The sequence below is a fragment of the Martinezella rhizogenes genome, from assembly GCF_027460065.1.
Taxonomy (GTDB): domain Bacteria; phylum Pseudomonadota; class Alphaproteobacteria; order Rhizobiales; family Rhizobiaceae; genus Agrobacterium; species Agrobacterium rhizogenes_C.
Genome location: NZ_JAPYZZ010000001.1, coordinates 702501 through 759902, shown reverse-complemented (window position 1 = coordinate 759902; position 57402 = coordinate 702501). Strand labels below are relative to the sequence as shown.

The window sequence follows — 57402 nt, the reverse complement described above, 5'->3', positions numbered from 1 at the left end:
TCCATGCTCGACCAGGCGCTTCGCTTTTTCGATGACCATTTCGGCGACCTGCACGTGGCGCACAGCCGGTTCGTCAAAGGTAGAGGACACAACCTCACCCTTTACCGAACGCTGCATGTCGGTCACTTCTTCCGGACGCTCGTCGATCAGAAGAACAATCAGATAACATTCCGGATGGTTTGCCGTGATGGAATGGGCGATGTTCTGCAGCAGAACCGTTTTACCGGTGCGCGGCGGCGCCACGATCAATCCGCGCTGGCCCTTGCCGAGCGGCGCGACGAGATCGATGACGCGCGACGACAGATCCTTCGATGTTGGAACTTCCAGTTCCATCTTGAAGCGCTCATTCGGGTAAAGCGGCGTCAGATTATCGAAGTGAACCTTGTGACGAATCTTTTCCGGGTCGTCAAAATTGATCGTATTGACCTTGAGCAGCGCGAAATACCGTTCGCCTTCCTTTGGACCACGGATCGGCCCTTCAACAGTGTCACCGGTCTTCAGCGAGAAACGGCGGATCTGCGAGGGCGAAATATAGATGTCGTCTGGACCGGGCAGGTAGTTTGCGTTTGCAGAACGCAGGAACCCGAACCCGTCCTGCAGGACTTCAACGACGCCTTCGCCGATGATTTCGATGTCCTGGCTCGCGAGAACCTTGAGGATTGCGAACATAAGCTCCTGCTTGCGCATGGTGCTCGCATTTTCAACTTCCAGGGATTCGGCAAAAGTCAGCAAGTCGGTAGGCGATTTGCTCTTAAGTTCCTGAAGCTTCATTTCAGCCATGAAGGGAAGACCGTTTGATAATGTAATGTCGGGGGAGGGCGTGTTCGCGAATCAGATGCTGTGGGAGATACCGCAGATGACTGAATAATTCACATGCCACGAAGATGAGTGGATTGAAAATAGCGATTGAACACGGCCGCTGCAAGAGGAAAGCACGAATTCCGCGAAATTTATCGTCGCACCGTCTTAACCAAAGGGTTTCACAACCACAAGTATGACAATCAGGATCATCAGAACGGTCGGAACTTCGTTCATCAACCGCCAGTGACGGGCCGGTCTTGTATTTTCATCCCGCGCAAAACGTTTCGCGCTGCGGCTGAAATAAACATGGGTGGCGGTCAGAAGCACGACCAGCCCGATCTTCGCATGCAGCCAGCCACCGGAAAAACCATAAACCGACCATGCGAGATAAAGCCCCAATACCCAGGATATCATCATCGCCGGGTTCATGATCACCCTGATCAGCCGCTGTTCCATCACCTTGAAGGTTTCAGATTGCTGCGAACCGGCAGGTGCATCGGTGTGATAGATAAAAAGCCGCGGCAGGTAGAAAATCGCCGCCATCCACGAGATCACGGCGATGATATGCAGTGCCTTGATCCAGAGATAGAGATCGGCTGGATCGGCGTAAAAAACTAGCGCAATGAAGGCGGCAAAGACACCGAGCGCGACGCCGGCGCGCAAAGCCGCTTTGTTTCCGGAGCGCCCCGAGGTCTGTTTTTCGTTACTCATCCAGCACCCCCAACCGAGCGAACCCGCTGCACCAGCCGGGTGACGTTTTCGGGATCCGCCTGCGGGGTGATGCCGTGGCCGAGATTGAAGATCAGCGGACCCTGCCCAAGCGCCTGCAGCACGGCATCGATGCCATCCTGCAAGGCCTTGCCACCGGCCACCATCAGCATCGGGTCGAGATTGCCCTGCACCGCGCCCTCCTTCTGCAAATCCCGGGCGAAACTCAACGGCACGGACCAATCGAGGCCAATGGCGTCAGCACCCGTCTTGCGACGATAATCCTTCAGCAGATAACCGGCGCCCTTGGCGAAAGCGATGATCTTTGCCGAAGGCCGGCGGGCGCGTACCGAGGCAATAATGCGAGCGACCGGCTTGATCGCATATTCCTCAAATTCCTTTTCGCCGAGCACGCCGGCCCAGGAATCGAAGATCTGAACCGCATCGGCCCCGGCATCGATCTGCGCCACCAGATAATCGGCGGAGACGTCGGCGAGGAAAGCCAGCAGCTTTTCCATGGCGGCCGGCTCCTGATAACCGAACAGCCGCGCCGGCGCTTGATCCGGCGTTCCGTGCCCAGCGATCATATAGGTCGCAACCGTCCAGGGCGCGCCGCAAAAGCCGAGAAGCGTCGTTTCACCCGGCAATGAGGTGCGCAGACGCGACACCGTTTCGAAAACGGGCGAAAGATGCGCCATGACATCGGACGCATCGAGCTTCTCGATACCGCTCACATCGATCGGATCCATGGCCGGACCCTTGCCTTCGCTGAAGGATACGTTGCGATGAAGCGCATCGGGTATCACCAGAATGTCGGAAAAAAGAATGGCTGCATCCAGCCCGAACCGGCGAATGGGCTGAAGGGTCACTTCGCTCGCCAGCTCGGGATTATAACAGAGATCCAGGAAACTTCCGGCACTCTTACGCGTTTCCCGATACTCCGGAAGATAACGGCCAGCCTGACGCATAAGCCATATGGGCGGCGGCGTAACCGTCTTCCCACTCAAAACAGTCATAACCTTGCGTTCGCTCATGGCACCCAGCTTCTAAAAAATAAAAACAAAGAGATTTAAAAGATTTTCTATTTCTTAGAGTCTGTGGGTAGCAAGGATTAAAATCAGTCCAGTCGAAATGCCGCAGCAGCGAAATCTCAACAGTGCCTGCGGATATTGATCGTGTGAGTGTTTAGAGGTAATTGGGAAAACTGGAATTATTTAAATAATTTCAAATACTTGTTTCCATGGCAATGAATCTCATCTCTGTGGATAATCTGGGGAAAATTCTGAACAGTTCCGCACTATTCCACTAATTCACAGGCGCCGTGAATGCGAGATGCGCCACTTGCGGATTGTGGAAAAACACCACTTTATTCACCTCGCGGTTCCGTCCGTCGGGCAATTCAGAAAGTTGTCCAAGTTTATCAACAGGGGGAGAAAAACAGCGTGGAGAACAAAAAAAGCTTCTTCCATCTGCACCTGATTTCGGACTCGACGGGAGAGACTCTGATGTCGGCCGGCCGCGCCGTTTCGGCGCAGTTCCATGCCTCCATGCCGGTGGAACATGTGTATCCTCTGATCCGCAACCAGAAACAGCTCGCGCAGGTCATTGATCTCATCGACAAGGAACCCGGCATTGTTCTTTATACGATCGTTGATCAGCAACTGGCCGAATTCCTGGATCTGCGCTGCCATGCAATCGGTGTGCCCTGCGTCAACGTTCTCGAACCCATTATCGGCATCTTCCAGACCTATCTCGGTGCGCCGTCGAGAAGGCGGGTCGGCGCGCAACACGCCCTGAATGCCGATTATTTTGCGCGGATCGAAGCCCTCAATTTCGCCATGGACCATGATGACGGGCAGATGCCGGAGACCTACGATGAAGCCGATGTCGTCATCATCGGCATCAGCCGCACGTCGAAAACACCCACCAGCATCTATCTCGCCAACAGGGGCATAAAGACCGCGAACATTCCGGTTGTTCCCAATGTGCCTTTGCCCGACAGCCTCTATGCCGCTACCCGGCCTCTGATCGTCGGTCTCGTTGCGACTTCGGATCGAATATCGCAGGTCCGTGAAAACAGGGAGCTAGGCGCAACCGGCGGATTTGACAGTGGCCGTTACACGGATCGAGCCACGATCATGGAAGAGCTTAAATATGCGCGCGCTCTCTGCGCCCGCAACAACTGGCCTCTGATAGATGTCACACACCGTTCTATCGAGGAAACGGCGGCGGCGATCCTTGCCCTTCGCCCGAGGACACGATAATCCCGGTCGTACCATCAGGAGCAGACAGTCGATGAAACAAGACTTTATCCTCGCCTCGTCCAGTGCATCCCGACAGATGCTGATGCGCAATGCGGGGCTGACATTTTCGGCAATACCCGCTGATATTGACGAGCGTGCGCTTGACGAGCAACTGGAACGAGACGGCGCCAGCCCAGAAGAGGTTGCATTGGAACTCGCCCGCGCCAAGGCTATTTCTGTCAGTGCGCTCCATCCGGAAGCACTGGTTCTCGGCTGCGACCAGACCATGGCGCTCGGCACACGCGTTTATCACAAGCCAAAAACCATGGCGGAGGCGCAAGCGCATCTGCTGTCATTGTCAGATAAGGTCCACCGCCTGAATAGCGCGGCCGTCCTTGTTCGGAAGGGTAAGGTGGTATGGCAAACCGTTTCCAGCGCCGAGCTTGCCGTTCGGACTCTGAGTGCTGAGTTTGTCTCCCGCCACCTGCAGCGAGTGGGGGAAAAGGCCCTTAGCAGCGTCGGTGCTTACCAGCTTGAGGGCGAAGGAATCCAGCTATTCACTTCCATCGAGGGTGATTATTTCACGATCCTCGGCCTGCCGCTTCTGCCTCTTTTATCGAAATTGCGAGACATGGATGTCATCGATGGCTGATTCACGTGAAACATTAACTATAAATGCCTTCGTTGTCGGTTACCCGATCAAGCATTCCCGGTCGCCGATCATCCATTCCTATTGGCTCAAAAAATTTGGTATCGCCGGTTCCTATAAGTCCGTTGAGGTCTCTCCGGACAATTTCTCGAATTTCATTGCAACGCTGAAGGAAGGCAAGCCGGGTGTGGCGGTGGGCGGCAACGTCACCATTCCGCACAAGGAAGCGGCTTACCGGCTGGCGGATCGTCCCGATGCCCTGGCGGAAGAACTCGGTGCGGCCAACACCATCTGGATGGAGGAGGGTAAACTCCACGCTACCAATACGGATGGTTACGGTTTCGTCTCGAACCTGGATGAGCGGCATCCCGGCTGGGATAAGACCGACCGGGCGGTAGTTTTCGGTGCCGGCGGCGCAAGCCGGGCCGTCATTCAGTCGCTACGTGACCGGGGTATTGCGGAAATCCACGTCCTGAACCGCACGGTCGAGCGTGCCCGCGAACTGGCGGACCGTTTTGGCCCACGGGTCTTTTCCCATCCCCAGGCGGCGCTTCAGGAGGTCATGCAGGGTGCCGGGCTGTTCGTGAATACGACATCGCTCGGAATGGATGGAACCGAAGCGCCGTATCTCGATTTTTCACAGCTCGCTGCCAATGCGGTCGTGACCGATATCGTCTACGTGCCGTTGAAAACGCCGATCCTCACCATGGCGCAAGAGCAGGGCATGGCAACCGTCGACGGGCTCGGCATGTTGCTTCATCAGGCAAAACCGGGTTTCAAGCGATGGTTTGGCGGGATGCCTGAGGTGGATGAAACCCTTCGTTCCCTGATCATCGCGGATATGGAGAAACATTGATGATCGTCATCGGTCTCACCGGCTCGATTGGAATGGGAAAAACCACGACGGCGAAGCTCTTCGCCGAAGAGGGTGTTCCGGTTCTCGATTCCGATGAGGTCGTCCACGGGCTTTATCGTGCGGAAGCTGTTCCCTTGATCGAGGCCGACTTTCCCGGCACTACCATCTCCGGCATGGTAGACCGGCAGAAGCTTGGCGATATGTTGCGGCAGAATCCGGCTAATTTCACGAGGCTGGAAGAGATCGTTCATCCGCTGGTCCGTAAAAGGCAGCAGGCCTTTCTGGCTGAAGCAGAGAAAGAGGATCTGCCTTTTGCTCTGCTCGACATACCCTTGCTGTTCGAAACGGGGGCGGAAGGCCGCGTCGATAAAGTCGTGGTGGTGAGCTGCGCGCCGGAGATCCAGCGCGAGCGGGTTTTATCCCGGCCCGGCATGACGGAAGAGAAATTTGAAATGATCCTTGCCCGGCAGATGCCGGATGTGGAAAAGCGCCGGCGTGCCGATTTTGTCGTCGATTCGGGAAATGGTGTCGAAGCGGCACGGGATCAGGTAAAAGCAATCCTGGAGAAACTGGGCGCTTGAGTCGCGCCGCGGAGAGATGAATGCGTGAGATCATTTTCGATACGGAAACTACGGGCCTCGAATCGAAGCTGGACCGCGTGATCGAAATCGGCGGCATCGAACTGATCAATCATTTTCCCACTGGCCGCACGCTGCATCTTTATATCAGCCCGGAGGATCGCAAGGTTCATCCGGACGCGCTTGCCGTTCACGGCATCACCGATGAATTTCTGAAGGACAAACCGAAATTTGCAGAAGTCGTCGACCAGATCCGTGACTTCTTCGATGGCGCGCGCTGGGTGGCGCATAATGCGACCTTCGACATGGGCTTCATCAATGCGGAATTCGCGCGTCTTGGCATCGAGCCGGTTTCCGCCGAGCTGGTGACGGACACGCTTTCACTCGCCCGTCGCAAGAACCCGATGGGGCCGAATTCGCTGGATGCTCTTTGCCGCCGTTACGGTATCGACAATTCCCACCGCACCAAACACGGCGCGCTGCTCGATTCCGAGCTTCTGGCCGAAGTCTATATTGAAATGATCGGTGGTCGCCAGACGGCGCTCGGTTTTGGCTCTGCCGCCAGGCAGGAAACGATTGTCGTTGAAGAAGAAGTGCCCCTTGAGCCATTGCAACGGCCAAGCGCTCTGCCCTCGAGGCTGGATGCGGAAACGGTCGCGGCCCACGGCAAACTCGTTCTCGGCATGGGCGACAAGGCGATCTGGAACCGCTACCAGAACTAAAGCCCGCCCAGACTTTGAAATGGCAAATCGGCCAAAGAAAAACCCGGGCGAAGAACCCGGGTTTTGTTTTGTCTGCAATGAAAAGCGGTGCGTGCCGTTTAGTTCGGGACAGCCTGAACCTGGGCCTTGGCCTGTTCCTCGGCAACGCGCTGCGCAAACATCTGCGAGAAATCGATCGGGTCGATCATCAGCGGCGGGAAACCGCCATTACGCGTGACATCGGCAATGATCTGGCGGGCGAAGGGGAAGAGCAGGCGCGGGCACTCGATGAAGAGGACCGGCAGCATGTGTTCCTGCGGGAAGCCGGCAATGCGGAACACGCCGCCATAAACCAGCTCGGCCGCGAACAGGATCTTGTCGCCGTCCTTGGCTTCCGCGTTCAGCGTCAGAACAACGTCGAAATCCGAACCGGAGATCGGGTTTGCGTTGACATTGACGTTGATGTTGATCGCCGGCGCATTCTCACGGCCCTGCAGCGAACGAGGAGCACCCGGATTTTCGAAAGAGAGATCCTTGATGTACTGGGCAAGAATATTGAGAGAAGGGCTAACTGCGCCCTGTGCGCCATTTTCAGCGGTCATTACGGTTCCTCGCGGCGTGAATTCGTGGAAGGCGGTCTATCATTTCGACCCGGGGCTTACAACCCTTCGTGATCGCGTCATCGCCATCGATTCCATGTGGCGGTCAGGGTTTGGGCAGGTCGCGATCACCAGGCCTGTTCGACCAGGGAGAGTCCTTCGGGCCCTCGCGGTGAAACTCTTCTTCGTCCAGATCCACCACCTTCGAATTGCCCGCGGGTCCCGGGCCATTGCGAAATCCGGAATAATCATCCTGCTGGGGCCCGGACTGCCTGAATGAGCCAGAAACGACGACGCGCGGGCCGAAGGCTTTCCAGAAAAACTGGCGAATGGTCGGCGACAGAAGCAGGAGGCCGAGAATGTCAGTGATGAAACCGGGAATGATGAGCAGGATGCCTGCCACGACGCGCATGGCCCCATTGACGAGCTCATCCGCCGGCTGCGCGCCAGTGCGGCCCGCGGCCTGAAGATTTCGCACCATGCCGATGCCGCCGAGGCGCAATATGAGCAACCCCAGGAATGACGTGAACAGGACGAGCGCCAATGTCAGCCACAGACCGATCGCCTTGCCGACGATGATAAAGCCGGCAATTTCGAGAATGGGCATCATCAGGATGACGATGGGGAGAAAGGAAAAACGCATCTTCTAGCCTTGCGTGTGCATCTCTGGCAGATTGCCGGTTCCCGGGACACCGATGATTGAATCTGCACATTTGAATGATGATAAGATGCAGACTATATGATGGTGTGGTTTTTGATTTTAAATGGCGGTTTTGGTAAAACATGGGCTTTAGCGACTTTATCACATTGTTTTTTCTCGTTGCAGCGGTGCTGATCTTCTTTCAGCTGCGCAGTGTCCTCGGCCGTCGCACAGGCAATGAAAAGCCACCATTCGACCCCTATAGCCCCCGTGATGTGGCAAAGGGCCCCGCCGCTGACGATAACAAGGTCGTGACCTTGCCGAAGCGCAGTGAGGCGGAAGACGAGAACCGTTTTGCAGAGGCAGATGCGCTCGCGCCTGCCGATACCCCGCTAAATGCATCGCTGCGCGATGTGATGACCAAGGATCCGTCCTTCAGGCCCAAGGAATTCCTGAACGGCGCCCGCATGGCTTACGAAATGATCGTCATGGGTTTTGCCGATGGCGATCGCAAGACGCTGAAGAACCTTCTGTCGAAAGAGGTCTTCGACGGTTTCGAGGCGGCGATTTCCGAGCGTGAAAGCCGTGGCGAAGTGGTAAAATCCACCTTTGTTGGTATCGAGAAAGCTGACATCACCCAGGCCGGCGTGCGCGATTCCGAAGTGCAGGTGACGCTGAGGATTGTCAGCCAGCTGATTTCGGCAACCTATGACAAGGACGGCAAGCTGGTGGATGGAGATCCGGAAGCGGTTGCGGAGGTGGATGACATCTGGACCTTCTCGCGCGACATCCGCTCGCGTGACCCGAACTGGAAGCTGATCGCCACCGAATCCGAGCAATGAATACGCCCTTTTCGATCGATGAAGTCTCGTTCGGCGATCTACCCGGATGGCGGGAAGACGATCCCAGTAAGCTTTTTCCGGCGATGGCAACGATCCTGTTGCATCTTCGCAATGCTAAACCCTACAGGACCGGTGCACTCGGTATAACGGCCGCGGAACTCGTTTCGCTGCTGGAGTTCGCCGAGAGCAGCCAGGTTAACAGCCCGGAACAGGCGCGCCAGTTTTTCGAAAGCCATTGTGTGCCTTTCAGGATTTCCCCGGCCCAGGGAAAAAGCGGTTTCGTAACTGCTTTTTACGAGCCCGAGCTGGAAGTCTCCGTAGCGCCTGACGATGTCTGGCGTTACCCGATCTACCGTCGGCCGCCCGAGCTGGTGGATATTGACGACGCCAACCGGCCTGATGGTTTCGATCCGTCCTATGCTTTCGGCAAGGCGGATGAAAACGGCATTTCCTATTTTCCCGATCGCCGCGCCATCGATGAGGGGTGTCTGCAGGGCAGGGGTCTCGAGATCGCTTGGGCAAGATCGAAGGTCGACCTCTTCTTCGTCCATGTGCAGGGTGCGGCGCGTCTGGTGTTTCCGGATGGCGCGATAAAGCGCATCACCTACGCAGCCAAGGCTGGGCAAGCCTTTTCGCCGATTGGCCGGCTGCTTCTCGATCGCGGCGAGCTCGATCCGAAAACAATCTCGATGCAGACGATCCGCAAGTGGCTCGCCGATCATCCGGATGAGGTGGACGGGGTGCTGTGGCACAACCGCTCCTATATTTTTTTCCGGGAGGCGGATGTCGCCGGTCTGGATATGGGGCCGATTGCCGCTGCCAAGGTGCCGCTGGTTGCGGGCCGTGCGCTTGCGGTGGATAGGCTGATCCACACCTTCGGCCTGCCGTTCTTCATCCACGCGCCCACACTGACCCATCTGGACGATGGGAAGCCCTTCGCCCGGCTGATGCTGGCGCTGGATACGGGCTCGGCCATCATCGGCCCGGCACGCGGCGATATTTTCACCGGCTCCGGTTTCGAAGCGGGAGAGCTCGCCGGCACGGTGCGCAACGAGGCCGATTTTTATATATTGCTGCCGCGGGTTGCTGCGGAGAGGTATCGGCGATGAAAGGCAGTCGTAAGCTCGGCAAGGAAGAACGCATATTGTGGGGAAGGGTCGCAAAAACCACGCGGCCGATTTCCGGCAGGCTGGAAGATTTGCTGGCTTTCGACGACATAGAAGAACCCGCACTGGAACCTACCGTTCCGCAAACCGGCAAAAGTGCATTTCCGCGCATGCTTGTAGAGGCGGCGGAAGCACCGCCTGCTGCGACACCGGATAAAAAGCCGAAAACCCATCAGCCGATGGAAAAACCGGTCAAGCGCAAGCTCACCCGTGGTCGGCTGCCGCTGGAAGGGCGGATCGATCTGCACGGCATGTTCCAGAGCGAAGCCCATGCGGTGCTCCTGGATTTCCTGCTGCGGGCGCATGAACGAGGCCTTCGCCATGTGCTGGTTATCACCGGCAAGGGGCGCTCGATCGGTAGCGATGGTGCTTTAAAAAGAGCGGTTCCTATGTGGTTCTCCAAACCGGAATATCGCTACCTGATCTCGTCCTATGAAGACGCCTCGGCCAATCATGGCGGTGACGGCGCGCTTTATGTGCGGCTTTCGCGGCGGCGCGGTGAAAAATCATGACGCCTTTTGCGGAAGCCGTGCGGCAGCTTCGTGAACGCAAAGGCGTGACGCAGAAGGAAATGGCTGCGGCAATCGGTGTATCGCCGGCCTATCTTTCGGCGCTGGAGCATGGCAAGCGCGGCAAGCCGAGCTTCGATCTGCTGCAGCGCATTGCCGGCTATTTCAACATCATCTGGGACGAGGCGGAAGAATTGTTCTTTCTGGCCGGTTCGTCAGACCCGAAGGTGGTGATCGATACGGTGGGCCTGCCGCCGCAATATACGGCTTTCGCTAACCGTCTCGCACGGGATATTCGCAAGCTGTCGCCGAGTGTGGTAGAGGAACTGTCAGCCGTGCTGCAAAAAAGCCGTTCTTGCGATTGAAACCCCTCTATCCCCTGCTTTATTCAGCATCCCGAAGCATGCGGCCTTTGGGATTGGGTGTAGAATTTCTATAGTCGCATGTCGGATTTGAGTGATTCGCTGGCTTCAGGCCTTCTCACTGAAACGCCTGGCCCGAGAAAACTTTGGAAAGAGTACTTATGACCGAAACATCGTCAAGCGAAGTCGGCGCGAACGCGGAATATGGAGCCGATTCGATCAAGGTCCTCAAGGGCCTTGATGCCGTGCGCAAACGGCCCGGCATGTATATCGGCGATACCGACGACGGTTCCGGCCTGCATCACATGGTCTACGAAGTCGTCGATAACGCCATCGATGAGGCGCTCGCCGGCCATGCCGATCTGGTGACGGTGACACTGAATGCCGACGGCTCCGTGACGGTGACCGATAACGGACGCGGCATTCCGACCGACATCCATTCTTCCGAAGGCGTTTCCGCTGCCGAGGTCATCATGACCCAGCTTCACGCGGGCGGCAAATTCGACCAGAACTCCTATAAGGTTTCCGGTGGTCTGCACGGTGTCGGCGTCTCGGTGGTGAACGCGCTCTCCGTCTGGCTGAAGCTCAGAATCCGCCGCAATGGCAAGCTGCACGAAATCGGCTTTACCCATGGCGTCGCCGATGCGCCGCTGTCGGTGATTGGCGAATATGAGGGCCGGTCCGGTACGGAAGTCACCTTCCTGGCCAGTCCGCAAACCTTCACCATGACGGAATATGATTACGGCACGCTGGAGCATCGCCTGCGCGAGCTCGCGTTCCTGAATTCCGGCGTCCGTATCCTGCTCACCGACAAGCGCCACTCGGACGTCAAGCAGCAGGAATTGCTGTATGACGGCGGCCTTGAAGCCTTCGTCCGTTATCTGGACCGCGCCAAGAAACCGCTGGTAGACAAGCCCGTCGCCATTCACGGCGAGAAGGACGGTATCACCGTCGAGGTCGCGCTGTGGTGGAACGACAGCTACCATGAAAACGTGCTCTGCTTCACCAACAACATTCCCCAGCGCGACGGCGGCACACATATGGCCGGGTTCCGCGCGGCGCTCACCCGCCAGGTGACCTCATATGCCGAGACATCAGGCATTATGAAAAGGGAAAAGATAAGCCTGCAGGGCGAGGATTGCCGCGAAGGTCTGACGGCAATTCTTTCCGTCAAGGTTCCCGATCCCAAGTTTTCCTCGCAGACAAAGGACAAGCTCGTTTCGTCGGAAGTGCGACCGGTCGTAGAAAGCCTCGTCAACGAGGCTCTGTCCACCTGGCTCGAAGAACATCCTTCTGATGCGAAGATCCTTGTCGGCAAGGTGGTGGAAGCCGCCGTCGCCCGTGAAGCCGCCCGCAAGGCGCGCGAATTGACGCGCCGTAAGGGTGCTCTGGATATCGCTTCTCTGCCCGGCAAGCTCGCCGACTGCTCAGAGCGCGATCCGGCGAAATCCGAACTCTTCCTCGTCGAGGGCGATTCCGCTGGCGGTTCTGCCAAGCAGGGCCGTTCGCGCGAAACTCAGGCGATCCTGCCATTGCGCGGCAAAATCCTGAATGTGGAACGCGCCCGTTTCGACAAGATGCTGTCCAGCCAGGAAATCGGTACCCTGATTACCGCGCTCGGCACCTCCATCGGCAAGGACGAATTTAACGCGGACAAGCTGCGTTACCACAAGATCATCATCATGACGGATGCTGACGTCGACGGCGCTCACATTCGTACGCTGCTGCTGACTTTCTTCTTCCGCCAGATGCCGGAACTGATCGAGCGCGGCCACCTTTATATCGCCCAGCCGCCGCTTTATAAGGTGACACGCGGTAAATCCGTGCAGTACCTGAAGGACGAAAAGGCGCTGGAAGATTACCTGATCTCCATGGGTATAGAGGAAGCGTCACTGACGCTCGGCACCGGTGAAGTCCGCGTCGGCGCCGATCTGCGCGAAGTCATTCTCGATGCGGTGCGCATGCGCTCGCTGATAGATGGCCTGCATTCGCGCTACAGCCGCTCGATCGTTGAACAGGCGGCCATTGCCGGCGCGCTGAACCCGGAGCTTTCGGCCGATGCCGCCCGTGCTGCGGAAACCGTGGCCGAAGTGGCCCGGCGTCTGGATATGATCGCGGAAGAAACCGAACGCGGCTGGTCGGGCACCGTTCTCGAGGATGGCGGCCTGCGCTTCGAGCGCATGGTGCGCGGCGTCAAGGAAGTCTCGACGCTGGATATGGGCCTGCTCGGTTCAGCCGATGCCCGCCATATCGATCAGCTCGTGGCCCGCACCCGGGACATCTATGCGACGCCGCCGGTTCTTCAGCGCAAGGATGGCAGCATGGAGCTGGCCGGACCACGCGCGCTTCTGGATGCAATTTTCGCCGCCGGCCGCAAGGGCCTTTCCATGCAGCGTTATAAGGGCCTCGGCGAGATGAATGCAGAGCAGCTGTGGGAAACCACGCTCGACGCCAATGTCCGCTCCCTGCTGCAGGTGAGGGTGAACGACGCGACCGATGCCGATGGCCTGTTCGCACGCCTGATGGGTGACGAGGTGGAACCGCGCCGCGATTTCATTCAGGAAAACGCGCTGAGCGTCGCCAACCTCGATATTTAATCTGTGGGGTGCCACACGTAACGATTCACGTGAAACGAAACTTTAACAAAAGGCCCGGCGATTATTGATCGCCGGGCCTTTTGTGTATCTTGATTGCCTGAGATCAATCGACCTTGCCGGTAAAGCGACCTTCGAAAACCACTTCCGCAAGCGGCAGGCGCTTGCTTGGCACTTCCCGTTCCGCCAGATCGTCGGGAAGAACCGACTTGTCGGTCAGCGTGCCGATAGCGATGCCGGCTTCTACCTTGTAGCCTTCAGGAATATCCAGCGCTTCAACGATCCTGTCCTTCAGGATGCCGCCCATGCCGTGGGCGTGATACCCGAGCAGATGCGCCTGCATCGCGAGTGAAAACCAGGCGGCTCCGGCGTCGAATGAATGGGTCGCGGAAGGTTTTTTCTCGCCTTCGCGGGAGATATTGTAGCCCCGGGAAACGACGAACAGCAGCACCGAGGCATTTTTTGCCCAACGCTGGTTTCCCTCCATCAGCAGCTCCACGAAGAGTGGCCAGTCTTCGCTGTCCTTATGGGCATAGACAAATCGCCATGGCTGCAGGTTGGATGCCGAAGGCGCCCAGTGGGCCGCATCCAGAATGGTCAGCAGATGTTCCTGCGATATGGCACTGCCATCAAAGGCACGCGGAGACCAGCGATCCAGAAAGAGGGGATCGACGGGATATTCTGATTGCCGGGAATTGCTGTTCGTCACGGGCCATGTCCTTTTGATTGCCGGGAAGGAAAAGGTATTTTTCGAAACTTGGCGCAGTCAAGGGGTGACAAGTATGAATGCATCGTTCATATATGCATCACCTTGTCTGACAACCGGGAGAGAGTTCCATGAAGTTGATGCGTGTTGGCCAACCCGGCCAGGAAAAACCAGCAATCCTCGACGCGGAAGGAAAAATCCGCGATCTGTCCGCCCATGTGAAAGATATCGGCGGTGACGCGATTTCTCCCGAGGGTCTCAAGAAGGTCGCCGCGATCGACCCCGCCACCCTGCCGGTGTTGAGCGAAGAGCGCATCGGTGCCTGCGTTGCCGGTACCGGAAAATTCATCTGCATCGGCCTCAACTTCTCCGACCATGCCGCCGAAACGGGTGCCACCGTACCGCCGGAACCGGTCATTTTCATGAAGGCGACCTCGGCCATCGTCGGTCCGAACGATAACGTCACCATTCCGCGCAGCTCGGAAAAGACCGACTGGGAAGTCGAGCTTGGCGTCGTTATTGGCAAGACCGCGAAATATGTCTCCGAAGCGGACGCGCTCGATTATGTCGCCGGTTATTGCGTTTCGCACGACGTTTCCGAACGCGCCTTCCAGACGGAACGTGCCGGTCAGTGGACAAAGGGCAAGTCCTGCGACACTTTCGGCCCCATCGGCCCCTGGCTGGTGACGAAGGAAGAAATCGCCGATCCGCAGAACCTCGGCATGTGGCTGAAGGTCAATGGCCAGACCATGCAGGACGGTTCCAGCAAAACCATGGTTTACGGCGTCGCCCACGTTGTCTCCTACCTCAGCCAGTTCATGTCGCTGCACCCCGGCGATGTCATCTCCACCGGCACCCCTCCCGGCGTCGGCATGGGTCAGAAGCCGCCGCGTTACCTGAAGGCTGGTGACGTCGTGGAACTCGGCATCGAGGGCCTCGGTTCCCAGAAACAGACTTTCGTCGCCGACATCTGATCGCCAGCAGGCATTCAACGAAAAGTGAGGCGCTGGCGGGAGACCGCTGGCGCCTTAAATTTTGTGCACCTGCGAAAAGCTGCTATGGTCAAAAAAAGAGCGTGATCGCGAGGGAGGCGTCATCAGTGTTCTACCACCTCTATGAAATGAACCATGCGGCCATGGCGCCGCTGCGTGCCGGCGCCGATATGATGCGCCAGGCCTGCAACAATCCTCTCAATCCGTTGTCCAGCACGGCTTTCGGCAGAAGTCTCGACGCAGGCTTCGAGGTTTTCGAACGCCTGACGCGCCGTTACATCAAGCCGGAATTTGGCCTCGGCTCCACGGTCGTTGATGGCCAGGCTGTTGCTGTCACGGAGGAGACCGTCTGGTCGCGCCCGTTCTGCAACCTCGTTCATTTCAAAAAGGAACTCGATCCGGCCCGCCAGTCCGACCCGAAAGTGCTGCTGGTAGCGCCGATGTCCGGCCACTATGCAACCCTGCTGCGCGGCACCGTGGAAGCATTGTTGCCCTCGGCCGATATTTACATCACCGATTGGGCCGATGCCCGTATGGTGCCGGCAACGGAAGGAACCTTCGATCTCGATGATTATATCGACTATGTCATCGAGATGTTGCGGCATATCGGCCCCGGCGCCCATGTGGTTGCCGTCTGTCAACCATCCGTGCCGGTTCTGGCTGCCGTTTCCCTGATGGAGGCAGATCGCGATGAGTTTGCGCCGGCCTCCATGACGCTGATGGGTGGGCCGATCGATACGCGTATCAATCCCACTGCCGTCAACGGACTTGCCAAGGCCAAGCCGATCGAATGGTTTCGCGACAATGTCGTCATGCAGGTGCCGTGGCCGCAGCCGGCTTTCGGCCGTAATGTCTATCCGGGTTTCCTGCAGCTGTCGGGTTTCATGTCCATGAACCTCGACAAGCACATGACGGCGCACAAGGATTTTTACCTAAACCTCGTCAAGAATGACGGCGATTCCGCTGAAAAACATCGTGAGTTTTACGATGAATATCTGGCTGTGATGGATCTGACAGCGGAATTCTATCTCCAGACAGTGGAAACCGTCTTCATCGACCATGCGCTTCCGAAGGGAAACATGCTGCACCGGGGCAGGGCGGTTGATCCCGCAGCGATCCGCAGTGTCGCATTGTTCACGGTCGAAGGCGAGAATGACGATATTTCTGGCGTCGGCCAGACAAAGGCGGCCCATGATCTCTGCCGGAATATCCCCGAAGACAAACGCGCTCATTACATGCAGCCGGATGTGGGGCACTATGGCGTTTTCAACGGTTCGCGCTTCCGCAAGGAAATCGTGCCGCGCATGCTGGATTTCATCGGTAAACACCGGATGGCCTAAGGGTGAAACGGCAGGTGAGGCCGCGCATTTGCGTGGCCAAGGGATGGACGAATCGGTTATGAAGGCTTCATGTTTTCGCTCCTCAGAAAATCCCTGAAGTCGCCGGCGCCCAAAAAGGTCGCGCCGAGCCAGCGCACCGTCGCCGTTGCGGGCCGACAGGTGCCGATCACGGTCAGGGAAAACCCGCGGGCCACGCGCATCACCTTGCGCATCGAGCCGGGCGGCCGGGCGCTGAAGCTGACGATCCCGACGGGCTTGCATCACCGTCAGGTGGATGATTTTCTCGAAAGGCACCAGGGCTGGCTGGAAGGCAAACTTTTGAAGTTCAGCCCTGATGACGGTTTGCGTCCCGGTGCGACCATCGATATCAGAGGCATCGCCCACCGCATCGAACACACCGGCAGCCTGAGGGGCCTGACCCACATCGCGAAAGACGCTGATGGCGTGGCTGTTCTGAAAGTCAGCGGTGCGCCGGAGCATCTGAGGCGGCGGATTGCGACCTTCCTGAAAAAGGAAGCGAAGGCCGATCTGGAACGGCTGGTTGCCATTCATGCCCACGCTGCCGGACGGCCCGTGCGGTCCATCAGCATGAAGGATACGCGCAGCCGCTGGGGCTCCTGTTCCCATGATGGAAACCTGAGTTTCTGCTGGCGTATCGTCATGGCCCCGGAAAGGGTCATTGATTATCTCGCCGCTCATGAGGTCGCGCATCTCAGCGAAATGAACCACGGCCCGAAATTCTGGGCACTGTGTGAAAAGCTCTGCCCGCACACCAATGAAGTCAAGGAATGGCTGAAACGCCATGGCTCCAAACTTCACGCTATCGATTTCGATTGAAACCGGCGGCGTGCATCGCCATCTGGATTCACGTGAAACATTCCATCAAAAAGGGATGCGATTTGGCTCGACTCTTGTCGCATTTCATGTCAGGTCGCGGGTATGAAACCGGATATCAAGATTTGCGGATTGAAGACACCGGAAGCGCTGGAGCGCGCCGTCCGGCGTGGCGCGTCCCATGTCGGTTTTATTTTCTTTGAGAAAAGCCCGCGCAACATCGAGCCCGATATCGCCGGCAGGCTGGCGGAAGCCGCCCGCGGTGCTGCCAAGGTGGTCGCCGTCACCGTCGATGCCGACAATGATTATCTTGATGAAATCGTCGATCTCCTAAGGCCGAATATTCTGCAACTGCATGGCAGCGAAAGCCCGGAGCGGCTGCTGAACATCAAGGCGCTTTACGGCCTACCTGTGATGAAGGCGATTTCTATTCGCGATGCCGCTGATCTTGCCAAAATCGATCCCTACATTGGCATAGCCGACCGTTTCCTGCTGGATGCCAAGGCGCCAGCCGGTTCCGACCTGCCGGGTGGCAACGGCGTCTCGTTCGACTGGACCATCCTGCGCTCACTTGACGGCAGCGTGGATTACATGCTTTCCGGGGGATTGAACAAGGATAATGTCACCGAGGCCTTGGCGGAAACTAGAGCAAGCGGGCTGGATTTGTCGTCCGGTGTGGAAAGCGCGCCGGGCGTCAAGGATTTGTCCAAGATCGATGCTTTTTTCGATGTGGTGAATGATTGGTCGAAAGGCCCAAAGGGAGCTTGAAGTGAACGACGCGCCAACACCCAATTCTTTTCGTGCTGGTCCCGATGAGGACGGCCGCTTCGGCATTTACGGAGGACGCTTCGTTGCCGAAACGCTAATGCCGCTTATTCTGGATTTGCAGGCGGAATGGGACAAGGCCAAGAGCGATCCCGAGTTTCAGGCCGAACTGAAATATCTCGGCGCGCACTACACCGGCCGCCCGAGCCCGCTTTATTTCGCGGAGCGTCTCACCGCGGAACTCGGCGGCGCGAAGATTTATTTCAAGCGCGAAGAGCTGAACCATACCGGCTCGCACAAAATCAACAATTGCCTCGGCCAGATCCTGCTTGCCAAGCGCATGGGCAAGACCCGCATCATCGCCGAGACCGGTGCCGGCCAGCACGGGGTTGCCTCGGCAACCGTTGCTGCGCGCTTCGGCCTGCCTTGCGTCGTTTATATGGGCGCGACAGACGTTGCGCGTCAGGCACCGAACGTATTCCGCATGAAGCTTCTGGGCGCCGAGGTAAAGCCGGTCACGGCTGGTCATGGCACGCTCAAGGACGCGATGAACGAGGCGCTGCGCGACTGGGTCACCAATGTCGAGGATACCTATTACCTGATCGGTACCGCAGCCGGCCCGCATCCCTATCCGGAAATGGTCCGCGATTTCCAGGCGGTCATCGGCGAGGAAGCCAAGGCGCAGATGCTGGAGGCGGAAGGTCGCCTGCCGGATCTGGTCGTTGCCGCTGTTGGCGGTGGCTCCAACGCCATCGGCATCTTCCATCCTTTCCTCGACGACAAGAATGTCCGCATCGTTGGCGTCGAAGCCGGCGGCAAGGGTCTTTCGGGAGACGAGCATTGCGCCTCGATCACCGCCGGTTCGCCGGGCGTGCTGCATGGCAACCGCACCTATCTGCTGCAGGATGAGGATGGCCAGATCAAGGAAGGCCATTCGATCTCCGCAGGCCTCGACTATCCCGGCATCGGGCCTGAGCATTCCTGGCTGAACGATATCGGCCGCGTGGAATATGTGCCGATCATGGACCATGAGGCGCTGGATGCCTTCCAGATGTTGACCCGCCTCGAAGGTATCATTCCGGCGCTGGAGCCAAGCCATGCTCTGGCCGAAGTCATCAAGCGCGCGCCGAAGATGGGCAAGGATGAAATTATCCTTATGAACCTCTCCGGTCGCGGCGACAAGGATGTCCACACCGTCAGCAAGTTCCTAGGAATGGATGTATAAGATCATGACTGCACGTATGGACAAGCGCTTTGCCGATCTGCGCGCTGAAAATCGCCCGGCCCTGATCACCTATTTCATGGGCGGCGACCCGGATTTCGAAACCTCGCTTGGCATCATGAAGGCATTGCCGGAAGCAGGCGCCGACGTTATCGAACTGGGCATGCCGTTTTCCGACCCCATGGCGGATGGCCCGGCCATTCAGCTGGCCGGCCAGCGCGCGCTGAAGGGCGGACAGACGCTGAAGACAACACTCGATCTCGCACGCGAGTTCCGCAGGCAAGATAATGCAACGCCGATCGTGCTGATGGGCTATTATAATCCGATCTATATATATGGCGTCGAAAAGTTCCTGGACGACGCGCTTGCCTGTGGCATCGATGGCTTGATCGTGGTCGACCTGCCGCCGGAAATGGACGATGAACTCTGCATTCCGGCGCTTGCGCGCGGCGTCAATTTCATCCGTCTCGCCACACCGACCACGGATGGCAAGCGCCTGCCTGCCGTCCTTAAAAATACCTCAGGTTTCGTGTATTACGTCTCGATGAACGGTATCACCGGTTCAGCGCTTCCCGATCCCTCGTTGATCTCCGGCGCTGTCGGTCGTATCAAGGCGCATACGGAACTGCCGGTCTGTGTCGGTTTTGGCGTCAAGACGGCCGATCATGCGAAGGCGATCGGCGCCGTGGCGGATGGCGTGGTGGTGGGTTCCGCCATCGTCAACCAGATTGCGGGCAGCCTGACCAAAGACGGGCAGGCGACCGCCGACACTGTGCCGGCCGTTACGACGCTGGTAAAAGGACTTTCAACGGGCGTGCGTGCATCGCGCCTCGCCGCTGCGGAATAAGCGCGCGGCCCAGTCAGGAGTAGACAGTTGAACTGGATCACCAATTACGTTCGGCCGCGGATCAATTCCATGCTTGGCCGCCGCCCGGAGGTTCCGGAGAACCTGTGGATCAAGTGCCCGGAAACGGGCGAGATGGTCTTCCACAAGGATCTGGAAGACAACAAGTGGGTCATCCCGGCTTCCGGTTACCACATGAAGATGCCGGCCAAGGCACGCCTTGCCGATCTTTTTGATGGCGGCGTCTATGAGGCACTGCCGCAGCCGAAAGTGGCGCAGGACCCGCTGAAATTCCGCGATTCCAAGAAATACACCGATCGCCTGCGCGACAGCCGCGCAAAGACCGAGCAGGAAGATACGATCCTTGCCGGCGTTGGTCTTCTGAAAGGCCTGAAGATCGTCGCCGTCGTGCATGAATTCCAGTTCATGGGCGGCTCGCTCGGCATTGCCGCCGGCGAAGCCATCGTCAAGGCTTTCGAGCGCGCCATTTCCGAGCGTTGCCCGCTCGTCATGTTCCCTGCATCGGGCGGCGCCCGTATGCAGGAAGGTATTCTGTCGCTGATGCAGCTGCCGCGCACCACGGTTGCGGTGAATATGCTGAAAGAGGCAGGCATGCCCTATATCGTGGTTCTGACCAACCCGACCACGGGCGGTGTCACGGCTTCCTACGCCATGCTGGGCGACGTGCATATTGCCGAACCGGGCGCGGAAATCTGCTTTGCCGGCAAGCGCGTCATCGAGCAGACCATTCGCGAAAAGCTGCCAGAAGGCTTCCAGACCTCGGAATACCTGCTGGAACACGGCATGGTGGATATGGTCATCGATCGCCGCGAAATCCCAGACACGCTGGCCAATATGCTCAAGATCATGACCAAAGCGCCTGCTGACAATGCAAACGCCGTCATTCCGCTCGCCGCTTCGGCCTGAGGAAAAAAATATGTCGCCCGGAGGCATAAACTGCCTTCGGGATGATGCTATACGTTGCCTGATCCAATTGTGGGGGTGGCGGACAGATGGCAAGCAAAACGCCTGAAAGGCGAACGGAAGACATGACGAAGCCCGCGATCGGTGAGGCCGAAAAGATCATTGAAGAGCTGATGCAGCTTCACCCCAAGGGGTTTGATCTTTCACTCGACAGAATTTCCCGTCTTCTCGAAAAACTCGGCAATCCGCAAAACAGAATGCCGCCGGTGATCCATGTGGCAGGCACCAATGGCAAGGGTTCGGTCAGTGCCTTTTGCCGGGCTTTGCTGGAAGCGGCCGGACTTCCTGTTCATGTCCATACCAAGCCGCATCTCGTCAACTGGCATGAGCGCTATCGTCTCGGCGTTGCCGGCGAGAGGGGCCGCTTTGTTGAAGACGCTGTCTTCGCGGACGCTCTGCGTCGCATCGAAGTTGCGAACGATGGGCAGAAGATCACCGTTTTTGAAATTTTGACGGCTGTCATGTTCCTGCTTTTTTCGGAGCATCCCGCTGATGCCGCGATCGTTGAGGTTGGATTGGGCGGCCGCTTCGATGCGACCAATGTGATCAATAACCCTGCCGTTTCCATTATCATGCCGATTTCGCTCGACCATGAAGCCTATCTCGGCGACCGCGTGGAGCTGATCGCCGCCGAAAAGGCTGGCATCATGAAAAAGGGTTCGCCCGTCGTCATCGGCCATCAGGAATATGATGCGGCGCGCGAAACGCTCGTCGCCACGGCCGAGCGGCTTGGTTGCCCGGTCTCCGTCTACGGGCAGGATTTTTCCGCCCATGAAGAATTCGGCCGCATGGTCTATCAGGATGAGTTCGGCCTGGCAGATGCGCCTTTGCCGCGTCTTCCCGGCCGCCATCAGCTCGCTAATGCTGCCGCAGCGATCCGTGCCGTGAAAGCAGCCGGTTTTGAGGTGACGGAACGGATGATCGAAAAGGCCATGACCTCAGTGGAGTGGCCCGGCCGTCTTCAGCGCATCCTGACCGGCAAAATCGCTGAGATCGCCCCGAAGGGTGCGGAGATATGGATCGATGGTGGTCACAACCCCGGCGCGGGCGAAGTGATTGCCGAGGCCATGGCAGGTTTTGAGGAAAAGACGCCGCGCCCGCTCTTCATCATCGCGGGCATGATCAATACCAAGGATCCGGTGGGTTATTTCAAGGCATTCGCCGATATCGGCGAATATGTCTTCACAGTGCCGATCGGCGGCACAGATGCGGCGATCGACCCTGTCGTGCTTGCCCATGCCGCCTTTGACGCCGGTCTGGTGGCAGCGCCCACATCGTCGCTGACCCATGCGCTGGAGGAGCTGTCGCGCCGTGTGGATCCCGAAGGACCACCGCCGCGCATCCTGATCGGCGGATCGCTTTATCTTGCCGGAAACGCCCTTGCCTTCAACGGCACGGTTCCCCAATAAAAAAACCCGGCGATGATGCCGGGTTTTTCATTCCATCATATGATCTTTAGGCGGCGCTGGAAATCCAGGCGGAAAGCGCTGTCTTGGGAGCAGCGCCAACCTTGATATCAGCCACTTCGCCGCCCTTGAAAATGGCGAGCGTCGGGATCGAGCGAACGCCAAACTGGGCGGCCAGCTCCGGGTTTTCGTCGATGTTGAGCTTCGCAACCTTGACCTTGCCGGCGAGCTCGGAGGAAATTTCCTCAAGGCTCGGCGCGATCATCTTGCACGGACCGCACCATTCGGCCCAAAAATCCACCACGACGGGTTCGGCAGATTCGAGGACTTCAGACTGGAAGTTGGCGGCATCGACTTTTACGGTAGCCATATCTGGCTCTCCTTTCAGTAAATCTTTTCCGCTATCGATGTGATGCGGGCGCGTCGAAATTTCAATGCCCCGGTATCTCACTTTGTCTTTATTGCGGCAAGGGCCTCTGCCATGGCATCGTCGCCAACCCGCACAAAAGCGGCATTTTCCGTATAGATCAGCGCGCAGACAAATTCCTTGCCTGGATAAAGTGGTGCCAGAATTTCGCGATAGATCGCAAGCTGCGCGACGTGCGAGAAGGGAATCTCGCGTGCCTCGCGCGGCGGCACGCGGTTCGTTTTGTAGTCGATCAGGATGACCCGATCACCCTCCACCGCCAGCCGGTCGATGCGCCCGGAGACAGCATAGTGCTGCCGGCCGAGGGTCATCGTGCCCATGATCGACACTTCTGCACGGCTATTGGCGGAAAAGGCTGGCTGTACCGCCGGTTCGGAGAGGACCCGCAAAACCGCGTGGATCAAATGTTCCCGCTCAGTTGTGGGCCAGAAACGCGCTGCGCGCTCGGCATAACGCCGGGCCGCCTCTTCCCGCTCGCTTTCCGCAAAATCTGGCAGGGCTTGCAGCATGCGATGCACCAGCCGGCCCCGTTGCAGGGCAAGGCTGGAAACCTCGGCCTTTTCCCCGAACAGCGGTGAGCGCACGGCCAAATCATCCGCGCCGTCATCAATGATGGTGCCGGCGCCCGAAGGGCTGAGTGGCCTCGGCAGGGAGGGCAGGGCAGGCAGCGGCGTGAGGAGGCCGGGCGGAAGCGTGTGGTCTTCTTCCTGCTGGGGTTCTGCGGGCTTGTGCGGTGCAGGTGCTGAGCGTGCTTCGGACTTACGCCAGACAAGCCCCTGCCATTCCTCGCCATCAGCGCTGAACAGCTGCGGCTGGCAATGATCCTGATTATCCGTAAGCGCGGCCTTTACGATAGCATGCCAGCATTCGGGGTTTTCTTTCTGGCCACGATAACCGCAAACGACCAGATGATCGGCGGCACGCGTCATCGCCACATAAAGCAGCCGGCGATATTCATCTTCCGCCGCCGTCTTCAGACGTTCCTCATCGGTGCGGATAAGATGATTGGAAAAACCACTGCCGGGCAACCAGACCGGAAAGGCATCGCCGTCCGCTTCGATGAAGCGCAGTTTCGGCACATGGCTGTGGTTGAAGGCTTTCGAGCCGCCATCGACGACAAATACCACCGGTGCTTCCAGCCCCTTGGAGGCATGCACGGTCATGATGCGCACTTCGCCGCGATCCTTGTCCTGCTCGCGCTTCACTTCCGGTGAATCGGTCTCCAGAACCGAGAGAAAAGCCTGAAGACCCGGCAGGCCGGTTCTTTCGTGATCCAGCGCAAAGGACAGGAACTCGTCGAGAACGTCGCTCGCCTCGTTGCCAAGCCGGCCAAGGAATTTTTTGCGACCGTCGTGCAGGGTTAGAACCGCCGCGAAAAAATCATGCACCGTGGCGGTTTTCGACAGTGAAATGAAATGCCGAAGTTTGTCGGTAACGATGGATAGACGGCTGGTTTCTTCGCCCGAAAGGACTTGCAGCCTCTGCCATACACTCTCCGTCTCGGATCGCGTCGCTGCAATCTCGAAGACATCGTCTTCCGTCAGGTTGAAGAGCGGGCTCTTCAGCAGGGCCGCCAGCGAAAGATCATCCTCCGGCAGCACCACGAACCGACCGAGCGCCAGAAGGTCCTGTACGGCAATGTGATCGGTCAGGCGGAGGCGGTCGGCACCGGCGACGGGAATGTTCTTGCGCCGCTTCAACTCCCGGGTCAGCGCGTTGACGAAGGCAGCGCGTTTTCTGACAAGCACGAGAATATCGCCGGGCTCGACGGCGCGCTCCACGCCCTTTTCAATGATGGTTTCATTGCCGATCATATCGGCAATGCGTGCGGCGATACGCCGGGCGACGATGGTGGCCGGCGCGCTTTCCCGCAGCGCATCGAAGGGGGCCGTCCAGTCCTCTTCATCTTCGGTTGTTTCCGGTGCCACCATATCCCACACTTCCACGGTGCCGGGATGGCCGGCGCGGTTGGAGCGGTGTTCTACGGGCTCATTGTCGGCGCTGAGGCCGCTCGCATTTTTCGGGTCCGAAAAGACCTGGTCGACGGCAGCCAGCACATCTTCGGTAGAACGGAAGGAGAGTGGCAGGCGGATGCGGTGGAAGGCTTGCTCCACCTGATCGACACGCCTTTTTGTCTCATCGCGCTCCTGCGAGAACCGTTCCGGCCGCGCACCCTGAAAGGAATAGATCGACTGTTTTTCGTCACCCACGGCAAACAGGGTGCGTCGCCCCATGCGGGCGCTTTCACCGTTGAAGAAATCCGCCGCCAGCGACTGGATGATCGACCATTGCACCGGGCTGGTATCCTGCGCCTCGTCGACCAGAATATGGTCGATGCCCTGATCCAGCTTGTAGTGCACCCAAGCGCCTGCCGTATCGCGATTGAGCAGATTGGCGGCGCGTTCGATCAGGTCTTCGAAATCAAGCTGGCTACGTTGCTTTTTCAGGTCTTCGAAATCGCCGATTAACCGCTCGGCCAGCACAAGGGCACTTTTTGTTGCCGCCAGCATGCGCACCAGACGATAGCGATTGCGGCAGGCCACGACATGGTCCCGCGCCAGCGTCAGCGCATCAACGAGATCAGGTGCGGATTTCTGCATGCCCTTGTTGATGACATAGGCGTCCGATTTTTTCTCACCCTTGGCCGTCAGCAACGCGGCCTCGATGAATTCCATCCGCCGCACCGGGTCCACCTGCCGCTTTGCTTCCCGGAGCGCATAAGCGACCTCGATGACACGTGATCCACCCACCTCATCGGCAAGCGTGAGGTAGGTGTCTAGCGCAAGCCCGGAAAGACCGGGCAGGGGCCAGAAGGTCTCAGCCGCTGTTTCCTCGGTCTCCCCGGCGGCAATCTGCATCTCCTGCCGCAAACGAACATCGAGGCCGCCCGACTGTTTTGCCTCGTGCAGGAAGGTGCGAAGCGCGCTGCGATTGGCGATGATGGCGGAAAGCAGCGCTTCCAGCCCGCTTTCGTCGGCAAGATCGAGCACATAGGCAAGCGCCTGCGCCAATTCCGTGTCGCCCTCGGTGGAAACCGCCGTCAGAAGCGAACGGCGCGCCTCGGCCAGAAGAGTAGTGGCGGCGCGATCGTCGAGAACCGAGAAATGGCCGGCGACATTGGCCTCTAACGGAAATTGGTGCAGCAGGGCTTCGCAGAAAGCGTGAATGGTCTGGATTTTCAGCCCGCCCGGGGTTTCCAGCGCCTTGGCGAATAGCCGCCGTGCTTCGGCGAGCTTGATGCGATCCGGCACCTTGCCTTCGATGGCGGTGATGCGATCCTTGAGATCGGAATCCGGCAAAGTTGCCCATTCCGCCAGCCGGTCGAACACGCGGCTCGACATTTCCGATGCTGCGGCCTTGGTATAGGTGAGGCAGAGGATCGCCGAGGGGCGGCACCCGGCCAGAAGCAGGCGAATGACGCGCTGGGTCAGCACATGGGTCTTGCCGGAGCCGGCATTGGCCGACACCCAGGCGGAACTTGCGGGATCGGAGGCAAGCCGCTGCCGGGCGCTGGTCCAGTCGATCCAGCTTTCAGGCGTATCGGCGACAGGTCCGGCGTCGAAGGCATCAATCGTCATCGCCGTCTCCCGGTTCCGCTGTCGACCATTCCGAAACTCGGGCGAGGTGGTCATATTCGCCCCCATAGGACTGCTGTTCTTCAGGCACCAGCCGTGAGGCGAAACCGTTTTCACCTTCGCGCAGCGAGCGCACGAATTTGGCAAGCTGGTCGATCGATTCCGTCGCCAGTTCAATGGCGGATTTCGGCGATCTTTTGCCGCTTCGACTGGAATGTTCGTTATTCACCTGATCGGCAAAAAAACGCTCGCCGGGCCGCAGGCGCACATAGATGAGATTGTCAGGCGTGGGTGAACCCGTTTCGCGGAAGGCGCCGCGCATCAGTGCCGCTGCTTCCAGCGCCAGCTGCGGGTCGAGCAACGCCCGCGCCTGATTGACTGATGGTGCAAGACCGGTCTTGTAGTCGATAATATCCGCCTGGCCGCCTGTCTTGATGTCGATACGGTCGGCGACGCCGGTCAGCCGTATGCCCGCCTCGGCGATCTCCTGCCCGGCCCGTGCTTCGAAAAAGCTGCGGCGGATGGAGGGTTGCCGTTCCTTCTCCCAATCGATGAAGGCGCGGGCCACCGCCGCAAAACGCGGACGCCAGATGACATCCACATGCACAGGCAGGTTTTCCGCGTCGAAACAGTCGTCGAGAATGCGTTGCATCGCCTCAAGCGAGGCCGGTGTGCCGGGAATATGCCCCTCACGGGAATAGCGCTCGATAATCCTGTGATAGAGCGTACCGCGATCGGCAGCGTTCGGGTCGCGGTTGAACGGGTCGAGCGGGTCGAGCTTGAGGATGCGCCGGGCATAGATCGCATAGGGATCCCGCCGCAGCCGCCCCACTTCACTGAAGGAGTAGCTCTTCGGCTGCAGATCAGCGGGCGGTTTGGGGGCAGGGCGCTTTGCCGTCTCCTGATCGATGCTTTCATCCATAAGACCTGCCCAATGGCGATAGGTCTCGCCGCGTCTCCTCAGTTGTTCGGCGAAATTCTCGCCACCCAGAGCCAGGAGCCTTTGCAGCCACCGGGAGGCGACGGCGGGGGTAGAGCCCTGCCTCAGCGCCCGGGTGTAAAAGATCTGCCGGGTGCCGTTCGCCATCTCGAAATCATGCGCCAGCTGGCCTATGCGCCGTTCCGGCGGCTCCAGCCCGATGGCAGTCTTCATGCTGCGGGACAGAAACGGATTATTCGCCGTCTGGCCCGGCCAGAGCCCTTCATTGAGACCGCCGATGACGACGGTGTCGACGCTTTGCAGTCGCGCCTCGAGCGCGCCGAAGATGAAAATGCGCGGATGACGCATGGAGCGCGGCTTGATCGATTCGCCTGCCACCAGCGCTGCAAAAATATCGATCCATTGCGGCCCGTCCGCGTCGAGGATCTCGCCGCTCTCCATCAGTTCGGCAAAGAGGCTTGAGAGTTTGTCTCCCGCCTCGCCGGACCATAATGCCGCCAGATCATTGCTGTCGTCGGCGCAGATGGCCTCGATCACTCGGCCTGTCCGCCCCGCCCAATCGGAAAGCGGCAATTTATCGGTGAAGGCGCGGCCTGAACGGTCACGACGGATGAAGGCGGAACCGAGCGGCTCCGTGGCAATGGCGATCCGCCGCGCGAGATCGCGGGCCGCATCAACGCTTCCCTCCGGCAGCGCCACCCGCCAGGCGGGCGGGTGCCTGTCATTGCGCTGGGCCAGAAGCTGCGTATCGAGAACCGCTTCGAGATTGCTTATTTCGGTTTCGACGCGGCCGCCGCGCAGGGCAATCAGCTCCAGTGCTTTCGAGGCCTTGGTAAAAGCATCGTCGGAAAGCCCGAAGCGGGCGAGGGGATGCTTCAGAAGCGAAATGATTGGCACCGGGTCTCCGGGCCTGAGAATGGCTTCCAGCGCCAGTTGCGTCAGCCCTGCCTGCGGCGTGGCGGAAAGCGGCGTACCGGCCGAGTCGTCTGCTTCGATGCCAAAACGTTGCAACTCTGTCGCCACCCGCCGCGCCAATCCGCGGTCGGGTGTTATCAGCGCCGCCTGAGACGGCCGACCAGGACCAGGAGCCTCCAGTGCCAGCCGGAGCGCTACCGCGATGGCGGTCGCCTCTTCACGCTCGTTCGCGGACTCGATCAACGTAGCCGCCGCGAAAGCCTCTTCGAAAAAGCCGGGATCCCTGTCTTCGCGCCAACGGTTCCAGTCGCTTGTGGACTTGGCAGGTGCGAGTGCGGCCGAAAATACGGCCGCCCGTTTTTCCAGATCAGTATCGAGAGCACCGATCTGAACCACCTCGTCCCGGAACATGCCGAGCTTCTGCAGCAGCATATAAAGCCCATATTGCGAATGGGTGCGGCTCGAAGGATCGGTGGGGTCCTCGGCAATCGCCTGCCATTGTTCTTCCGGCATGGCAAGATCGAGCCCAGGAAGCACCACAGTACCCTGCGGCAGGGCGGCAACGGCGGCGATGAGATCGGCGGCGGCCGGAATGGAGCCGGTCGAACCTGCCACGATGATCGGCCCCGTATCCGGCAGGTTGGCAAGCCGGTCCGCCTCCGCCCGCAGGATGGCGTTGCGATGCCGGCCCGCGGAGGAACGGTTGAGTTCGACAAGTCGCGCCGGCCAGAAGACACTGGCGATTTTCAGGAAATCCGCCGTCAGCTGCCACCATTGCGCATGTTCGCCGGTATCGAGATGCTGAAGCGCTTCCCAGTCCTTTTCTTCCGTATCCATCGCGTCGATCACCTCGCCGAGCGCACGCGCGAGCCAGATGGCATCCGCGGGGCTGGCAGGGGCGACAAGCGGCGAATCCGAATGGATCGCCCGGATGGCGTCGGGCAGGCTGTTGCGCCAGGCGAGGATGAGGCGCGCCAGTTCGATCTGCCGGCCGGTGCCGGAAATCGGCGGCGCCAGATCCATGATCTCAGGATTTTCGATATCGAAGAAACCGCTATCGCCATCCGTTTCACCGAGAGGCCGGATCAGCGGCAGAATGGCGGATCGGCCGCCCAGAAGATCGACGAATTCGGAGCGCAGCACACGGGCGGAGCGCCGCGTCGGAACATAGATCGTCACGCTCGCAAGCGAAAGAGGATCGGTCGGATCATATCTATAGCCGGCTGTCAGCCGCCCGTCACACAACGTTTCCGCGAGCGTTTTGAGGAACGGTGTTCCCGCAGCGATCGTCAGGACGCGCTTTGCGTGGTGGGTGAGCGTCATGCGAAATGTTTTTCCCTGAATTGCCGGATGATGCTTTCCGCATCGTCAATCGCGTCAGGTGTCCCCACGGTGATCCAGTGGCCATCCAGCGACAGCCCGAAAAGCCGTTCTTTTTCAATGGCGCGGTCGAAATAGATATTGAGGTTGAAAGCGTCTGCCGGCGCATCACGAAGCAGCCGCGAATCCATGGCGATGGCGCCGGCATAAACCACGGGGTTTGCGTCACCGTCGCGATACCGCGCCAACTTTCCGTCACCCCCGAGGTTGAAATCCCTCTTGCCATTGTGGCCGGTGGTGCGATCCATGTCGACGCAGAGCAGCGCCATGTCCATGCGGGCCGGATCGAAAAAATGCGCAAGCTTGCGCAGATTGCTGACGGCGTTCGATTGTTCACCGATCCAGAAAAGATCGGCATTCATGACGAAGACCGGGCCGGGCTCCAGAAGCTTCAGGCCTTTGGCGAGCCCGCCACCGGAATTCATCAGTTGCGTACGTTCATCGGAGATCAGAATTTCCGCATCGGTGCGATGTCCAAGGTGCGCGATCATCTGTTCGGCATGGTGATGCACATTGACGACGATGGTCTCAGCCCCGGCTTCGACAAGGGCGTCGAGTGCGTAATCGATCATCGGCTTGCCGGCGATCTTGACGAGCGGCTTCGGGATCGTGTCGGTGATCGGGCGCATCCGCGTGCCAAGCCCGGCGGCCAGCACCATCGCGTTTTTGATCGTCATTATGGTCAACCGTGTTAGTCGTTAAAGTCCATGCCCATGCGGACACACCATTCTCGGAGTGGCGCGAGTTCGGGATGCGAAAGCGCGTCAGCGAGATAACGGAACGTCCTCGGCATATGTTTCATATAACCGGGTTTCTTGTCCCGTTCCAACAGCCTCACCCAGATACCGGCAAGCTTGCAGTTGCGCTGCGCCGACATGATGGCGAAAGCCTTGAGGAATGTGGCCTCATCGAAGGCAGGGGTGGTTTTTCTGCTGTCGAGATAATGCGAAAGCAGGCGTGTCTGCAATTCGGGGGAGATGGTAACCCGCGCATCCTGCACGATGGAAGCGAGATCATAGGCCGTGGGGCCAATCATCGCGTCCTGAAAATCAATCAGGCCGACTTGGCCGATGCCGCTGTTCTGCGCCTGCCAGAGAATGTTTGGCGAATGGAAATCGCGCAGCAGAAGCCCTGTTTCGCAGCCGGCGAGCGCATCGATCAGGCCGTCCCAGATGGCGAAAAAATCCCGTTTCTCGCCATCGGTGAGCGGTGCGCCGCGTTTATGGGGCAGATACCATTCCACCAGCAGCGAGACTTCGATCTTCATCGCCTGCCGGTCGAATGAGGGGAGTTCATAGGTGCCGCCATCGCGCATCGGCAGCGATGCGGGGCGCGGTGTCTGGTGGAGTGCAGCGAGGGTGGCGACGCTCCGCAGGTAGCGTTCATCAATCGGTGCGCCATCTGGCTGGAGAACGCCTTCGTTGCCAAGGTCCTCCAACAGGAGAATGCCCTGGTCGATATCCGCAGCCAAAATCTCCGGCGCGCAGAAGCCGCTGTCTCGCAGGTAGTCGCCGATCGCCACGAAGGAGCGCGCATCCTGGGCAAGATGGACGATCTCCGCATAGGTCTTGCCATCCGCAACGATTGCTCCCTTCATGGGACGCCGCCAGTCCATCAGAATAAGCTCTGGGCCATCGGTGGAAACCGTTTCATAGGCGCGTGTGGAGGCATCGCCGCTCAGGAAACGGCGGGTCGCATCGCCTCTGCCGTTTTTCGCCAGGAATTCACGAATGGCGAAAACACGGTCAAGCCGTGCTTTCTGTTGTGGGGGAGCCTCTATCGTAGCCACGCGACCTTCACCCGAATGCGCCAGCCGCAGGGTAATCGTCTGTTCCGCCGGCAGAACCTCGGCGGCGATGTCGGGCCATTCGATCAGGCAGATGCCGTCCTCCAGCATCTCGTCAATGCCGAGTTCGTCCAGCTCCGAAACATCCGAAAGCCGGTAGAGATCGAGATGAGCGACGGGGATACGGGTGGCATAGGTCTGGATGATGGTGAAGGTGGGGCTTGGAACCTCAAGATCTGGCTCATCCGCCATCGCCCGGATGAAGGCGCGGGCGAGCGTTGATTTGCCCGCGCCGAGATCGCCGATCAGAGCCAGGCAATCGCCGGGTTTCACGGCCAGGGCAAGGTCTTCACCGAGCCTTATGGTGTCCTTTTCTCCCGAGAGCGAAATGGTGATCGGCAAGATGTCTTCGCTCATTCTGCGGCGATGGAGTGCGGCCGTGAGCCGGAAGGAATGCGGCAGGTGACGATGGTGCCGTTGCCGGGCCGGCTGTCGATGCTGACGGTGCCGTGATGGAGGCTGACGAAGCTTTCGACAATGGAAAGGCCAAGCCCCGCACCGGTCCGCCGCCCGCCATTGCCACGCGTCGCAAAGCGGTCGAACACCGATTTCAGCATGTCTTCGGGAATGCCCGGTCCCTTGTCCGCAACGGAGAACACAAAGTCACCCTCGCTGCGCTGACAGGAGAGCTGCACGGAGGAACCTTCGGGTGCGAAGTTGATGGCATTGGTCAGGAGCTTGATAAGGATCTGCTTCAGCCGCTGGTGGTCAGCGACGAGACTGCCGAGATGGGCAGGCGCGACGATCTCCAGCGAAATGCCGCTTTCCTGCAGCCGGTCGGCGATCTGCACCGAAACGTCGTCAAGCAGCTCGTTTAGATCATTATCCGAATAATTAAGCTGCATGATACCGGCATCGACGGTAGCGAGATCGAGAATGTCGTTGACGATGGTCAGGAGAACCGAAGAGGAGGTGGAGATATGGTCGAGATATTCCGCCTGCCGTTCCGTCAATTGGCCGATGCCGGGCGTCTTCAGGAGATCGGTGAAGCCGATGATATTGGTAAGCGGCGAGCGCAGTTCGTAGGACACATGCTGCACGAAATCGTTCTTCAGCTCATCGGCCTTCAGGAGCGCGTCGTTCTTTTCCTTGAGCGCCCGCTCGGCGCGCACGCTGTCCGTCATGTTGACGAAGGTCAGCATGGTCTGCGCGTCGGGCAGCGGAATGATCGCATAATCAAGTACGAGACCGGAAAGCAGCTCCAGAGTGCCCTGTCGCGACGGCCGTTCGTCATCGAAGCTGGTAATGAACTGGCTGAAGGCGCGCCAGCCATCCGACCCGTCATAGGATTGAGCGCAGGCGGTTTCGATGGCGCGAATATGCGTGCCCGTTTCCGCCTGTTCGGCGGTCACACCCCAGAGCGCCCGGAATGCCGGGTTCGACAGGCGAATGCGCCCGTCTGCGCCGAACACGGCGACACCTTCGGCCAAATGGTCGATGGTTTCGCCCTGCACCTTCACCAAGGTGTTGTAGCGCATCTGCAGGTCGACCTGCTCGGTCAGGTTCTCGAAAACCCAGGTCGCGCCACCTTGCGGATGGGCCGTGGCGATGACCCGCAGGGTCTGGCCGTTGGGCAGATGCCACAGATCCGTCTTGGTATCGAGCGAACGGTAGACGGAAAGCGCCGTCTCCTTCCAGTTCTTCCAGTTCAGTTGCTCGGGCAATTTGCCGGCACTGCGCAGCCTGTCCAGAAGCTCGGAATTGTCAGGGCCGGATTCCAGGAAAACCAGATCGAAACCCCACAGGCTGGCAAAAGCCTGATTGTAGAATTGCAGCCGCTGCCGGCCATCGAAAATGGCAACGGGCGTTGCCAGATGATCGAGCGTTTCGGCGTGGCTTTTCAGAACTCGCTTGAGTTCCTCGCTGATGGTTTCGGCTTCGGTAGCATCGATGGCGATCCCGGCAGACCCGCCTGCCGTCTTGATATCAACGACGTCAAAGAAGCTGCGATTGCCGGAAACGACTGTCGAAATGCGATCATGATAGGGCGATTCCGGCGTGGCGGCCGCGCGTATCTTTTGTCGCGTGACGGTGTTCAGAAGTTCGCGCTTCTCCTGAACGGCCTGCTCGGCATTGCGCGCATCCACCGCATGGGCATAAGCGTGGTTGACCCAGATGAGTTCGCCTTCGCCATTGCGACGCCAGACGGGCTGTTCGATGGAATCGAGAAGTTCCTGAAATGTCGATACGGAGGCAAGCAGACGCTCACGCTCCACCTGCAATTCGGCGAGTTCGGCACGCAGATTGTTGAGCGCGATGAAGCGCGCAAAGGCATTGCCGCCGGAAACGCGTCCCTGAACTTCAATGACTTCACCGCGCTGCGTCTCGATGGTCAGATCGAAGCTCTGGGCGTGGCTGCGCAGTTTTTCGATGGATTTTTCAAGCTGGCTCGCGGATGCCGGTTTAAGCCAGCGGCCGAATGCCAGAAAATCCTGGTCCGCCTGCGGCACGCCGGTCTCGGCCGGCAGCTGTCCCAGAAATTCCGGGCGTTTGTCCGCGCCGTCCCAGATGACGATGCGGCGACTCCTGTCCGAAATCAGCGCCTCGTATTTCGCGATCTTGTGGTGGGATTGCGCAAGCGCCTGACGGTATTCGCTACTTTCCGCCTCGATATTGCCGCGCTGGCGCACCAGCCAGACGACGGAAAACAGCGTTGCTGAGAGCATGCCGACGAAAAGCGAATAGGTGATGGTTTCTCCGGACGAGAAGAGCCGCGCGCTGGTCTTTGCCACAAGGCCATCCTGGGCCATCGCAACGGTCGTCGAGCCGGTGAGAACCGTACCCGAAAGCAGGACATGCGCCCGCGAAAAGCCGGTCCGGATCGCACGGATTGCCAGCCGGTAACGCTCCAACACCTGCGCGCTCAATGCCACGCCCGCATGCGTGTTTTCAACGCGCTGAACTGTCTGCTTGCGCAGAGCTGAATTGTGAACCGTCATCCCCGGTCTGTCTCCGTCCTATGTGCCGCATCTTCGACAAGACATCCCATTTCGTCCGCGCCGCCCTTTGGCGTGTCCGAATCAAGTCTGATGACAATACCGTCTTCATAAATCTGCGGAAAGGGAGCGCGCAAAAAAGATGCCGCGCGCTTTGTCAAGCGCACGGCATCTAGATATTGTGTAATTTTGGTGGATATTAACTATGATATTAATATCTGTAGTGTTCAGCCTTGAATGGACCTTCCTTGGAGATGCCGATATAATCTGCCTGCAAGTCGGAAAGTTCGGTTAGCCGCACACCGAGCTTCTCAAGGTGAAGGCGCGCGACCTTCTCGTCGAGGTGCTTCGGCAGCACGTAAACTTCGTTCTTGTATTCGCCCTGCTTGGTGAAGAGCTCGATCTGGCCAAGCACCTGGTTGGTGAAGGACGCCGACATGACGAAGGACGGGTGGCCCGTGGCATTGCCGAGGTTCAGCAGGCGGCCTTCGGAAAGCAGGATGATGCGGTTGCCCTTCGGGAACTCGATCATGTCCACCTGCGGCTTGATGTTCGTCCACTTGAGGTTACGCAGCGATGCGACCTGAATTTCATTGTCGAAGTGACCGATATTGCCGACGATGGCCATGTCCTTCATCTCGCGCATATGCTCGATGCGGATCACGTCCTTGTTGCCTGTCGTGGTGATGAAGATATCGGCAGAGGAAACCACATCCTCCAGGCGAACGACCTCAAAACCGTCCATCGCGGCCTGAAGCGCGCAAATCGGGTCGATCTCTGTGACCTTCACGCGGGCGCCGGCGCCCTGCAGCGAGGCCGCGGAACCCTTGCCCACGTCACCGTAACCGCAAACGACGGCAACCTTGCCGGCCATCATCACGTCGGTTGCGCGGCGAATGCCGTCGACGAGCGATTCCTTGCAGCCGTATTTGTTGTCGAACTTCGACTTGGTGACGCTGTCGTTGACGTTGATGGCAGGGAAGGGCAGCAGGCCCTTCTTGCTGAGGTCGTAAAGACGATGAACGCCTGTCGTCGTTTCTTCCGTCACGCCCTTCAGTGCGTCACGCTGCTTGGTGAACCAGCCGGGCGAAGCCTTGAGGCGCTTATTGATCTGCGCGAAGAGGATTTCCTCTTCTTCCGAACCCGGATTGGAAAGCACATCCTCACCAGCTTCGGCGCGCGCGCCGAGCAGGATGTACATGGTGGCATCACCGCCATCGTCGAGGATCATGTTGGAGAGGCCGCCATCGGTCCACTGGAAGATCCTGTCGGTATATTCCCAATATTCCGTCAGGCTTTCACCCTTGACGGCGAAGACCGGAATGCCGGCTGCTGCGATGGCTGCTGCCGCATGATCCTGGGTCGAGAAGATGTTGCAGGACGCCCAGCGGATTTCCGCGCCCAATTCCTTGAGCGTTTCGATGAGGACGCCGGTCTGGATCGTCATGTGAAGAGAACCGGTGATACGTGCGCCCTTCAGCGGCTTGCTTGCACCGAACTCACTACGGCAGGACATCAGGCCCGGCATTTCGGTTTCGGCGATGTCCAGTTCCTTGCGGCCGAATGCGGCAAGGTTGATGTCGGCGACGATGTAGTCCTTCTCAAGGCTCATAAGGTTCTCCAGATCAGAAACGCCACGCCTGACGGCCCGGCTCTTAAACGTAGCAGCGGTTTAGCAGGCCACGAACGATCTGGCAATAATGATATAAAGAAGTCTTTATGTCTTTATATGGCGCTGTCTCAGGCCTCTTCACCGAAGCGGTCGGCCACCAGCGCCTCAAGTGCAGCGAGCGCTTCTTCCGCCTGGTTGCCGCTTGCTTCGACATAGACGCTGCAGCCGGGGCTAGCTGCCAGCATCATCAGGCCCATGATGGATGTGCCGCCAACGGTCATGCCGTCCTTGGAAACTGTGATCGTCGCGTCGAACCCCTCGACCATCTGCACGAACTTCGCGGATGCCCGGGCGTGAAGACCGCGCTTGTTGATGATCGGCAATTCCCGGGAGTGAGGCGACATGGGCTGACTTCTTATTTGCCGCTCAAAACGCGGCTGGCGACGTTGATATATTTGCGGCCGGCATCAGAAGCATCCTGAAGGGCCTTGTCCATGTTATCTTCGCTGCGAACGCCTGCAAGCTTGATCAGCATGGGAAGATTTACTCCGGCGATGACTTCGACATTGCCGTTATTCATGACGGAGATCGCGAGATTGGACGGCGTGCCACCGAACATATCAGTGAGAATAATAACGCCATTGCCGTCATTGGCGCGTGCGACCGCGTCGATGATATCCTGCCGGCGCTGATCCATGTCGTCTTCGGGACCGATACAGACCGTCTCGATCAATTTCTGGGGACCGACGACATGCTCCAACGCATGGCGAAACTCCTCAGCCAGCTTGCCATGGGTGACAAGCACTAGTCCGATCATGAAATGCTCCCTTGCACACGCACTCTCATTGCCGACTATCGCAACGCGGCAATCCTGTCCATCGGTGGGATTTCATCTTGATGAGGAAAATGCGAATCGCAAGCCTAAAATCGCCTGAATCATGGTCACTTCACATTCGTTTTAAAAAGATTCTGAGCAAGTGCAGCAAATTTTCCATAGGGCGTAAGACTTGCAAGCGGAACGCGCAGAAGTGGGAGATGCCCGCCGCAGGGCAGAAAAAACATTTCATCATCGTCGGGAAGTCTTGGATTTTCCGCGGAAAGAACTGTCGTGACGGCGAAATCTAGTGGTGCGCGCGCAATGCTCTTGACAGAAACAATGCCGCTGCCGCGCAATTCCAGTAGTCCGGCGATTGCTCCTGGCCGTTCGGCGATGATGCTTTTGCCGTCGCGATACACGAAAATCTGATCGTCCGCGATCAGCGCCGCCGGCAATCCGCACCGTTTCGCCTCCGTCAGGAAGCTGAAGGCGAGCTCGCTCTTGCCGCTCCCTGACGGACCCGTGAACAGGATACCGGTGTTGTCGACGACGATGGCGGTCGCATGCAGATTGAAGCGTTTAGCGTTCATGGGTTTCGGCCGCCGGCAGCGACAGGGTGAAGCGCGCGCCTGATATCACGCCATATTTATCGACCACGTTTTCCGCCCGGAGGCTGCCGCCATGGGCCTCGGCGATCTGGCGGCTGATGGAAAGGCCAAGGCCGGAATTCTGGCCGAAACCTTCGCTCGCCGGCCGGTCGGTATAAAACCGCTCGAAAATCCGGTCTATATCTTCCGCCTGAATGCCGGGCCCGTTGTCTTCCACCTGCACGATGCAGCGGTCCTTGTGGCGGGAAAGGCGCACGGTGATGCGGCCGCTTTCTTCTGACACGAAAGAACGTGCATTCTCGATGAGGTTGGTGACGATCTGCCCGATACGAAGATCGTGACCGTTCACCACGAAAGAGGTTTTGGCTCCGGCCTTCCGGTCGGCAACGTAATCGATCGCTACGCTCTTTTTCTTGGTGCTGATCTGGCGGGATATGTCCACCAGACCCTTCATCAACACATCGAGGTCGAGCGGCGAAGCATCGGCGCGCGCCAGCTCGGCATCGAGGCGCGACGCGTCCGAAATATCGCTGATCAGGCGGTCGAGGCGCCGAACGTCATGGAAGATGATCTCGGTCAGCCGCTGTTTGGACTCTTCGGTCTTGGCGCGGGGCAGGGTTTCCACGGCGCTGCGCAGCGAGGTCAGCGGGTTCTTGAGTTCATGGCTGACGTCGGCGGCAAAACTTTCGATGGCGTCGATACGGTCGTAAAGCGCCGTCGTCATTTCACGAAGCGCAATCGAGAGGTTGCCGATCTCATCCTGGCGGGCCGAGAAATCCGGAATTTCCTCACGCGTTCTCGCCCCGCGGCGCACGCGGATCGCGGCCGCCGAAAGGCGTCTTAGCGGCGTGGCGATGGTGGAGGACAAGAGCAGTGACAGTACGATATTGACCAGCGTGGCGATGCCGAAGACGCGCATGATGGCAAGGCGCTCCGCATGCACGATTTTGTCGATGTCGCCTGCCTGCGTGGAGAGCAGCAATACGCCAAGCACCGCGCGGAAGCGCTGGACAGGCACGGCGACCGATACGATCAACTCACCCTTTTCGGTCACGCGCACGACTGCACCGCGAACACCCGTCAGCGCATTCATCACTTCCGGATAGATCGATCCGTCACCACCGGGCGCTTCCTTGTATTGCGGCAGGCTGCTCGGCTGCAGCATGCGGTTGAACATGCTGGTGAACCAGTCGCCCCAGGTCTGTGTTTCCGGCGTTACCGGCGGCAGATCAAAGCGCAGAACCTGTCCGCGCGAATAAAGGTGGCGGGAATCGAGGAGCAGGTTTGCATCGGCATCGAACAGCCGCGCGCGGGTGCGTGTCGGCGAAATCAGACGCCGCAGCACGGGTGCCACCCGCTCCGGATTAATCGGAAAACTCAGATCCTCGTCGTTGGGGGCAGGGGTGATGCTCTGCCCCGCCTGCAATTCGAGCAGCTTTTCCGGATTGATGGTGATCGAGTTGGTATCGACCGACGCGGAAGCGGAGACCGCGCCGGCGATGATTTCGCCCTGCGTCAACAGGCTTTCCACGCGCGCGTCGATCAGCCCTTCACGGAACTGGTTGAGGTAGAGAATGCCGCCGACCAGAACCACGGTTGCGGCGACATTGAAGAAGAGGATACGGCGCGTGAGGCTGGAAAACACCGCATTGCCGAAAATACGCCGGATGATCGTCAACGGATGGATACGATGGCGGCGTTCGCTGCCGCGTTCTTCGGCATCGTCACTGTCCGAGACGGTTTCCGGCGTTTTCTTCAACACGTATTAAATTCCTCACCGCCCGGTTCGGGCGGTCCCTTCTGCTTGAGTCGGCTTCTTCAAGCCGCTTCGCGGAAGCGATATCCTACGCCATAAAGCGTTTCAATCATATCGAAGTCGCCATCGACCAGTTTGAACTTCTTGCGAAGACGCTTGATGTGGCTGTCGATGGTGCGATCGTCCACATAGACCTGTTCGTCATAGGCGGCGTCCATCAGCGCGTCGCGGCTTTTCACCACGCCCGGCCTCTGTGCAAGCGAATGCAGGATGAGGAATTCGGTGACGGTGAGCGTGACCGGTTCGCCCTTCCAGGTGCAGGTGTGGCGTTCCTGGTCCATGGCCAGTTGCCCGCGCTCCAGCGTGCGCGCCTGCTGGTCCGCGGTCGGTTTCAGCGTGCCGCCGCCGGCCACAGGGGAGGCGTCACGGCTGCTGGCGCGGCGCAGGATGGCCTTGACGCGCTCCACCAGAAGGCGCTGCGAAAAGGGTTTTGTGATGAAATCGTCGGCACCCATCTTCAGGCCGAACAATTCGTCGATCTCCTCATCCTTCGAGGTGAGGAAGATAACGGGAATATCCGACTTCTGGCGAAGGCGCCGCAAAAGCTCCATGCCGTCCATGCGGGGCATCTTAATATCGAAAATGGCGAGCTGCGGCGGACGGGCGATCAACCCGTCAAGCGCGGAGGCGCCGTCCGTATACGTTTCGACCCGGTAGCCTTCGGCTTCGAGCGCGATCGATACCGAAGTGAGAATATTCCGGTCATCGTCGACAAGCGCGATCGTCTGCATGTAGTTGGTCTCCATCGTCATTTTCTCGTAACTCCCGACATTCACCCAGCCAGGTTGTGCGCCGCGAGCCACTCTCTTGAGTATAAAGGTGGAACAAATTGTGGCAAAGGAAAACTCGCCCCGAAATCGCGGGGGTGTGGCGAGAGGATTTCGTAAAAAGGCCGCGGATGGATTTTAATGCGTCTTCAACCGATTTAAAAAGAAATAAAATCTTTTAAATCGATTAATATATTGAAATCACTAAGTTTTTTAAGGTCAGGCTCTTGCGTTTCCAAAAGCTGCCACGTATTTTCCGTGAAAATTTCAACGGCCTTATCGTCATTAACAAGGAACGCGTCATGAACGAGCTTGGGGTTCATAATCCTGCCAATGGAGTTGCGGAACTCGGACTGGGCGAGGCCTCCCGCGTCTTTTATAACCTCAACGAGAGCGAATTATACGAACACGCTATCCGCAACGGTGAAGCCGAACTGACCATCGATGGTGCGCTGCGTGCCGTCACCGGCCAGCATACGGGCCGCTCGCCGAAGGACAAATTCGTCGTTCGTGATGCTTCCACCGAGAACACAATCTGGTGGGACAACAACAAGCCGCTGTCGCCGGAAAATTTCGAGCTGCTGCGGCAGGACATGCTGGCCCATGCCGCCGGCAAGACGCTTTACGTGCAGGACCTGATCGGCGGCGCCGATGAGGAAAATGCGCTGCCGACCCGCGTCGTCACCGAGCTTGCCTGGCATTCGCTGTTCATCCGCAATCTGCTGATCCGGCCGAAGCGGGAGACGCTTTCGGGCTTCAGCCAGAAGCTCACCATCATCAACCTGCCAAGCTTCAAGGCCGATCCGGCCCGTCACGGCGTGCGTTCGGAAACCGTCATTGCCTGCGATCTGACTAACGGCCTCGTGCTCATCGGCGGCACGTCCTATGCCGGCGAAAACAAGAAGTCGGTCTTCACGGTGCTGAACTACCTGCTGCCGGCCAAAGGCGTGATGCCGATGCATTGCTCCGCCAATGTCGGTCCTGAAGGTGATTCCGCCGTGTTCTTCGGCCTCTCCGGCACCGGCAAGACCACGCTCTCCGCCGACCCGGCACGCACGCTGATCGGCGATGACGAACATGGCTGGGGCGAACACGGCATCTTCAATTTCGAAGGCGGCTGTTATGCCAAGGCGATCAAGCTTTCGTCCGAGGCCGAGCCGGAAATTTACGCCGCGACCAATCGTTTCGGCACGGTTCTCGAAAACGTCGTGCTGGATGAAAGCCGCGTCCCTGATTTCAACGACAATTCGCTGACGGAAAACACCCGTAGCGCCTATCCGCTGCACTTCATTCCGAATGCGTCGGAAACGGGCATTGCCGGCCATCCGAAGACGATCATCATGCTGACGGCGGATGCCTTCGGCGTGCTGCCGCCGATCGCGCGTCTGACGCCGGAACAGGCCATGTACCACTTCCTCTCCGGCTACACCGCAAAGGTTGCCGGCACGGAAAAGGGCGTGACCGAGCCGGAAGCCACCTTCTCCACCTGCTTCGGCGCACCCTTCATGCCGCGCCACCCGGCGGAATACGGCAACCTGCTGCGCGAGCTGATCGGCAAGCGCGGCGTTGACTGCTGGCTGGTCAATACCGGCTGGACCGGTGGTGCCTATGGCATCGGCAAGCGCATGCCCATCAAGGCGACACGCGCGCTTCTGACCGCTGCACTGACCGGCGATCTGAAGAATGCGCAATTCCGCACCGACGCGAATTTCGGTTTCGCCGTGCCGCTGTCGCTCGACGGTGTCGATGGTGCGATCCTCGATCCGCGTTCCACCTGGGCCGATGGCGCAGCTTACGACGCGCAGGCGAAGAAGCTGGTATCGATGTTCGTTTCGAACTTCACCAAGTTCGAAGATCACGTCGACAGCAAGGTTCGCGACGCAGCCCCGGGACTTCTGCTCGCGGCTGAATGATTAAAGCCTCATTCGTGAGGAGGAGGGGACCCGGCCCAGTGCCGGGTTTCTTTTTGTCGGGTTCTTTCATTTTGTCCGCTGTTTTCATTTTTCGCGTTCTGTGGCATCACCGGCGCGGAGAAAGATCATGGCCAGCGACCCGCTTTACATCAGCAACCGTATCACCATCGCCGGCTGGGAGCTGACGGAGCAATTCGTGCTGGCCGGAGGACCGGGCGGCCAGAACGTCAACAAGGTCTCGACGGCGGTTCAGCTGTTTTTCGACATCGCCAATTCACCGTCCCTCTCGGATCGGGTAAAGGTCAATGCTATCAGGCTTGGCGGTCGGCGCGTTTCGAAAGAGGGCGTGCTGATGATCGAGGCCAGCCGGTTTCGAAGTCAGGAGCGCAATCGCGAGGATGCGCGCGAGCGGCTGAAGGAGCTGATCCTGGAAGCTGCCGCCCCGCCGCCGCCGATGCGAAAGGCCACCAAACCCACCAAGGGATCCGTCGAACGCCGCCTCAAGGCAAAATCCGGTCGTTCCGATATCAAGAAAATGCGTGGCAAGCCCTCGGGCGATTAGGCCCCGGCTTGGCGAGAAATGTTTCGCCCTTGTCATAGAGCTTCAAATATCGTCTGGTAATTCTCCCTACAACCAAGGAGGGTGCTATGGGTCTGTTCAATTTCATCAAGGAAGCGGGAAAGAAGCTTGGTATCGGCGGGGACGATACCCCTGATGTCGAAGCGGTGAAGAAGGAACTCGCTTCCCACGATCTCGGCACGGACAAGGTTCAGGTCGAGGTGGTGGACGACAAGGTCGTCCTGAAGGGCGAAGTGGCCGATCAGTCGATTTTCGAAAAGGCGGTGATTGCGGTCGGCAATACGCTGGGCATTTCCAAGGTCGAGGCCGGCGAGTTGACAGTGGCCGAAGCGCCGGCAAAGGAACCCGTCCTTTACACCGTCAAGAAGGGCGACAACCTCTGGAAGATTGCGGAAGCCCAATATGGCAAGGCCAATGGCGCGAAGAACAATATTATCTTCGAAGCCAACAAGCCGATGCTGACCCATCCCGATAAAATCTATCCCGGCCAGGTGCTGCGCATTCCTGAGCTTGCCCAATAACAGACTTCACCGGTTCGATGAGACGCCGTTTGCGCGGCGTCTCTTATAATTTGCGGAGCGCCACCGTATCGATCAGGTGGTTCTCCCCCTTGCGCAGAATAAGATCCGCACGCGGGCGTGTTGGCACAATGTTTTGGCGCAGGTTTTTCAGGTTAATGTTCTGCCAGAGCCCTTCGGCAATGCTGAGCGCCGCCTCTTCACTGATAGACGCATAACGGTTGAAGAATGAATTCGGGTCGCGGAAGGCGGTTTGCCGCAGATTCATGAACCGGTTCACATACCAGTTGTGAATGAAGTCCTCATCGGCATCGATATAGATCGAGAAATCGAAGAAGTCGGAAACGATCGGCACGATGCGCCCGCCCGCCGGAAGGTCACGGGATTGCAGCACGTTGATGCCTTCGAAGATCAGGATATCCGGCTGGTCGATGACGGTGAATTCGTTCGGCAGCACGTCATAGGTCAGGTGCGAATAACGCGGCGCCTTCACATTCGGCTGGCCCGCCTTGATCGCCGAAAGAAAACGCAGCAACGCGCCGATATCGTAGCTTTCGGGAAAGCCCTTTCGCTCCATCAGGTTTTCGCGCCGCAGCACTTCGTTCGGATAAAGAAATCCGTCTGTCGTGATGAGATCGACCTTCGGGCTGGATGGCCAGCGGGCCAGAAGCTCTTTCAGGATACGCGCTGTCGTCGATTTGCCAACGGCAACCGATCCGGCAATGCCGATGACGAAAGGCGTCTTGTTGACATCCCCCATATTCAGAAAGCGGTTGCGCTGTTCGAACAGCAGTTGCGACGCTTCCACATGCGATGACAGGAGGCGCGACAACGACAGGTAGATGCGCCGCACCTCGTCGAGATCGATCGGGTCGTCCAGCGAACGTAGCCTTTTGACCTCGTCTGCGGACAGCGTCAGTGGCGTATCGGCGCGAAACTTCGCCCATTCTTCTGAGCTGAAGAAGTGGTAGGGCGAATATTCATCCGGTCGGAAATGATCGAGTGTGCCTGGCATGCCTCTCTCCCCGCTGCCTGCCTCGATCTTCATGCTGTCGGCCTCGCCGCCTTTTCCGCAAGGCCGGTCTGACCTGTGCGGCGCTCCAGTTCGGCAAAAACGTCGCTCAAGGGAATGTCGGCGATCTTCAGCACCACCAACAAATGGTAAAGCAGGTCGGCCGCTTCATTTTTAAGTCCGTCATGATCCTGCGCGATGGCAGCGATGACAGCTTCAACCGCTTCTTCACCCAGCTTCTTTGCTGCGCGCTCTTGGCCGGCAGCAACCAGCTTGGCCGTCCAGGATTCATCAGGCGATGCAGCGGCACGCTTCGCGACGATGCATTCCAGATCGGAAAGGGAAAATGCGCTCATGAGATGTTCCTGCAATCAGTCGAGACGCATGGCGATGCCATGTTCGGCCATATAGCTCTTGGCTTCGCCGATCGAATAGGTGCCGAAGTGGAAGATGGAAGCGGCAAGCACCGCCGTCGCATGGCCATCACGAACGCCTGCCACCAGATCATCAAGCGTGCCGACACCGCCCGAGGCGATGACGGGCACGCGAACCTGATCGGCAATGCTGCGCGTCAGGCCGATATCATATCCGCTTTTGGTGCCGTCACGATCCATCGAGGTGACGAGCAATTCACCGGCACCGCGCTCGACCATCTTGATGGCGAATTCCACGGCATCGATGCCGGTCGGCTGGCGTCCGCCATGGGTGAAGATTTCCCAACGGCCGGCTTCGCCATCTTTCGAAACCCGCTTGGCGTCGATGGAAACGACGATGCACTGGTTGCCGAACTTGTCGGCCGCCTGCGCAACGAAATCGGGATCCTTGACAGCTGCGGAGTTGATCGAGACCTTGTCCGCACCGCAAAGAAGCAGCTTGCGAATATCCGCAACGCTCCGAACCCCGCCACCGACCGTCACCGGCATGAAGCAATGATCGGCAGTGCGCGAGACGACATCGAAAATGGTGTCGCGATTGTCCGAGGAGGCTGTGATGTCGAGAAAGCAGAGTTCATCCGCTCCCGCCGCATCATAGGCTTTCGCCGCCTCGACCGGGTCACCGGCATCGATCAGGTCGACGAAGTTCACGCCCTTGACGACACGTCCGTCTTTCACATCGAGGCAGGGAATAATGCGGGCTTTGAGGGTCATGCGCGTACCTCCTTCGCGGCCTTGATGAGGGCGAGCGCCTCGGCGGGGTCGATGCGGCCGTCATAAAGCGCGCGGCCTGAAATCGCACCCTCTAGCTTTGCGGCATCTGGCTGGAGCATGCGCTTGATGTCATCGATAGAGGCAAGGCCGCCGGAAGCGATGACAGGGATCGACACGGCTTCGGCCAGTTCCAGCGTCGAGGCCCAGTTGATGCCGGCCAGAATGCCGTCACGATCGATATCGGTATAGATGATGGCGGCAACGCCGGCACCTTCAAAGCGCCCGGCGAGTTCGATGACGCCGAGTTCGGAGGCTTCCGCCCAGCCTTCCACGGCAACCTTGCCGCCCTTGGCATCGATGCCGACGGCGACCTGGCCGGGAAAACGCTTGCAGGCTTCGATGACCAGAACCGGATCGCGCACTGCCACGGTGCCGAGAATGACACGGGCAAGCCCGCGGCTCAGCCAGGCCTCGATATGATCGAGCGTGCGAATGCCACCGCCCAGCTGCACCGGGTTTTTCGTGGCTTTGAGAATGGCATCGACCGCCGCGCCATTGACCGTTTCTCCGGCAAAGGCGCCGTTGAGATCAACCACATGCAGCCATTCAAACCCTTGGTCCTCGAAGGCCTTCGCCTGCGCGCCGGGGTCGGTGTTGTATACGGTGGCCTGGTCCATATCGCCGAGTTTCAGGCGAACGCACTCACCGTCCTTGAGATCGATTGCGGGAAAAAGAATCATGTCAGGGCTTCCAGCGCAGGAAATTGGAAATCAGGGCGAGGCCGAGTGTCTGGCTCTTTTCCGGATGGAACTGTGCGCCCGCAATGTTGTCACGGCCGACGAAAGCCGTCATGGCGCCACCGTAATTGGTGGTGGCGATGACGTCAGTCGAGTGCTTGGCCGCCAGATGATAGGAATGCACGAAATAAGCATGCAGCCCATCCGCGCCGGTCTTGATGCCGTCGAACAGCGGGTGGGCGTGGCGAATTTCAAGCGTGTTCCAGCCGATCTGCGGGATCTTGAGGCTGGGATCGGATGGCGTCATTTCAACAACGTCACCTTCGATCCAGCCGAGCCCGGTACTGACGGTCTTTTCCAGCCCGCGCGAGGACATGAGCTGCATGCCGACGCAGATGCCGAGAAAGGGGTGCGCTTTTTTCTCCACGGCTTCGACAAGCGCCTCATGCATGCCGGGGACGGCATCTAGACCGGCGCGGCAATCCGCATAGGCGCCGACGCCAGGCAGCACGATGCGGTCTGCGGACGCAACATGATCCGGCCTGTCCGTCAGATCGATGGTTGCGTCGATGCCAGCCTCGCGGGCGGCACGCTCGAAAGCTTTGGTGGCCGAACGCAAATTGCCCGAACCGTAGTCGATAATCGCGACACGCATGTCAGCGCCTTCCATTCAAGTCGAAAAGAAACGATCCGGCGGGATCGTCGACGAAGTTTTTGCCGCCGCTTTTTTGCGGCGAAGTGGTCCAGACCGGCTGGGACAACTGTTCCGCCTTGTCGGCGTTTTCGGAGAGACTGGAGAAATATATGTCTTCCGCGCTCGAAAGATCAGGGGCGGAAACGACTGAGGTCAGGGTCCAGCCTTTGCGGATCAGGTGCCGGACGAGAAAATCGCGTCCCTCCAGCGCCGTGATAAGCCCGATGGCGAAATTGCAGAGAATGCCGACAGGTTCGAATCCGGCTAATATCGAGGCCTGCCCGGCAAGAACGAGCGCGATGACAACGATGGTGGTCGCCAACCACAGCCGGTTCACGGCAAGCCATAACCAAGGCGCAAGCAGTGCCAGCCAGACGAAACGGTCTGCAATGAAGCGGGTCGTCTTATGGTCCCTGTCCGGCCCGTTGGGGGCTTCCAGAACGAGATAGCTTGTCATGGGCTTCCTGACAGCTTTGGCGTCAGGCCAGCATGCCCTTTGTGGAGGGAACGCGGCCTGCCTGCCGGGGGTCGATCTCGGTTGCCGTGCGAAGAACGCGGGCAACGGCCTTGAAGCATGTTTCGGCGATATGATGGTTGTTGGCGCCGTAATGGTTCAGGATATGCAGCGTAATGCCGGCATTCTGGGCGAGCGCCTGAAAGAACTCGCGCACCAGCTCGGTATCGAAAGTCCCGATCTTTGGCGCGGAGAAATTGACGTTCCACACAAGGAAGGGCCGGCCGGAAATATCGACGGCAGCCTTGGTCATCGTCTCGTCCATGGCCAGATCGAGCGAGGCGTAACGGGTAATGCCACGCCGGTCGCCCAGTGCCTTGGCAATTGCCTGGCCGATGGCGATGCCGGTATCTTCCACGGTGTGGTGGTCATCGATATGCAGGTCGCCCTGAACTTCGATGTCCATGTCGATCAGCGAATGGCGGCTGAGCTGGTCCAGCATATGGTCGAAAAATCCCACGCCGGTGGAAATTTTTGATTTGCCGGTGCCGTCGATATCCACGCGCACCGAAACCGAGGTTTCGTTGGTCTTGCGGATAATCTCGCCTTTACGTTCTGCCATTTTGGCCGCTCCGTGAAAATGTTGCCGTTCCTTATCAGCACGGGACACAAATATCCAGTTGTTCCATCGTCTTGCCTGATGCGCCGAAAACGGTGCGTCGCCCCGAAGATTGCAATCGTGAAAAGCAAACTTACATAGAACCGCAGAGGGCCGTATCCCGGCCCGTTAACCCCAGGCCCGCGAGGGCAGACAGGTGTTTGATGACAACAATTATTACAGTCAGGAAGGGCGGCAAGGTCGTCATGGCTGGCGACGGGCAGGTAAGCCTTGGCCAGACCGTCATGAAAGGCAATGCCCGCAAGGTTCGCCGCATCGGCAAGGGTGAGGTGATTGCCGGTTTTGCCGGTGCGACGGCGGATGCCTTCACGTTGCTCGACCGTCTCGAAAAGAAGCTTGAGCAATATCCCGGCCAGCTTATGCGCGCCGCGGTCGAGCTTGCGAAGGACTGGCGCACCGATAAATATCTGCGCAATCTCGAAGCGATGATGCTGGTGGCCGATAAATCGACCACGCTCGCCATTACCGGCAATGGTGATGTGCTGGAACCGGAACACGGCGCAATCGCCATCGGCTCCGGCGGCAATTATGCTTTTGCTGCCGCCCGCGCCATGATGGACACGGACAAGTCGGCCGAAGACGTGGCGCGCCAGTCACTCGATATCGCCGCCGATATCTGCGTTTATACCAACCACAATCTCGTCGTCGAAACGCTTGACGCCGAATAAGCCTGTTTCTCACCCGATTTTCTCACCAATGGGTCCTGTGGGCCGGGCCGGAATGGCCGGCCGGAGCAGGAAAGCCGAGAGGATAGAATGACCACTTTTTCTCCCCGGGAGATCGTCTCGGAACTCGACCGCCACATCATCGGCCAGCATGATGCAAAACGTGCGGTCGCGATTGCGCTGCGCAACCGCTGGCGCCGCCAGCAGCTCGATGAGAGCCTGCGCGACGAGGTCATGCCGAAAAACATTCTCATGATCGGGCCAACCGGTGTCGGCAAGACGGAGATTTCCCGCCGCCTCGCCAAGCTGGCCGGTGCGCCCTTCATCAAGGTCGAGGCGACCAAATTCACCGAAGTCGGTTATGTCGGCCGCGATGTCGAGCAGATCGTCCGCGATCTCGTGGAAATCGGCATCGGCCTCGTGCGTGAAAAGAAACGCGCCGAGGTGCAGGCCAAGGCGCATCAGAGCGCCGAGGAACGGGTGCTGGATGCGCTGGTTGGCACAACCGCGTCACCGGGCACGCGCGAAAGCTTCCGCAAGAAGCTGCGCGACGGCGAGCTGGACGACAAGGAAATCGATATCGAAGTGGCGGATAGCGGATCGGGCATGCCCGGTTTCGAAATTCCCGGCATGCCGGGCGCCAATATCGGCGTTCTGAACCTGTCGGAAATGTTCGGCAAGGCCATGGGCGGGCGCACCAAGAAGGTGCGCACCACGGTGTCGAAATCCTATGCCGATCTCATCCGCGACGAATCCGACAAGCTGCTGGACAATGAAATGATCCAGCGCGAGGCGGTGAAGTCCGTTGAAAATGACGGCATCGTCTTCCTTGACGAGATCGACAAGATTGCCGCCCGCGACGGCGGCATGGGCGCCGGCGTCTCCCGCGAAGGCGTACAGCGCGATCTCTTGCCGCTGGTTGAAGGCACGACCGTTTCGACGAAGTACGGGCCGGTGAAGACGGACCATGTCCTCTTTATCGCATCGGGCGCCTTCCATGTGGCAAAGCCGTCGGATCTCCTGCCGGAGCTTCAGGGCCGTCTGCCGATCCGCGTCGAGCTGAAGCCGCTGACCAAGGAGGATTTCCGCCGCATCCTGACGGAGACGGAAGCAAGCCTCATCCGCCAGTATAAGGCGCTGATGGCAACGGAAGAACTCGATCTCGATTTCACCGATGATGCCATCGATGCACTGGCCGATGTGGCTGTTCATCTCAACTCGTCGGTCGAAAACATCGGTGCGCGCCGCTTGCAGACCGTGATGGAGCGCGTTCTCGACGAGATTTCGTTCAACGCACCGGATCGGGGTGGCTCTGCCGTCAAGATCGATCAGGAATACGTCAAAAAACATGTCGGCGATCTCGCCGCCGATACGGATTTGTCGCGTTACATTCTCTGAAGACTTCGGGGACAACGAAAGAAGAGTGCGGCCATATTTGCCGCACTCTTTTATTTTATCTGCCTCATCTCGCATTCAGCCCGCATTTTGTTTATGGGAAGGGCTGCATTCCGGTTGGAACCGCTTTCGTGGAATGATCCGGTTTTCCCGCTTGTCATGCCGGTAATGGCCGGTTCGAGAAAAGGCAGTCGCTCGTGCGCAAAACTCTTCTGGCATTTGCCGTGGCTCTGGCGGTTTCCGCCGTTTCGTCTTCTTATGTCGAGGCCGCGACGGTTGTTCCACCGGGCAATCGCAATGCCGAACAGCCGGGTGTTCCCGGCGCTTCCGCCCGCAGAACCAAGGCGTCCAACAGCTCTTTCGAACGCAAATATCAGAAGGTGATCGACCTTTTGTCCTCCGACAAGGCGCTGATCGCCAAGATCAAGTCGACGGCAGGACGCTACGGCATCGATCCTATCCATATGATCGGCGCGATCGTCGGCGAACACACCTATAATGTCGATGCTTACGACCGGTTGCAGTCCTATTATGTCAAGGCGGCCTCTTATGCCGGCAGCAGCTTCCGTTTCGGCTACAAGGACGAAACGATTGCGCAGTTTCTGACGCATGCGCAATTTTCCAAATGCCAGGCGAAGAAGGATTCCTACAGCCTCTGGAACTGCCGCGAAGATGTCTGGGACGACAGCTTCCGTGGTAAGACTGTCGACGGCGTGGCCTATCCGAACAACCGTTTCAGCGCCGTTTTCTTCCAGCCCTTTTATGCCGGCCAGACCTTCGGCCTCGGCCAGATCAACCCGCTGACGGCGCTGATGTTGTCCGACATGGTGTCGAGAACCTCCGGTTACGAAAAGCTGGATGAAAACGATGCCACTGCCGTTTATACGGCGATCATGGATCCGGACCGTTCGCTCGCCTTCATGGCAGCCTCCATCCGCAAGTCGATCGATGACTACCGATCGATTGCCGACATGGATATTTCCAAAAATCCGGGTGTGACCTCCACGCTTTATAATGTCGGCGGCTCGCAGCAGCGCGCTGCCGCCCTTGCCCAGAAGAACCGCCAGCGCGCTGGAGGCGGCGAGCAGCCCCTGTTGCCGGAAGAAAATTATTACGGCTGGCTGGTGAATGACCGCATCAAGGATCTGCAGGCGCTTTTGTAGAAAAAGACGATTATCCGCCATATTGTTTCCAAAACGGAAATAATATTTGGCTGCCTGCTGCAATTGACGAGCGGCCGCCTCAGCGTCCAATCTGTGCCTTCAGAATATAAGGAGGCGCATGTGAGCCGCACGGATAAATTCGGTCTTTCCATTGACGACCGGCTATATGCCTTTTTGACGGACGAGGTGCTTCCGGGCACAGGTCTGGACAGCGAGACCTTCTTTGAAGGTTTCTCGGCCATCGTCCATGAGCTTTCCCCGAAGAACCGTGAGCTGCTCGCCAAGCGCGATGCGCTGCAGGAAAAAATCGACGGCTGGTACCGTGATAACGGCGCTCCCTCGGATTTCGACGCCTACGAGGCCTTCCTGAAGGAGATCGGCTACCTGCTGCCCGAAGGTCCCGGCTTCAAGGTGGAAAGCAATAATGTCGACCCGGAAATTGCCGTCGTCGCCGGACCGCAGCTCGTTGTTCCCGTCATGAATGCGCGTTATGCGCTGAATGCCGCCAATGCCCGCTGGGGCTCGCTTTATGACGCGCTTTACGGCACGGATGCCATTTCCGATGCCGACGGTGCGGAAAAGGGCAGGGGTTACAATCCGAAGCGTGGCGACAAGGTCATCGCCTGGGCGCGCAATTTCCTCGATGAATCCGCACCGCTCGAGACAGGAAGCTGGTCCGACGTCACAGGCTTCAATATCGTTGACGGCCTGTTGCGGCTTGCCATCGGTGCTGCCACGACTGGCCTCAAGGATGCAGCCCAATTCAAGGGTTTCAGCGGTGAAGCGGCAAAGCCCGCCACGATCCTGCTCGGCAAGAATGGTCTGCACACCGAGATCGTCATCGATCCCTCGACCGAAATCGGCAAAGGTGACAAAGCGGGCATTTCCGACGTCATTCTCGAATCGGCACTGACGACCATCATGGATTGCGAAGATTCGGTCGCTGCCGTCGATGCCGAAGACAAGGTGCTGGTCTATGGTAACTGGCTTGGCCTGATGCGCGGCGATCTGACGGAAGCCGTCTCCAAGGGCGGCAACACCTTCACCCGCCGCCTCAACCCGGATCGTTATTATACCGGTCCCAATGGTTCCGCGCTCACGCTGCCGGGCCGTTCCCTGATGCTGGTGCGCAATGTCGGTCATCTCATGACCAATCCGGCCATCCTCGACAGGGATGGCCGCGAGGTGCCGGAAGGCATCATGGACGCCGTCGTCACGGCGCTGATCGCGCTTTACGATGTCGGCCCTTCCGGACGACGCCAGAATTCCCGTGCTGGCTCGATGTATGTCGTCAAGCCGAAGATGCACGGACCGGAGGAAGTGGCCTTCGCCAACGAAATCTTCAGCCATGTCGAAAAGCTTGTCGGCATGGCGCCGAACACCATGAAAATGGGCATCATGGATGAGGAGCGCCGCACCACTGTTAACCTCAAGGAAAGCATTCGCGCGGCGAAGGATCGTGTTGTCTTCATCAATACCGGCTTCCTCGATCGTACCGGCGATGAAATCCACACCTCGATGGAAGCAGGCCCGATGATCCGCAAGGGCGACATGAAGCAGGCGGCTTGGATCGCTGCTTATGAAAACTGGAACGTCGATATCGGCCTCGAATGCGGTCTTTCCGGCCACGCGCAGATCGGCAAAGGCATGTGGGCGATGCCTGACCTGATGGCGGCGATGCTGGAGCAGAAGATTGCGCATCCGAGGGCGGGCGCAAACACTGCCTGGGTACCGTCGCCGACGGCGGCGACGCTACATGCGACGCACTATCACAAGGTCGATGTTGCCGCGGTTCAGGAAGGCCTGAAAAGCCGCGGTCGCGCCAAGCTTTCCGACATTCTTTCAGTGCCGGTCGCGCCGCGTCCCAATTGGACGCCGGAAGAAATCCAGCGGGAACTTGATAACAATGCGCAGGGTATTCTCGGCTATGTCGTTCGCTGGGTCGATCAGGGCGTCGGCTGCTCCAAGGTTCCTGACATCAACAATGTCGGCCTGATGGAGGATCGCGCGACGCTTCGCATTTCCGCCCAGCACATGGCCAACTGGCTGCGTCATGGCGTAGTGACGGAGACCCAGATCATCGAAACCATGAAGCGCATGGCCGCGGTGGTGGACACGCAGAATGCCGGCGATCCGGCCTATCTGCCGATGGCATCGGATTTCGACGGATCGGTGGCTTTCCAGGCTGCTGTCGAGCTGGTGCTGAAGGGCCGTGAACAGCCGAACGGCTATACCGAGCCGGTTCTGCATCGCCGCCGTCTGGAGTTGAAGGCGAAGCAGGCGGCGTGAAGCCGCCAACCAGTGCTTCCATAACAAAAAAGCCGCCGGGAAAATCCTCGGCGGCTTTTTCTTGATCTGGTGTAACCCTTACTGGATCACGACGACCTTGGTGCTGCGGCCGGGGCGGACGCGGCTATAGAGATCGATCACATCCTGGTTGATCATGCGGATGCAGCCGGAAGAGGCGGCGGTGCCGATCGAAGCCCATTCGGGCGAACCATGAATGCGGAACAGCGTGTCCTGTCCCTTGTCGTTGAAGAGATACATGGCACGCGCGCCGAGTGGGTTGGAAAGGCCCGGGCCCATGCCCGCCTCGACATATTTTGCCACTTCCGGCTTGCGGTCTGCCATTTCCTTCGGCGGATGCCACATCGGCCATTCCTGCTTCCAGGCCACATAGGCTTCACCGGCCCAGGCAAAACCCGCCTTGCCGACGCCGATGCCGTAACGCACAGCGCGGTTACCGGACATGATATAATAGAGGTAACGATCGCGCGTATTGACGATGATGGTGCCGGGACGCTCGGATGTCTGGAACTCGACGATCTGGCGACGGTATTTCTCATTCACGCGATTGATCGGAATGGCCGGCAGCGCATAACCCGCATCGGTCACAGGACCGTAGACATCGTTGAAAATCTGAACCGTTTCGACCTTCGCCGGAACGGGGTCAGCAACCGGTACAGATGCGGCGATCTTGCCGGAGGTCGGAGCGGAGGATTGGGAAGTCGTCTCGGCGCAGCCGGCCAGTGCCAGTGCTGCCGTCAGACCGAGTAGGGTCAATGGGGTGCGGATGCGCATGTCGTTCTCGCGGAAAATTCGCCAAATTGTGCGAAGGAGTAGGCTTAATTGGATAAATCGGTTATTTTCCATTCAGCCGCACTTGGCAAGCCATTGTGCAGCCGCGAAACGGCAGCGCCTTTAAAATTGCCGGTTGATTGCCTTTTTGCAACAATAGGCCAAACGCTTCAGCAGCCTTTATCCATGACTATTCTTTCCGTTACCAACAATAATCCGTTAATTGACGGCCGCCAGTCGGACAAGGCGATGCTGGTACGTCGCGGCGTACAGGTGCTGTTGCATGAGATGCGCCATTCGGTTCTGCCGGAACTGCCGCTTGCGAGCGGACGCAGAGCCGATCTCATCAGCCTGTCGGCCAAGGGTGAAATCTGGATCATCGAAATCAAATCCTCGATTGAGGATTTCCGCGTCGATCGTAAATGGCCGGATTATCGCCTGCATTGCGACCGGCTGTTTTTCGCCACTCATCCGGAAGTTCCGACCGACATATTCCCGGAGGAATGCGGGCTCATCCTGTCGGACGGATATGGTGCCCACATGCTGCGCGATGCGCCGGAGCACAAATTGCTGCCGGCGACCCGCAAATCGGTGATGCTGGATTTTTCGAGAACCGCTGCAACCCGGCTGATGTTAGCCGAATGGACGACCGGGCGCAGCTTCGGGGAATAGCGTTCCGTTTCAGCACATTGTCGGGACGTAAAAACGCTGCGCACTTTTACTGGAAATGCTTCATTTCGGAGCGCGTTTCGCGAGAATGCGCTGAAGGGTGCGCCGATGCATGTTGAGCCGACGCGCCGTTTCCGAAACATTGCGCTCGCACATTTCATAAACCCGCTGAATATGCTCCCAGCGCACCCTGTCTGCCGACATCGGGTTTTCCGGAACCTCGGTCTTTTCGCCCTTGCGCTGCGTCAGGGCATTAAAGACATCGTCCGCATCGGCGGGTTTGGCGAGATAATCCAGCGCCCCAAGCTTCACGGCAGTCACGGCGGTGGCGATATTGCCGTAGCCGGTCAAAACGACGATCTGCGTGTCGTCCCGGTTCTGCCTGATGGCTTCGATCACCTCCAGCCCGTTGCCGTCAGCAAGTCTCAAATCGACGACCGCATATTTCGGCGGCGCGGCCTTGGAGCGGGCAATGCCTTCGCTCACCGTCTCGGCAGTATCGACGGCAAAGCCGCGCGTTTCCATCGCCCGGGCAAGCCGGCGCAGGAACGGGCCGTCATCATCGACGATCAGCAGCGATCTGTCGGGTCCGATCGGATCGATATCGTCCACCGGTTCGCTAGTGGCTGGGGTCTGGTCTTCAATCTTCATGTTTCCGGCCTTCCGGCAACTTCATCGGCTTGATTTTCTTCTTCTTATCGCCGCTTCAACGTGGATGGTAAAGTCAACGGCTTCTTTTATCGTCCATCAGCGCCCGAGGCCAGACGATTGTGACCCGCGCCCCGCTTTTGCCTGATGCGCGATTTTCAAAGGTAACAGCCGCGCCGGAACGCTCCAGCAAGGTCTTGGCGATGAAAAGCCCGAGGCCGAGCCCGCCGGCGCGCGTATCATTGTGACGTTCGGTCACATAGGGCTCGCCGATACGGGCAAGAACGTCATGGGCATAACCAGGCCCGTCATCCTCCATGATGACGGCGACGTTCTGGGCATCGTGATCCACCGTCACGGTCACCTTCTCACGCGCATAATCCACGGCATTTTCGATGAGGTTGCCCAGCCCGTAGATAATGCCGGCGTTGCGGATACCGACCGGTTCCTCGGCGCGGCCAGTCTTTTCCACCAGTTCCAGACGAATGCCGAATTCCCGATGCGGCGCCATCACCTCTTCGATCAGGGAGGAGAGCGGCAGGCGGCTCATATGCTCCTCATCATCAGTGGAAAGCGAGGTGAGCCGGCGCAGAATATCGCGGCATCTCTCACTCTGGCTGCGCAGCAGCGCTATGTCTTCGCCATATTTCTCATCATGCCCAAGTTCCCGCTCCATTTCCTTGGCGACGACGCTGATTGTCGCAAGCGGCGTGCCCAGCTCATGCGCCGCCGCCGCCGCCAGCCCGTCGAGCTGGGAAAGATGTTTTTCCCGCTCCAACACCAGCTCGGTTGCCGCTAGCGCATCAGCCAGCTGATTGGCCTCATGCGAAACGCGATAAGCGTAGAAGGCTGCGAAAGAGGTTGTGGCGATGATCGCGACCCAGGTGCCGACATGCAGCAGAAGCTGGATCGGCAAAACCTCGTCCGGATACCAGGGAACAGGAAAGGGCGAAAAGGCGATCGCCGTCGAGCAGATGACGGCAAAGCCGAGCAGGATGAGCGAGTGCCGAAGCGGCTGCGAGGCAAAGGCGATAATGACCTGCACGCAGATCAGCGGCGCGAAGGGATTGGAAAGACCACCGGTAATATAGATCAGCGCCGTCAGTTGCAGCAGGTCGAAGGCCAGCAGCAATGTCGCTTCCCAGGGCTCCAGACGATAGGTGGAGGGAAAACGGGCGGTGAGAAACAGATTGGCAAGCGCCAGCGCCGCGATGAGAAGTCCGCAGGCGAGAAGCGGCAGGGGGAAATTCAGCCCGAAGGCAACGAACAGGATCGTTGCCGTCTGTCCGGCCACCGCCAGCCAGCGTAGCCAGATGATGGTCTGCAACCTTATCCTGCGGCTGGCGCGGCCAAGCCTCGTGGTTTCGATCGGATGGCCAGCCACCGTCTTCTCCTTCATCCTTTTCATCATCGTCACGTCCCGCGCGGTTTGGCACGGCTGGTCGGCAAGGCCGAGGCCGGATCCTCCGGCCAGGGATGGCGCGGATATCGCCCGCGCATATCCGCCCGCACATCCTTCCACGAACCCGCCCAGAAACCGGGAAGATCGCGTGTCGTCTGTATCGGCCTGTGCGCCGGCGAGGTCAATTCCAAGAGCAGCGGCAAGCGCCCCTGCGCAATGGCGGGGTGGGCCTTCAGTCCAAAAAGCTCCTGTACGCGAATGGAAAGCGTCGGTTCGCTGGCGTCGTAACGAATGGGGTGCCGCTGGCCCGTCGGCGCCTCGAAATGAGTCGGCGCCAGTCGGCCGAGATCTCGTGCCACCTCATGCGGCACCAGAGACTGGATTCCCTCGGAGAGGCTGCCGGGCCGGATGTCCTGAAGGCTGCGGGCACCGTTCTGGAAAGGAACGAACCATTCCTCCAGCCGTGCAAGCAGCGCCGCATTGCTGACGTCAGGCCAGGGTTCGCCGATGCTGGCATTCAGAAAGCCGATCCTGTCGCGCAGCTGCAGGGTTTCTTTCGAAAACGGAAGAATGTCGAGGCCGAATTCCCTGACGCCATTGGCAAGTGCCCGCGCCGCCTTTTCGCCTTCTGGTCGGGGCAGGGGTGTCTCGTCGAGAATGATCGCCC

55 protein-coding genes (2 of these 55 running past the window's edge) are annotated in these 57402 nt (G+C 58.8%); 26 read left to right on the top strand and 29 right to left on the bottom strand.

The features are described 5' to 3' along the window. The 3 genes from rho to hemE all read right to left on the bottom strand — a co-directional run. Positions 1–780 carry the 5' portion of a transcription termination factor Rho gene (gene rho / locus O8B93_RS03685; protein WP_080826998.1) on the bottom strand. It extends 486 nt beyond the left edge of the window, so only the first 780 of its 1266 coding nucleotides appear in the window; the start codon lies at positions 778–780; its stop codon lies beyond the left edge, outside the window. A 186-nt stretch (positions 781–966) separates the two neighbouring features. Then, on the bottom strand, positions 967–1512 hold the full coding sequence (gene hemJ, locus O8B93_RS03680) for a protoporphyrinogen oxidase HemJ (protein ID WP_269708437.1): 546 nt from the start codon (positions 1510–1512) through the stop codon (positions 967–969). Further along, entirely contained in the window at positions 1509–2543 is a 1035-nt protein-coding gene (gene hemE / locus O8B93_RS03675; protein ID WP_269708436.1) for a uroporphyrinogen decarboxylase, read from the bottom strand. Before hemE ends, hemJ begins: the two co-directional genes overlap by 4 nt. A gap of 408 nt (positions 2544–2951) precedes the next feature. On the opposite strand from hemE, the gene O8B93_RS03670 reads away from it, so the two are divergent. The 5 genes from O8B93_RS03670 to dnaQ are packed head-to-tail and all read left to right on the top strand — an operon-like array spanning position 2952 to position 6557. Continuing rightward, entirely contained in the window at positions 2952–3773 is an 822-nt protein-coding gene (locus O8B93_RS03670) for a pyruvate, water dikinase regulatory protein (RefSeq protein WP_269708434.1), read from the top strand. Between the two features lie 31 nt (positions 3774–3804). Further along, positions 3805–4404 (top strand): two-component system response regulator ActR, encoded by a 600-nt coding sequence (gene actR / locus O8B93_RS03665; RefSeq protein WP_269708433.1) that lies wholly within the window; start codon positions 3805–3807, stop codon positions 4402–4404. Next, on the top strand, positions 4397–5257 hold the full coding sequence (locus tag O8B93_RS03660) for a shikimate dehydrogenase (protein WP_269708432.1): 861 nt from the start codon (positions 4397–4399) through the stop codon (positions 5255–5257). Before actR ends, O8B93_RS03660 begins: the two co-directional genes overlap by 8 nt. Further along, positions 5257–5838, top strand: a complete 582-nt coding sequence (gene coaE / locus O8B93_RS03655) for a dephospho-CoA kinase (RefSeq protein ID WP_269708431.1) — start codon at positions 5257–5259, stop codon at positions 5836–5838. Before O8B93_RS03660 ends, coaE begins: the two co-directional genes overlap by 1 nt. 20 nt (positions 5839–5858) lie before the next feature. Then, on the top strand, positions 5859–6557 hold the full coding sequence (dnaQ, locus tag O8B93_RS03650) for a DNA polymerase III subunit epsilon (protein ID WP_269708430.1): 699 nt from the start codon (positions 5859–5861) through the stop codon (positions 6555–6557). A 98-nt stretch (positions 6558–6655) separates the two neighbouring features. Here dnaQ and secB read toward each other — a convergent pair whose 3' ends face one another. Beyond that, a complete protein-coding gene (secB, locus tag O8B93_RS03645; protein WP_010970595.1) occupies positions 6656–7138 on the bottom strand; it encodes a protein-export chaperone SecB in 483 nt (160 codons plus the stop codon). A gap of 103 nt (positions 7139–7241) precedes the next feature. Then, complete coding sequence (locus tag O8B93_RS03640) at positions 7242–7778, bottom strand: FxsA family protein (RefSeq protein ID WP_269708429.1); 537 nt, start codon at positions 7776–7778, stop codon at positions 7242–7244. Positions 7779–7918: 140 nt separating this feature from the next. Between O8B93_RS03640 and O8B93_RS03635 the strand changes: the two genes are divergently transcribed. From O8B93_RS03635 to gyrB, 5 genes are all read left to right on the top strand, one after another. Next, positions 7919–8617, top strand: a complete 699-nt coding sequence (locus O8B93_RS03635) for a Tim44/TimA family putative adaptor protein (RefSeq protein ID WP_269708428.1) — start codon at positions 7919–7921, stop codon at positions 8615–8617. After that, a complete protein-coding gene (gene mltA, locus O8B93_RS03630; RefSeq protein ID WP_269708427.1) occupies positions 8614–9726 on the top strand; it encodes a murein transglycosylase A in 1113 nt (370 codons plus the stop codon). The genes O8B93_RS03635 and mltA overlap by 4 nt, the downstream gene beginning before the upstream one ends. Then, positions 9723–10295 (top strand): Smr/MutS family protein, encoded by a 573-nt coding sequence (locus tag O8B93_RS03625; RefSeq protein ID WP_269708426.1) that lies wholly within the window; start codon positions 9723–9725, stop codon positions 10293–10295. Before mltA ends, O8B93_RS03625 begins: the two co-directional genes overlap by 4 nt. Continuing rightward, entirely contained in the window at positions 10292–10657 is a 366-nt protein-coding gene (locus tag O8B93_RS03620) for a helix-turn-helix domain-containing protein (protein ID WP_269708425.1), read from the top strand. Before O8B93_RS03625 ends, O8B93_RS03620 begins: the two co-directional genes overlap by 4 nt. 158 nt (positions 10658–10815) lie before the next feature. Beyond that, entirely contained in the window at positions 10816–13251 is a 2436-nt protein-coding gene (gene gyrB, locus O8B93_RS03615) for a DNA topoisomerase (ATP-hydrolyzing) subunit B (protein WP_269708424.1), read from the top strand. Between the two features lie 103 nt (positions 13252–13354). On the opposite strand, the gene O8B93_RS03610 is transcribed toward gyrB, so the two are convergent. Continuing rightward, positions 13355–13957: a nitroreductase family protein gene (locus O8B93_RS03610; RefSeq protein ID WP_269708423.1), complete on the bottom strand. Its 603-nt coding sequence runs from the start codon at positions 13955–13957 to the stop codon at positions 13355–13357. 128 nt (positions 13958–14085) lie between these two features. Between O8B93_RS03610 and O8B93_RS03605 the strand changes: the two genes are divergently transcribed. The 8 genes from O8B93_RS03605 (at position 14086) to O8B93_RS03570 (ending at position 22344) form a co-directional block, all read left to right on the top strand. Next, the gene (locus O8B93_RS03605; protein WP_269708422.1) at positions 14086–14928 is read left to right on the top strand and encodes a fumarylacetoacetate hydrolase family protein; all 843 of its coding nucleotides are present in this window, start codon (positions 14086–14088) and stop codon (positions 14926–14928) included. A gap of 125 nt (positions 14929–15053) precedes the next feature. Beyond that, the gene (locus O8B93_RS03600) at positions 15054–16286 is read left to right on the top strand and encodes a polyhydroxyalkanoate depolymerase (protein WP_269708421.1); all 1233 of its coding nucleotides are present in this window, start codon (positions 15054–15056) and stop codon (positions 16284–16286) included. A 69-nt stretch (positions 16287–16355) separates the two neighbouring features. After that, positions 16356–17123: a M48 family metallopeptidase gene (locus tag O8B93_RS03595; RefSeq protein ID WP_269708420.1), complete on the top strand. Its 768-nt coding sequence runs from the start codon at positions 16356–16358 to the stop codon at positions 17121–17123. A 102-nt stretch (positions 17124–17225) separates the two neighbouring features. Then, a complete protein-coding gene (locus O8B93_RS03590; protein ID WP_269708419.1) occupies positions 17226–17888 on the top strand; it encodes a phosphoribosylanthranilate isomerase in 663 nt (220 codons plus the stop codon). A gap of 1 nt (position 17889) precedes the next feature. Then, on the top strand, positions 17890–19110 hold the full coding sequence (gene trpB, locus O8B93_RS03585) for a tryptophan synthase subunit beta (protein ID WP_269708418.1): 1221 nt from the start codon (positions 17890–17892) through the stop codon (positions 19108–19110). A 4-nt stretch (positions 19111–19114) separates the two neighbouring features. Beyond that, entirely contained in the window at positions 19115–19954 is an 840-nt protein-coding gene (trpA, locus tag O8B93_RS03580) for a tryptophan synthase subunit alpha (protein ID WP_080827538.1), read from the top strand. A 27-nt stretch (positions 19955–19981) separates the two neighbouring features. Continuing rightward, positions 19982–20878: an acetyl-CoA carboxylase, carboxyltransferase subunit beta gene (accD, locus tag O8B93_RS03575; protein ID WP_269708417.1), complete on the top strand. Its 897-nt coding sequence runs from the start codon at positions 19982–19984 to the stop codon at positions 20876–20878. Positions 20879–20964: 86 nt separating this feature from the next. Then, the gene (locus O8B93_RS03570) at positions 20965–22344 is read left to right on the top strand and encodes a bifunctional folylpolyglutamate synthase/dihydrofolate synthase (protein ID WP_269708415.1); all 1380 of its coding nucleotides are present in this window, start codon (positions 20965–20967) and stop codon (positions 22342–22344) included. Between the two features lie 46 nt (positions 22345–22390). On the opposite strand, the gene trxA is transcribed toward O8B93_RS03570, so the two are convergent. The 12 genes from trxA to chvI all read right to left on the bottom strand — a co-directional run bounded on the left by trxA (position 22391) and on the right by chvI (position 39944). Beyond that, complete coding sequence (trxA, locus tag O8B93_RS03565) at positions 22391–22711, bottom strand: thioredoxin (protein WP_006311093.1); 321 nt, start codon at positions 22709–22711, stop codon at positions 22391–22393. Between the two features lie 77 nt (positions 22712–22788). After that, positions 22789–26346 carry a double-strand break repair helicase AddA gene (gene addA, locus O8B93_RS03560; protein WP_269708413.1) on the bottom strand — a complete coding sequence of 1186 codons (3558 nt, stop codon included), beginning with the start codon at positions 26344–26346 and terminating at the stop codon, positions 22789–22791. Continuing rightward, positions 26336–29521: a double-strand break repair protein AddB gene (addB, locus tag O8B93_RS03555; protein WP_269708412.1), complete on the bottom strand. Its 3186-nt coding sequence runs from the start codon at positions 29519–29521 to the stop codon at positions 26336–26338. Before addB ends, addA begins: the two co-directional genes overlap by 11 nt. Then, positions 29518–30255: a nucleotidyltransferase family protein gene (locus O8B93_RS03550; RefSeq protein WP_269708411.1), complete on the bottom strand. Its 738-nt coding sequence runs from the start codon at positions 30253–30255 to the stop codon at positions 29518–29520. The genes addB and O8B93_RS03550 overlap by 4 nt, the downstream gene beginning before the upstream one ends. A 14-nt stretch (positions 30256–30269) precedes the next feature. Further along, positions 30270–31781: a tRNA (adenosine(37)-N6)-threonylcarbamoyltransferase complex ATPase subunit type 1 TsaE gene (gene tsaE / locus O8B93_RS03545; protein WP_269708409.1), complete on the bottom strand. Its 1512-nt coding sequence runs from the start codon at positions 31779–31781 to the stop codon at positions 30270–30272. Next, entirely contained in the window at positions 31778–34363 is a 2586-nt protein-coding gene (locus O8B93_RS03540) for a sensor histidine kinase (RefSeq protein WP_269708407.1), read from the bottom strand. Before O8B93_RS03540 ends, tsaE begins: the two co-directional genes overlap by 4 nt. A 208-nt stretch (positions 34364–34571) precedes the next feature. After that, a complete protein-coding gene (gene ahcY / locus O8B93_RS03535; protein WP_269708406.1) occupies positions 34572–35972 on the bottom strand; it encodes an adenosylhomocysteinase in 1401 nt (466 codons plus the stop codon). Positions 35973–36100: 128 nt separating this feature from the next. Next, positions 36101–36376: an HPr family phosphocarrier protein gene (locus tag O8B93_RS03530; RefSeq protein ID WP_003516321.1), complete on the bottom strand. Its 276-nt coding sequence runs from the start codon at positions 36374–36376 to the stop codon at positions 36101–36103. A gap of 11 nt (positions 36377–36387) precedes the next feature. Continuing rightward, positions 36388–36789 carry a PTS sugar transporter subunit IIA gene (locus tag O8B93_RS03525; protein ID WP_003505374.1) on the bottom strand — a complete coding sequence of 134 codons (402 nt, stop codon included), beginning with the start codon at positions 36787–36789 and terminating at the stop codon, positions 36388–36390. A 125-nt stretch (positions 36790–36914) separates the two neighbouring features. Further along, positions 36915–37379 carry an HPr kinase/phosphorylase gene (locus O8B93_RS03520; protein ID WP_269708405.1) on the bottom strand — a complete coding sequence of 155 codons (465 nt, stop codon included), beginning with the start codon at positions 37377–37379 and terminating at the stop codon, positions 36915–36917. Further along, positions 37369–39159 carry a two-component system sensor histidine kinase ChvG gene (gene chvG, locus O8B93_RS03515; protein ID WP_006311105.1) on the bottom strand — a complete coding sequence of 597 codons (1791 nt, stop codon included), beginning with the start codon at positions 39157–39159 and terminating at the stop codon, positions 37369–37371. Before chvG ends, O8B93_RS03520 begins: the two co-directional genes overlap by 11 nt. Positions 39160–39215: 56 nt before the next feature. Further along, a complete protein-coding gene (chvI, locus tag O8B93_RS03510) occupies positions 39216–39944 on the bottom strand; it encodes a two-component system response regulator ChvI (protein WP_269708648.1) in 729 nt (242 codons plus the stop codon). 338 nt (positions 39945–40282) lie between these two features. Between chvI and O8B93_RS03505 the strand changes: the two genes are divergently transcribed. From O8B93_RS03505 to lysM, 3 genes are all read left to right on the top strand, one after another. Next, a complete protein-coding gene (locus O8B93_RS03505) occupies positions 40283–41893 on the top strand; it encodes a phosphoenolpyruvate carboxykinase (RefSeq protein WP_269708404.1) in 1611 nt (536 codons plus the stop codon). 127 nt (positions 41894–42020) lie between these two features. Beyond that, entirely contained in the window at positions 42021–42455 is a 435-nt protein-coding gene (gene arfB / locus O8B93_RS03500) for an alternative ribosome rescue aminoacyl-tRNA hydrolase ArfB (RefSeq protein ID WP_269708403.1), read from the top strand. 86 nt (positions 42456–42541) lie between these two features. Then, on the top strand, positions 42542–42994 hold the full coding sequence (gene lysM, locus O8B93_RS03495) for a peptidoglycan-binding protein LysM (RefSeq protein ID WP_269708402.1): 453 nt from the start codon (positions 42542–42544) through the stop codon (positions 42992–42994). A gap of 43 nt (positions 42995–43037) precedes the next feature. Here lysM and coaA read toward each other — a convergent pair whose 3' ends face one another. The 7 genes from coaA to hisB are packed head-to-tail and all read right to left on the bottom strand — an operon-like array spanning position 43038 to position 47658. Further along, positions 43038–44039: a type I pantothenate kinase gene (coaA, locus tag O8B93_RS03490; RefSeq protein ID WP_169538622.1), complete on the bottom strand. Its 1002-nt coding sequence runs from the start codon at positions 44037–44039 to the stop codon at positions 43038–43040. Then, the gene (locus tag O8B93_RS03485; protein WP_269708401.1) at positions 44036–44359 is read right to left on the bottom strand and encodes a phosphoribosyl-ATP diphosphatase; all 324 of its coding nucleotides are present in this window, start codon (positions 44357–44359) and stop codon (positions 44036–44038) included. Before O8B93_RS03485 ends, coaA begins: the two co-directional genes overlap by 4 nt. 15 nt (positions 44360–44374) lie before the next feature. Beyond that, positions 44375–45151, bottom strand: coding sequence for an imidazole glycerol phosphate synthase subunit HisF (gene hisF / locus O8B93_RS03480; protein ID WP_006311111.1), 777 nt, complete (start codon positions 45149–45151; stop codon positions 44375–44377). After that, a complete protein-coding gene (gene hisA, locus O8B93_RS03475; RefSeq protein WP_269708400.1) occupies positions 45148–45891 on the bottom strand; it encodes a 1-(5-phosphoribosyl)-5-[(5-phosphoribosylamino)methylideneamino]imidazole-4-carboxamide isomerase in 744 nt (247 codons plus the stop codon). Before hisA ends, hisF begins: the two co-directional genes overlap by 4 nt. A 1-nt stretch (position 45892) precedes the next feature. Next, a complete protein-coding gene (hisH, locus tag O8B93_RS03470; protein WP_269708398.1) occupies positions 45893–46543 on the bottom strand; it encodes an imidazole glycerol phosphate synthase subunit HisH in 651 nt (216 codons plus the stop codon). A gap of 1 nt (position 46544) precedes the next feature. Further along, positions 46545–47039, bottom strand: a complete 495-nt coding sequence (locus O8B93_RS03465) for a DUF2628 domain-containing protein (RefSeq protein WP_269708396.1) — start codon at positions 47037–47039, stop codon at positions 46545–46547. A gap of 22 nt (positions 47040–47061) precedes the next feature. Beyond that, entirely contained in the window at positions 47062–47658 is a 597-nt protein-coding gene (gene hisB, locus O8B93_RS03460; RefSeq protein ID WP_010970622.1) for an imidazoleglycerol-phosphate dehydratase HisB, read from the bottom strand. Positions 47659–47858: 200 nt separating this feature from the next. Here hisB and hslV point away from each other — a divergent pair, with 200 nt between their 5' ends. The 4 genes from hslV to O8B93_RS03440 all read left to right on the top strand — a co-directional run bounded on the left by hslV (position 47859) and on the right by O8B93_RS03440 (position 53227). Further along, positions 47859–48383 (top strand): ATP-dependent protease subunit HslV, encoded by a 525-nt coding sequence (gene hslV, locus O8B93_RS03455; RefSeq protein WP_035222043.1) that lies wholly within the window; start codon positions 47859–47861, stop codon positions 48381–48383. Between the two features lie 87 nt (positions 48384–48470). Then, positions 48471–49778: an ATP-dependent protease ATPase subunit HslU gene (hslU, locus tag O8B93_RS03450; protein ID WP_269708393.1), complete on the top strand. Its 1308-nt coding sequence runs from the start codon at positions 48471–48473 to the stop codon at positions 49776–49778. Positions 49779–49972: 194 nt separating this feature from the next. Then, positions 49973–50938: a DUF1402 family protein gene (locus tag O8B93_RS03445; RefSeq protein WP_269708392.1), complete on the top strand. Its 966-nt coding sequence runs from the start codon at positions 49973–49975 to the stop codon at positions 50936–50938. Between the two features lie 120 nt (positions 50939–51058). After that, positions 51059–53227, top strand: a complete 2169-nt coding sequence (locus O8B93_RS03440; RefSeq protein ID WP_269708391.1) for a malate synthase G — start codon at positions 51059–51061, stop codon at positions 53225–53227. 78 nt (positions 53228–53305) lie between these two features. On the opposite strand, the gene O8B93_RS03435 is transcribed toward O8B93_RS03440, so the two are convergent. Beyond that, on the bottom strand, positions 53306–54019 hold the full coding sequence (locus O8B93_RS03435) for a L,D-transpeptidase (protein WP_269708388.1): 714 nt from the start codon (positions 54017–54019) through the stop codon (positions 53306–53308). Positions 54020–54202: 183 nt separating this feature from the next. On the opposite strand from O8B93_RS03435, the gene O8B93_RS03430 reads away from it, so the two are divergent. Further along, a complete protein-coding gene (locus tag O8B93_RS03430; RefSeq protein WP_269708387.1) occupies positions 54203–54688 on the top strand; it encodes an MmcB family DNA repair protein in 486 nt (161 codons plus the stop codon). Positions 54689–54748: 60 nt separating this feature from the next. Here the strand turns inward: O8B93_RS03430 and O8B93_RS03425 are convergent, their stop codons facing one another. From O8B93_RS03425 to hrpB, 3 genes are all read right to left on the bottom strand, one after another. Then, positions 54749–55336 carry an ActR/PrrA/RegA family redox response regulator transcription factor gene (locus O8B93_RS03425; protein ID WP_010970626.1) on the bottom strand — a complete coding sequence of 196 codons (588 nt, stop codon included), beginning with the start codon at positions 55334–55336 and terminating at the stop codon, positions 54749–54751. Positions 55337–55409: 73 nt separating this feature from the next. After that, positions 55410–56717, bottom strand: a complete 1308-nt coding sequence (actS, locus tag O8B93_RS03420; RefSeq protein WP_269708647.1) for a two-component system sensor histidine kinase ActS — start codon at positions 56715–56717, stop codon at positions 55410–55412. Positions 56718–56746: 29 nt separating this feature from the next. Beyond that, positions 56747–57402, bottom strand: the 3' portion of a protein-coding gene (gene hrpB, locus O8B93_RS03415; protein WP_269708386.1) for an ATP-dependent helicase HrpB. 1831 nt of this gene lie beyond the right edge of the window; 656 of the gene's 2487 nt are visible here — the last part of the coding sequence; its start codon lies off the right edge, out of view; it ends in the stop codon at positions 56747–56749.

Coding starts and splice junctions, on each gene's coding strand:
- O8B93_RS03425 (WP_010970626.1), bottom strand. CDS start 55,336: ATGAAGATTGAAGACCAGACCCCAGCCACTAGCGAACCGGTGGACGAT.
- actR (WP_269708433.1), top strand. CDS start 3,805: ATGAAACAAGACTTTATCCTCGCCTCGTCCAGTGCATCCCGACAGATG.
- O8B93_RS03465 (WP_269708396.1), bottom strand. CDS start 47,039: ATGACAAGCTATCTCGTTCTGGAAGCCCCCAACGGGCCGGACAGGGAC.
- secB (WP_010970595.1), bottom strand. CDS start 7,138: ATGACCGCTGAAAATGGCGCACAGGGCGCAGTTAGCCCTTCTCTCAAT.
- tsaE (WP_269708409.1), bottom strand. CDS start 31,781: ATGAGCGAAGACATCTTGCCGATCACCATTTCGCTCTCGGGAGAAAAG.
- O8B93_RS03550 (WP_269708411.1), bottom strand. CDS start 30,255: ATGACGATCAAAAACGCGATGGTGCTGGCCGCCGGGCTTGGCACGCGG.
- gyrB (WP_269708424.1), top strand. CDS start 10,816: ATGACCGAAACATCGTCAAGCGAAGTCGGCGCGAACGCGGAATATGGA.
- dnaQ (WP_269708430.1), top strand. CDS start 5,859: ATGCGTGAGATCATTTTCGATACGGAAACTACGGGCCTCGAATCGAAG.
- hisH (WP_269708398.1), bottom strand. CDS start 46,543: ATGCGTGTCGCGATTATCGACTACGGTTCGGGCAATTTGCGTTCGGCC.
- O8B93_RS03435 (WP_269708388.1), bottom strand. CDS start 54,019: ATGCGCATCCGCACCCCATTGACCCTACTCGGTCTGACGGCAGCACTG.
- O8B93_RS03635 (WP_269708428.1), top strand. CDS start 7,919: ATGGGCTTTAGCGACTTTATCACATTGTTTTTTCTCGTTGCAGCGGTG.
- hisA (WP_269708400.1), bottom strand. CDS start 45,891: ATGATTCTTTTTCCCGCAATCGATCTCAAGGACGGTGAGTGCGTTCGC.
- O8B93_RS03570 (WP_269708415.1), top strand. CDS start 20,965: ATGGCAAGCAAAACGCCTGAAAGGCGAACGGAAGACATGACGAAGCCC.
- ahcY (WP_269708406.1), bottom strand. CDS start 35,972: ATGAGCCTTGAGAAGGACTACATCGTCGCCGACATCAACCTTGCCGCA.
- O8B93_RS03530 (WP_003516321.1), bottom strand. CDS start 36,376: ATGTCGCCTCACTCCCGGGAATTGCCGATCATCAACAAGCGCGGTCTT.
- trxA (WP_006311093.1), bottom strand. CDS start 22,711: ATGGCTACCGTAAAAGTCGATGCCGCCAACTTCCAGTCTGAAGTCCTC.
- chvI (WP_269708648.1), bottom strand. CDS start 39,944: ATGCAGACGATCGCGCTTGTCGACGATGACCGGAATATTCTCACTTCG.
- trpA (WP_080827538.1), top strand. CDS start 19,115: ATGACTGCACGTATGGACAAGCGCTTTGCCGATCTGCGCGCTGAAAAT.
- O8B93_RS03605 (WP_269708422.1), top strand. CDS start 14,086: ATGAAGTTGATGCGTGTTGGCCAACCCGGCCAGGAAAAACCAGCAATC.
- O8B93_RS03520 (WP_269708405.1), bottom strand. CDS start 37,379: ATGAACGCTAAACGCTTCAATCTGCATGCGACCGCCATCGTCGTCGAC.
- hemE (WP_269708436.1), bottom strand. CDS start 2,543: ATGAGCGAACGCAAGGTTATGACTGTTTTGAGTGGGAAGACGGTTACG.
- O8B93_RS03430 (WP_269708387.1), top strand. CDS start 54,203: ATGACTATTCTTTCCGTTACCAACAATAATCCGTTAATTGACGGCCGC.
- lysM (WP_269708402.1), top strand. CDS start 42,542: ATGGGTCTGTTCAATTTCATCAAGGAAGCGGGAAAGAAGCTTGGTATC.
- hemJ (WP_269708437.1), bottom strand. CDS start 1,512: ATGAGTAACGAAAAACAGACCTCGGGGCGCTCCGGAAACAAAGCGGCT.
- O8B93_RS03505 (WP_269708404.1), top strand. CDS start 40,283: ATGAACGAGCTTGGGGTTCATAATCCTGCCAATGGAGTTGCGGAACTC.
- hisB (WP_010970622.1), bottom strand. CDS start 47,658: ATGGCAGAACGTAAAGGCGAGATTATCCGCAAGACCAACGAAACCTCG.
- mltA (WP_269708427.1), top strand. CDS start 8,614: ATGAATACGCCCTTTTCGATCGATGAAGTCTCGTTCGGCGATCTACCC.
- O8B93_RS03540 (WP_269708407.1), bottom strand. CDS start 34,363: ATGACGGTTCACAATTCAGCTCTGCGCAAGCAGACAGTTCAGCGCGTT.
- hslU (WP_269708393.1), top strand. CDS start 48,471: ATGACCACTTTTTCTCCCCGGGAGATCGTCTCGGAACTCGACCGCCAC.
- O8B93_RS03485 (WP_269708401.1), bottom strand. CDS start 44,359: ATGAGCGCATTTTCCCTTTCCGATCTGGAATGCATCGTCGCGAAGCGT.
- O8B93_RS03590 (WP_269708419.1), top strand. CDS start 17,226: ATGAAACCGGATATCAAGATTTGCGGATTGAAGACACCGGAAGCGCTG.
- addB (WP_269708412.1), bottom strand. CDS start 29,521: ATGACGCTCACCCACCACGCAAAGCGCGTCCTGACGATCGCTGCGGGA.
- hisF (WP_006311111.1), bottom strand. CDS start 45,151: ATGACCCTCAAAGCCCGCATTATTCCCTGCCTCGATGTGAAAGACGGA.
- O8B93_RS03595 (WP_269708420.1), top strand. CDS start 16,356: ATGTTTTCGCTCCTCAGAAAATCCCTGAAGTCGCCGGCGCCCAAAAAG.
- O8B93_RS03525 (WP_003505374.1), bottom strand. CDS start 36,789: ATGATCGGACTAGTGCTTGTCACCCATGGCAAGCTGGCTGAGGAGTTT.
- O8B93_RS03625 (WP_269708426.1), top strand. CDS start 9,723: ATGAAAGGCAGTCGTAAGCTCGGCAAGGAAGAACGCATATTGTGGGGA.
- arfB (WP_269708403.1), top strand. CDS start 42,021: ATGGCCAGCGACCCGCTTTACATCAGCAACCGTATCACCATCGCCGGC.
- coaA (WP_169538622.1), bottom strand. CDS start 44,039: ATGAAGATCGAGGCAGGCAGCGGGGAGAGAGGCATGCCAGGCACACTC.
- O8B93_RS03660 (WP_269708432.1), top strand. CDS start 4,397: ATGGCTGATTCACGTGAAACATTAACTATAAATGCCTTCGTTGTCGGT.
- addA (WP_269708413.1), bottom strand. CDS start 26,346: ATGACGATTGATGCCTTCGACGCCGGACCTGTCGCCGATACGCCTGAA.
- hslV (WP_035222043.1), top strand. CDS start 47,859: ATGACAACAATTATTACAGTCAGGAAGGGCGGCAAGGTCGTCATGGCT.
- O8B93_RS03620 (WP_269708425.1), top strand. CDS start 10,292: ATGACGCCTTTTGCGGAAGCCGTGCGGCAGCTTCGTGAACGCAAAGGC.
- O8B93_RS03640 (WP_269708429.1), bottom strand. CDS start 7,778: ATGCGTTTTTCCTTTCTCCCCATCGTCATCCTGATGATGCCCATTCTC.
- coaE (WP_269708431.1), top strand. CDS start 5,257: ATGATCGTCATCGGTCTCACCGGCTCGATTGGAATGGGAAAAACCACG.